Origin of the sequence: [Flexibacter] sp. ATCC 35103, assembly GCF_001975985.1 — a bacterium.
Taxonomy (GTDB): domain Bacteria; phylum Bacteroidota; class Bacteroidia; order Flavobacteriales; family Flavobacteriaceae; genus Flavobacterium.
Window position 1 is genome coordinate 612,964 of the sequence record NZ_MTQF01000004.1, and the last position, 57,671, is coordinate 670,634.

Consider the following 57,671-nt stretch of genomic DNA (forward strand, 5'->3'; position numbering starts at 1 on the left):
TTGCTGAATCATTTTGTGTTTCTTTGTAGTGTGGTTGCTTCGTTCCTCGCAATGACAAACTAGCCGTCGATATCTCTTTTTAAAATCTTTTCAACAAAACGTAATTCACAATTCGTATTTCATTTTTTATATTTTACCTTTGACCTTTCAAAAAAACAAAGATTATGGTTTATAAATTTAGAGTAATTCTAGACGCCGAAGAAGATATTTTTAGAGACATTGCAATTCTTGAAGATGATACTCTTGAGGATTTACACAATGCGATCTTCAACGCTTTTGGTTTTGACGGAATGGAAGTAGCTTCGTTTTATACCTGCGATGAAACTTGGAATCAGGAAGATGAAATTGCTCTTTTTGATACTGGCGATGTTCCCGGAGAGCAAAAAACCATGAGTGACTATCAATTATCTGATATCTTAGATAAGGATAATACCAAAATTATCTATGTATATGATTTTATTAATATGTGGACTTTCTTAGTTGAATTAGCCGCTATTGAAGATCAAATTGCAGGAGTTCCTTATCCGGAAACTTTATTCTCTCACGGAGAAATGCCAGATGAAGCTACAGAAAAAAGTTTTGAAGCAGATATGCACGACGATATCTACGGAGAATTTGAAGATGACCTTGACGAAGACGATCTGGATATGTTCGAAGGCGATGACAGCTTTGAAGATTTTGGATTTGAGGAAAATTGGAACTAACGTTAGTTGCTAAGATTCTGAGATACTAAGATTCTAAGTTTTTTTATTTGAGAGATTTTTCTTGTTTTTAAGAATAATTTAAAAATAAAAAATGAGTCATTTTAAAAAAATCTTAGTTTGGCAGAAGTCAATTTCCTTAGTTACTAAAATTTACAAAGCAACAAGAACGTTTCCAAAAGAAGAAATGTTTGGATTAACTTCTCAAATACGCCGAAGTTCAGTTTCTATTCCGAGCAATATTGCCGAAGGATCAGGCAGAGAAAGTACTAAAGATTTTTTGCGATTTTTATATATTTCTATGGGTTCTATATTTGAAATGCAGACTCAGCTTGAAATTGCTAAAAATATTATTTATATAAAAGAAGAAGAATTTAACAATTTATACGAGGATAGTCGAGAGATCGAAAGAATGTTAGCGTCGTTAATTAGAAAATTAAAAGACACTATTTAAAAACTTAGAATCTTAGAGACTTAGTATCTCAGTAACTCAAAATATGAGGAAAGTCGAGAAGTAGAGAGAATGTTGGTTTCCTTATATTAAGAAATTAAAAGATAGAAACTAAAAACTCAGAATCTTAGCAACTTAGAACCTCAGCACCTTTAAATATGATCAACTTATTCAACACCCACATCGAGACGCTTGCGATACACCGCGTAGGAAACAAAAGCAGAAACGAAGCGATTTTTTTATCGGAACAGCCTTTTAACTTAAATGATGAAATTGTGCCTTTGATAAAAGAGTACTTTTTTAAGCCTTTTAGAGAGAAAGAAGAAAACTATTATCAGTTTGCGCACGAAGTCGATTTGGATTACAACGACATGTTTAAATATGCAACGGAGATTTTTGATAATCCGAATAACCTGCAGGAGATTTCTAAAAGAATCACCACGCATTTATTTGAACAATCAAATCATCCGCACATTAAAAACGGAGAAGTTTACGTAACGTATTTAACAAATCTAAGTATTGACAATAATGTTGTAGATGCTATCGGAATTTTTAAAAGTGAGTTACAAGCCGACTTTTTACAATTCGAAGAAAAAAACAGTAACCTGGAGATGATCTTGCAACAAGGAATTAACCTGAGCAAACTAGATAAAGGCTGTTTGATTTTTAATTACAAAAAAGAAGAAGGATACAAAATTCTAACCGTTGATAGTAACCGTTATGACGCACGTTACTGGTTAGAGCACTTTTTATCTGTTGATGCTTTTGAAGATGAAAACTTCATCACAAAAAAATACTTGAAATTCTGTCAGAACTTCGCAAAAGACGTTGTTTTACCTGCAGAAGACAAAAAAGAAGAAGTAATGTTTATGAACAGATCTGTGAATTATTTCGCTAAAAATGATCAGTTTGAAGAGCAAAACTTCCTGAATGAAGTATTAGACAATCCTGACTTGATTCCTGAATTCAAAAACTATAAAGTTGATAAAGGAGAAAAATACAGCATCGAAGATGTAACCTCGTTCCCTATTGCCAACGCAGCAGTTTCTGACGCCAGAAAATCGATTAAAAACGTTATTAATCTGGATACTCATATTCAGATCAAAATGGATTTCATCAATCCTGAAAGCGCTGAGAAATTTGTTGAAAAAGGCTGGGATGAAGAAAAACAAATGTATTACTACTTAGTTTATTTCAATAAAGAAGAAAAAAGCTAGTAGTTGTTCATTTTCTATTACTTACTTAAAACAAAAAACGGCAATTACTGGTGTAATTGCCGTTTTTTTATTGACTTATATCTATGTTTAATAAAACATATTAAATTTTGTAATCATAAAACCCCATTTAAGAGCATTTAAAAAAAGAAAAACGGATTAAAAAATTCAGTAGATTTGATTCTTAAGTTAAGCACAATTCTAAACTTTAGATTTTAAAGATCAATATTTAACAAACACAAAAGATAATGGCAGCACTACAAAATACAGAATCTACATTAGAAAAACGCGCTTTTGAGTGTGCCAAAACATTACTCCAAAAATATCCGAATTCACCTGATCTCAAACTTGAAGAAAATTCAAATTTAGAGGATTCTTATACTATCCTGATTACTCTTTTATATACCGAAGAGTTGCAGGCTGAAGAGCAATTAGCAATTGTAACTATTATAGATGAAATGAAACTACTGGAAGGAAACAGGTAAGTATTCTCTATTTTCTATTTTCCATTCTCTATTCTCTATTCTCTATTCTCTATTCTCTATTCTCTATTAAAAACAAAAAACGTTAATTACAATCGTAACTAACGTTTTTTGTTTTAACAGTTTCTCCTAAATCATTACAAAATAGAAAACATTGCTTTTATGATATCATCGTAAACTTGTTTGTCTCTTTCGCCTGTTCGGGCCAAAACCCTGATTCCGGAATAGGTATTAAAAATGGATCGGGCTAAAACTCTTGCAGTATTTGCTTTTGAAATATGTCCTGAATCCTGACCTTTTTGTACGGCTTTTGTAAAAACATCTTCCATAATCTGGCTGTTATTTTTTACAATTTTAGCAATTTCTTCGTCATGCATTGCTAATTCTACAGACGAATTTACCATAAAACAGCCCTTTGTAATCCGGTCTTCTAAACTTTCGACAACAGCTTGTTTAAAAATCTCTTTTAAGGTCTCCTTAATATTTTCCGACTTATCCAGCAGATCAACGATTTGGTTTTGAGCATTTTTTTGATAACGCTGCAAAGATTGTGCAAATAGCTTTTGCTTGTCTCCAAAAGTATCATACAAACTGGAACGACTTAATCCTAAATGTGTTACCAAATCCTGAGCCGATGTTCCGTTATATCCTTTGTGCCAAAAAATTTCAATCGCTTTATCTAAAGCCTGATCTTCATTAAATTCTTTTGTTCTAGCCATGACTTTAAAATTAAATTATTATTACAAAGGTATAAAAAACGGAACAATCGTTCCTGAATTTGTGTAAAAAAATTATACTACTGCATTTACAGTAAGACCACCATCTACAACAATTTCGGTTCCTGTTATAAATGAAGCATCATCTGAAGCCAGGAAACTAACTGTTTTAGCAATTTCTGAAGCTTGTCCGAAACGTTTCAATAAAATTTTCTCTCCTAAAATTGCTCCAAAACCTTCAACTTCTTCTTTTTCTAAACCTAATTTTCCGTATAGAGGAGTTTCTACAGGACCAGGAGAAACAGCATTTACCCTAATTTTTCTAGGTGCTAATTCTGTTGCAAAAACACGATTTAAAGATAAAACAGCTGCTTTACTTGCGGCATAAACACTAGAATTTGGCATTCCGACATGAGCATTTATAGACGTATTAAAAATAATAGAACCACCATCATTCAGGATTGGCAATACTTTTTGAACTGTAAAATAAACTCCTTTTACATTTACATTCATAATGTTGTCATAATGTTCTTCTGAAGCTGAATCTACAGGAGCAAAAGATGCAGTTCCTGCATTTAAAAATAGAATATCTACTTTACCAAATTGAGCTTTTACTTGTTCTACCAAACTATCAATAGATTTTAGATCTGATTGATCAGCTACGATTCCAGTAACATTTAATTCTTTTTCGGCTTGAGCCAAAGCTTCCTTGTTTCTTCCTGTTACAATTACTTTTGCACCTTTTGCTGCTAAATCTGCAGCAGCTGCATACCCAATTCCGCTATTTCCACCAGTTACTACAGCTACTTTGTTTTCTAAATTTTTCATTTTTATTGTTTTTAAATTATTGATTATTTCATTATTATGGTACAAAGATATAATAACGGAACGATCGTTCCGTTATTATTAACGTTAATATTTCGTTAAAATAAAAATTAAGTTTAAAAACACTGATTTTCAGTGGGTAAAATCTATTAAACTATAAATGAAAGAAATAATAAAATGACGAACATTCTTAATATTTGCTTAATTTTGTATCCTAAAATAAAAATAAGATGGATATTCAAATGTTCAACGAAAGCCCCTTTAAAACCATAATTTCATTTCATAAACTAATTGAGTCTTTTGAAGAAATTGCTTTATCAGATGTGGATTATCGTTCGAACTATGCTAAAGCTATTTTAAAAGAGATAGAACCTATTCCTGAATTTAGAACAGGCATTGAGGATTTTTCTCTTATTAAAAACAATGAAGCCTTAATCAAAAATTTACTGGCTGACTTATTCCCTACTGCTTTAAGTCAAAACGAAATAAAAGCAGTTACAATCCCATTTCAAAATATATCATTTAATTATACAGACCGTTTCAGGAAAATTTTACGTAATGCCGGTGATGAGTTTTATATGGAAATTCGTGATTTTGATGATCATCAGTTCTACGTTAATAACTGTTGCCTTATTTTAGGTGTATACTACAAACAACGAATAGATTTTAATAAACCTTTTTTCTACGATATTCCGGATGAAGAGGGAGTTGAAAAACATTATCGCATTTTGTACAATGCAGATTTTATGGAAATAATTCCAACTGAAAACTCCATTCACCTTACTCAGGATGATATCGATTTATTACTAGATAATTATAATGATATTGAGCTTTGGAAATCGAAATTCCCTAAAGGAAGCTGGATTTTAAAAGGATTTGGAATTGTTTCTTTATTTGATGCAACGACAGAAAGTGCTATTTCAAATTTAAAAAGTAATTTGCTTAAACCAGATGCAAAAACGGTTGCAACTGACGAAATAGTGACGAATATCTTTAAATCGATATTTAAAATCCCGGATTTAAAAGTTGGTTTTATTATTTACAACCCTGAAGAAGAGAAGTTTATCAGGCCGGTTAAATTTGACAATCAGCTGCAGAGTTTCTTGCTTTCAAAAGAACAGGAAGTAGATTGTAAAAATGCTTTTTTTGGATGTTCTTTCGAAAATCTTTTAGATAACAAAGAGCCTTTTGTGATTTCTAATGTAAAAAAATTCATCGAAGAGTCTTCTAACAAAAGACTTGGTGAACATTTATTAAAACAAGGTATTCAGAGTTGCGTTTTTGCGCCTGTTATAAAAGATGGCCATTTATTGGGCGTTGTCGAATTGGTTTCTGCAAACGCAAGAGATTTAAATAGTGTCAATGCTACAAAACTGGAACTGGTTCTGCCCTACTTAACAGATACGATCGATCGTTATAATACGGATATGCAACACCAGATTGAAGCTATTATACAACGTGAATACACTACGATTCATCCTAGTGTTTACTGGAAATTCAAGAAAGAATCACAAAATTATTTTCAAAACATAAACCATACAAAAGATTATATTTTTAAGGAAATTGTTTTTAAGAATGTATATCCTTTATATGGGCAAATTGACATTAAAGGTTCATCTGAGCACAGAAATGAAACGGTAAAAATAGATTTGAAAAATCAGCTTACGGCGATATTGAGAATTTTTGAATCTCAGGCTCCTAATACAAATCTTGTTCTCCTGGAGCAACGCAAATTTGAATTGGAATCGTTTCGTGAAGAATTAGATTCACCATTAAAAGCAGATACTGAGCAACATATCCAACGTTATATTGAAGAAGAAATTCATCCGCTTTTAAAAAACACAAAAGAAACGGAAAAGAGTCAAAAACTAGAACGTTTGTATTTTGAAAGCCTGGATGAAAAAACCGGATTATTTTATCAGGAAAGAAAGAAATTTGATAACGCAATGTCTATTATCAATAAAAGGTTGGCAACCGTTTTAGATAAAAAACAAATCGAGGCGCAACAAATTTATCCACATTATTATGAGCGTTTTAAAACAGATGGTGTCGAGCATAATTTATATATTGGAGCATCAATTGCCCCAACCAGACCATTTGATATTATGTATTTGCACAATTTACGTTTGTGGCAATTGCAAACATTGTGCGAAATGGAATTAGAACACAATCAGCTTAAAGCTTCATTGCCTTATGAACTTGACGTAACTTCGTTGATCCTGGTATTTAGTTCTGCACTTTCTATTCGTTTTAGAATGGATGAAAAACGCTTTGATGTTGACGGAACTTATAATGCAAGATATGAAGTTGTAAAAAAACGTATCGACAAATCGAATATCAAAGGCACAAAAGACAGAATCACAGAGAAAGAAAAAATTACTATTGTATATTCTCAAAACAGTGAAGAAGCTGAGTACCTGAAATATATCAAGTATTTACAGCACAAGAAAATCCTTGAACCATCAATTGAACAATTTGAGGTTGAAGATCTTCAAGGTGTTTCAGGTTTAAGGGCGATTCGCGTAAAAGTGATCAATAACAATAACAATCCGGTGACTCAAAAAATCACTTATCAGGATTTATTAGATGAGCTCAACTAATTGTTGAGCTTTTTTCTTAAATCGATTTAAAAGCTATTATAAAAGATACTACTGTAACAATAAGACCCACCATAAAAAAGTTATACGCTATTCGCAGTAAATTATATTTGCGCTGTAGAACGAGTCCCAGATAATATAAATCCTTAATCATATTAGAATACAAATAATCCCGGTCTTTCATCATTTCATTCATTGCCCAATCATATTCTTCTAAAGGCATTTTGTAGAAGTTCCCAAAAAACAATAAGTTAATTTTTTTATTTTCGATATCTTCTCTTGTAAAAACACCCGATGTAACTTTTGGGCGTGTAGAAAGTATTGCAAAGATTATGGTAATTACACTTGACATTAACATTATAAAAGTGGGAATTACCAAATGCGCATTTTTAGGACTGTCTAATTTTGGTATAATCGATGAAAGTGCTATAGAAATAATAATGGCATTTACAGATAATAAAATATTGGCTTTACTATCAGCAATTCCGCTTAAACGTGTATGATTTCCTAAAGTAACGCGAAACAAAGTATCAACACCACGATCCGGTTTTTCGACTTTATCTTTCTTTTTAATTTCCTCTTCCATTTTATCTGCTTCTTTCTTTTTTTGCTTTGCAATTTTTTTCTGAACCAAAAGCAGGTTTTTCTCTTTTAGAGGTTGCCATTTTTTAAGTGCATAATCCGTATAAAAGCGATGTTTATTCATTAAGAAATTCAAATTCTCTTTTGCCCATTCAGCATTAGAAAAATCCAGATTCCAGGTATTTTTTAGTTCAATACGCAATAACTCGCAAGTGGTTTCATATTCTGTTCCAACAAGATGTGCGAAATCTGCATCTTTAATTATTTTTTCTAAATGTGTTTTCGGAATGTATTCTTTTACGGTCGCCAAAATCAAACTTGAAACCGTTGCAATAAATTTATCAGATTGTCCTTTATCTTTCAAAAAAGCTGTAGCAATTTTCACACTTTCCTGTTCGTGATTTTCGTAACCATCTATATAACCTGTGTCATGAAACCAAGCGGCAACTAAAAGCATTTCTTTTTCATCACTATTCACATCTTCCTTTTTGCATAGCTCTTTTACAGCATTTACCACTGTGAAAGTATGGTTAAAATTATGATAAGAATATAAATTAGAAAGTTTATCTTTGAGTAAATTACTGACGAAATCTTCGGATTGTTCTATTAGATTCATGGAGATTTTTTTTATACTACTAAATTATGAAATTGTTTTTGGATAATCATTTTATTACTAAAATTAAAAACCGGTCTTTAGCAATAATTATGCTGGTACTGGTTTATTCCTGTGCCACACATAAAGCGCAATACGGAAAAGATGTTAGTGCTAACGAAACGGAAAACGCAACAGATACTATAAAAATTGCACATACAATTTATTTAGTTGGAGATGCCGGAAATGCAGATGAAGAACAAGCACAGCAAACGCTTGAACTACTGCATCAAAAATTGAAAAAATCGAATAAAAAAGCCACTTTGCTTTTTTTAGGAGATAATATCTATCCAAAAGGTTTTCCCAGTGATGATAATGCTGCAGAGAAAGCTTTAGCCGAAACAAAACTTACCAATCAATTACAGCTTACTAAAGGTTTTAAAGGAAAAACAATTGTTATTCCCGGTAATCATGATTGGTATAACGGTATAAAAGGTTTAGAGCGTCAGGCAGATTTTGTAACTAAATATCTGAATGATAAAAAAGCCTTTTTACCAAGAAAAAGCTGTGCTATCGAAGATGTAAAAATTGATAGTACTGCAACCTTAATTACTATTGACAGCGAATGGTTTCTGGAAGATTGGGACAATCATCCTACAATAAACGACAATTGCGACATAAAAACCAGAGAAGATTTTTTTGACGAACTTGAGAATCTTTTAAATAAAAATCAGGAAAAAACAGTTGTCATTGCTATTCATCATCCTTTGATGAGCAACGGAACACACGGCGGACAATTTTCGTTAGAGAAACAATTATTTCCGTTAGAGCAAAAAATACCGCTGCCAATAATTGGTTCTTTTATCAATTTACTTCGAAAAACATCTGGTGTTAGTCCGCAGGATATACAAAATAAGCAATACACGATTTATGCCAAGCGAATTAAAACCCTTTTACAAAAACAAAAAAATGTAATAGTGGTTTCCGGACACGACCATAATTTGCAGTATGTAAATAAAGAAAACATCAAACAAATTATTAGTGGTGCAGGATCAAAATCTGAAGCTGCAAGAGCAATAAACCCAACTGAATTCTCCTATGGCGGAAATGGATATGCAACCCTGACTTTATTTAAAAGCGGTGATGCAAAAGTTTCTTTCTTTGGAAATGAAAACAACAAAGAAAAACTTCTTTTTGAGCACGAAATCATAAAAGCTAAAGAAATTAACTGGGCTGCGACTGTAGAAAATAAATTTCCTGCAACGGTTACAACATCCATTTATTCTACAAAAATGACAGATAAGAGTTTGTTTCATAAATTTTTATTTGGCCAACATTACAGAAAGTATTACAGCTTACCTATAAATGCAAAAACAGCAACTTTAGATACTTTAATGGGCGGTTTAAAACCTATTCGTGAAGGCGGAGGCCACCAATCTGTATCGTTAAGGGTTTCTGATCCTAAAGGCAGAGAATATGTAATGCGTGCCCTGAAAAAAAGTGCGACTGTCTTTTTACAATCTGTAGCTTTTAAAGATCAATATGTTGTGAATGATTTTGAAGACACATATGCTGAGAACTTTTTATTTGATTTCTACACCACTTCTCATCCTTATACTCCATTTGCAGTTGGGAGCATGGCAGACAAAATTGGTTTGGCACATACCAATCCTATCTTATATTATATACCAAAACAAAATGGTTTAAAAGAGTTTAATTCAAATTTTGGAGATCAACTCTACATGGTTGAAGAAAGACCTGCGGACAATCATCTTGATGGTAAAAATTTTGGAAATCCAACTGATATTATTAGTACTGAGGATATGATGAAAAATCTTCATAAGGATGAAAAATACAGCGTTGACGAAAAAGAATATATAAAAGCACGTTTATTTGATATGCTTATTGGTGATTGGGACAGGCATAGCGATCAGTGGCGTTGGGCAGAACATAAAAAAGATGGTAAAGTTACTTACATCCCAATTCCTCGTGACCGCGATCAGGCTTTTGTGAAATATGACGGGACTTTACTTTCTATTTTAATGAATATTCCGGCATTGCGACATATGCGAACTTTCAAAAATAAGATCGACAATGTAAAATGGCTTAACAGAGAACCTTACCCAATGGATTTGGCATTTTTAAGAACAACTGATGAAAAAGACTGGCTGGCTCAGGCAAAATATATTCAGGAAAATTTAACTGACAACGATATTGATAATGCTTTCAAAATCTTACCCAAAGAAGTACAAGATGCAACTATTGAAGATATTAAGCATAAATTAAAAAACAGAAAAAAAGATCTTCAAAAATATGCTTCAGAATATTTTGATATCTTAAGCCATACGGTAATGATTGCCGGAACAGATAAAAAAGACAAATTCATTATCAACCACAATGCTAAAAAAAGCATCGAAATTCAGGTTTTAAGAGTTAAAAAAGAAGGTGATGAATTAGTTTATACCAAAACTGTAACAGATGCTAAAACTAAAAATCTTTGGATCTATGGTTTAGATGATAATGATATTTTTGAGGTAACTGGTGATCATAAATCGAAAATAAAAATTCGTTTGATTGGCGGTCAGAACAATGATACCTACAATATCCAAAACGGAAAAAGAGTTATTGTTTATGATTTCAAATCAAAAGAAAACACATATAATCTGGATTCAAAAACTCAAACACAATTAACAGATGATTATGATGTTAATTTATACAACTACGAAAGACCTAAATACAATGTTGTTTCAGGGCTTCCAAACATTGGTTTTAATCCCGATGATGGTGTAAAAGTGGGTATTAATTTAAATTATACTGTTAACAATTTCAAACAGAATCCATACACACAAAGACACGTTTTAAATGCGTTTTATTATTTTGCGACCGGTGGTTTAGAATTTAATTATGTTGCACATTTTCCCGGGTTGTTAGGAAAATGGGTTATTGATGTTGAATCGCAATATACAACACCAAATTTTGCGGTCAATTATTTTGGATATGGAAATGAAACCCCAAACAATACTGAAGAATTTGGAATGGATTACAACAGGGTTCGTATTCAAAAATTTAATCTTTCAGGAGCTATTAGACATGTTGGCAGATACGGCAGTGAGTTTAGTATTCAGCCGATGTTGCAGCAAATGAGAGTCGAAGAAACTGAAAACAGATTTATTGATACACCAAATATTATAAATCCAGATGTTTTTAGCAGTCAGGTTTATGGCGGGGCAAAAATTAAATACCTTTTTAAAAATGCTGATTTTGCTGCAAAACCAACTTTAGGAGTGGCTTTTATGGTTTCAGCAACATGGCTTTCTAATCTAAATGATACGAAACAAAATTTCCCTGCTATTGAAAGTCTTTTAGGATTTACTCATAAAATTGATCACAACGGAAAATTGGTTTTAGCTACACTTTTAAAAGGAAAAGCAATACTAAATAACAATTATGAATTTTATCAGGGAGCTACTTTAGGTGGAGATACGGATTTGAGAGGATACCGAAATGAACGATTTTTAGGAAACTCCTATTTCTCTCAAAGTACAGATTTAAGATTAAGCATTGGTAAAATACGAAAAACAATTGCTCCTCTAACATACGGAATCCTGGGTGGTTTTGATTATGGAAGGATTTGGCTTGACGGAGAAAATTCACGAAAATGGCACCAGGATTACGGTGGCGGACTTTGGCTGAATGCAATCAATGTTTTGACAGCGAGAATCTCTTATTTTAAATCTCCCGATGAAGAAGGAAGAGTTATTTTTGGAGCGGCATATAGCTTCTAGTAAGACACTAAGGTTCTGAGTTGCTAAGAGGCTAAGATTTTTTAGCTTTGAGTAAAAAAAACAGCCACGAATTCACGAATTTTCATTACAAATAATTCGTGAATTCGTGGCTGACTTTTTTCTTAGCATCTGGTAAACTTTAACCTCTTAGCAACTCAGAAACTTAGCAACTTAGCTTAGACACTTAGCGGCTTAAAGCAAATTCATAAACATTCCCTCCTACTTTATTTGTTTTTTCATCAGCAATTAATAATGTATTATTGTCTTTGAAAACTACAGCTTCTTTTTGTGAAAAGTGATTTAGTTTTATTTCGGTTTGAGATCCTTTATGAAATAGATCTCCTTTGAAATCTTTAAACAAAACAATTTTGTCATGACTTAACAAAACTACTTTTTTGCCGTCTGGACTAATTGTGGCACTCGTTAGAACACAATGATTGTAATTGTTACAGGTTTTAAATTCACCTATTTTAGTTGCTTTTTGAGTTCCCGGAGCATTTAAGATTTTATAGATAAAAGCTGTCCCGTCGAAGTTTTTACTTCGGTTTTTTGTAAAAAGATAAAAATAATTTCCGTGTTCAAAAAAACCTTCAACATCATAAAATAATTCTTTTTTCTTTGGTGGAAATTCAGTTTGTTCCGGATACGAAAATGAAATTTTATATTCGGCTACAGCCGAATCTTTATTTAATTGGTTTTTATTTACTTTATAGATACACAAATTTTTACGTTCGTTATCATTATTTCCAAAATCGCCAATGTAGATATTACCATTTTTATCTTTTGTAATATCTTCCCAATCTACATTCGTAGCATTTGTAATTGCAATTGTTTTATTAATTTTTCCTTTTGAATTTATGGCGTAGATTTCATTTTTATTTCCACTGTCTTCTAATGTGTAAATTAAATTTGATTCTGGAAAATAGGTAATTCCCGAAACCTCTTTTAATTTTTTAGGAAGTGAATACAATGTCTTTAAATCACTATCTGATTGTTGTTGACAAGCCAGTAAAACAATGGAAACTCCAAGTAAAAAAAACTTTTTCATATTATATTTTTAATTTAATTAGCCACAGATTAAGTAATTATAGAAATAAGAGAACTCTTAATCTGTGCAATCTAAGGCATAAAAAACCTAGATTAAATTCGTGTTTTTAAAATTACGTGTGATAAATTCAAATGCTGCAAACATGATATGTCCCATTGATCTGGCATTTTTAAATTTCATATCATTTGTATAACGATACAATTCCATTTTTAATTGATTCAGATGTTCTTCTGTCGAAATCGTATCGTGACACATTATATTCAGTAGTTTTTTAATTCTATTTTCAGCAGAATGAATACGTTTGGCCAGGATTGCCCTTTCTTCATCTTTATACTGTATTATAGATCTGTCTTCTAGTTTTTCTTTGATCAATTGAATCATTGGATAATTTTCTTTGAAAAACTGCGGACGATAGACTTTAAAATTCCCTTCGTAACACTGCTGGTCAAAATCTATCGGACGAATTTTATACACTACCTGATCAAAATCGTGAATAGGGACTATTACATAATTATACGCCCGCATATCGCCTAAAAGCCTGATCATACATCGCTCATTAAACTTTACAAATTCTTTTGCAATCTGTGATTTTTCCATTTCTGTACAACTATCCAATAAAGTGTCCATAAAAACATCACCCGGAATACCTATAATATGTTCTTCGATCAAAGTATCCTTATATACCAGAAAGTTAATTTTATCCGGTGAGAGGATATCTTCTAATTCCAGTCCGTAAATTCTGGAGGCATCTGCTTTTTTTATATAAAAATGAACATAATTATCATTGAGAATATTTCGGACTTTTATTCGGAAAGGTTTTGAGTTTCCAAAAGTGCAATAGTCGATTGCATCAATGTTTAAAAACTGAATAATCTCGTTGTTTCCATCAGAATGTAAAAGCGAATAAATTTTTTTCAGGTTTAAGTCAATTTCATTTCTTTCAAATTCATTATAATAAACCCGAATCCATAAAGTATCTGTTTCATTTTTATCATATACATTTACAGATCCTGAAAATCGCAACAAATCATCATAGAACACAGACACTTTCGAAATACGTTCGTATCGTTCTAAATAATTTAAAAGAGATTGCGTTAAAGGATAAGATGGCTTTTTTAAAACCATTAAAGGTTCGTTCATTTTGAATATCTTTATTACAAATTTACATTAAATAAAATTTAGCGTAACAATATACAAGTTGAATCGTCATACTTAAAACTAAAACCGAAATAAATTTGGAAACCATACTTACCATTGAAAATCTGCATAAAAGATACGGGCGAATCCAGGCCTTAAAAAATGTTTCTTTTGAAATACAAAAAGGCCGCGTTTATGGCATTTTAGGTCCTAACGGAAGCGGAAAATCAACCACTCTGGGAATTGTCCTGAATGTTGTAAACCGCACATCAGGAAATTACAGCTGGTTTGGAGGAAAGATTCAGACTCACGAAGCTTTAAAAAAAGTAGGCGCTATTATAGAACGTCCTAATTTTTACCCGTATATGACTGCGGAAGAAAACTTGAAATTAGTTTGCAAAATAAAAAGTATCGATTATTCTAAAATCACCGAAAAATTAGATTTAGTAGGCTTAACCGAAAGAAAGGACAGTAAATTTAGTGCTTTTTCGTTGGGAATGAAACAACGTTTAGCGATTGCTTCGGCACTTTTAAACGATCCTGAAATTTTAATTCTAGATGAACCAACAAATGGTCTTGACCCACAAGGAATTCATCAGATTAGAGATATTATTAAAAAAATAGCATCACAGGGAACTACAATTTTACTTGCTTCTCACTTATTAGATGAAGTCGAAAAAGTATGTTCACATGTGATTGTTTTAAGAAAAGGCGAAATTCTATATTCAGGTTCTGTAGACGCAATGTCTGCAAATGAAGGCTTTTTTGAAGTTATGGCAGATGATACTGTTAAACTGAAAACCATTTTAGCAGAACATTCAGCAGTTGACAGAATTACGGAAGAAGAAGGAAAAATTTTGGTATACTTAAAGTCCGATATTTCAGCTTCAGATCTAAATCAGTTTTTATTTTCTAAAAACATTTCATTGAGTCATTTAGTGAAACGCAAAAACAGTTTAGAAGCTCAATTTTTAGAATTAACCAAAAACGCCACTACCAAAACCAACTAAACCATGAACAGACTTATCGCTATAGAATTACAAAAAATCTGGAAAAACAAAGCCAGTCGTGTACTTACCTTAACTTACTTTATTTTACTTTCATTTATTGCATTGCTGGCATCCATTAAGTTTAATATTGGTCCAATTCGTATTGATCCTTCAGAAATGGGATTTTTCAATTTTCCTTATATATGGCATCTTACCACTTATATCGCTGCTTTGCTAAAGTTTTTTCTGGCTATTGTAATTGTTTCAATGATGGCAAATGAATACAGTTACGGCACTTTAAAACAAAACTTAATTGATGGTTTAAGTAAAAAAGAATTCATTTTATCAAAGTTTTTAACTGTTGTACTATTTTCATTAATCTCTACAATTTTTGTTTTTATAATGAGCTTAATTTTAGGACTTTGTTTTTCATCTTATACTGAATTTGGTATCATTTTTTCAGATCTAAACTATCTTTTGGCTTTTTTTATAAAATTAACGGGGTTCTTTTCTTTCTGTTTATTTTTAGGAATTTTGATTAAACGTTCTGCTTTTGCATTAGGTTTTTTATTGGTTTGGAATTTTATTGAATGGATTTTGAAACTTGTTTTGATTTTTATAGTTTTCCCAAACAGCAATAAGGCAGATTATATTACACGATTTTTTCCTTTAGAATCAATGTCTAATTTAATAATTGAACCTATTACAAGGTTATCAGTAATTAGAAGTATAGGATCGCAGATGGGCGTTGCGAATACAAAAGATTACAGTGTTCATTATTTCTCAATTCTGATTGTTTTAGTATGGACATTTTTATTTATTTACTTTTCTTACAAACTACTAAAAAATAGAGATTTGTAGTATATTTGTCAGACTATGAATTATTTTAAAGTTGCTTTGTTTGTTACATTAATGTGCTTGTTTTCTGTAAAGATTAAGGCACAAAATATTACTGTAGATGCCACAAAAACGCCTGATGAATTAGTAAAGAACATCCTGATCAACAGTTCCTGCATAAATATTGGAACTGTTAATGCCTCTGGAAATCCGGATAATACAGGAAACAGTTATGCTTATTTTAATTCTACAGGCAGTAGTTTTCCTTTTTCGGGGGGAATTGTTTTAAGTACATCTCCAAGTAAAAATGCAGCGGGTCCTTTTAATCAATCAACTTCTCAGGGACAAACGAATAAAAACTGGAAGGGTGACGCTGATTTAGAAAAAGCAATAAATAAAGACGGAAGCACTCAGGCAACAGTTCTGGAATTTGATTTTGTAGCCTTAACAAACTCCATTAGTTTCAACTATATTTTTGCCTCTAATGAATATCAGACCTATTACCCTTGTGAATATTCTGATGGTTTCGCTTTTTTGATAAAAGAAGCAGGAACCACAGACGATTATAAAAACTTAGCCGTTTTACCCAACACTTCTACTCCTGTTTCATCTACTACAGTTCATACGAAAATAGAACCTGTTTTTATGAACGGACAGAGTTTTAGTGGATGCGAAGCTGTAAATGAAAACTTTTTTAACGGTTATAATACCGTAAATAGTCCTATCAATTATGCCGGACAAACAGTAGTCATGAACGCTCAAACGGAAGTTATTCCCAATAAAACATATCATCTTAAATTAGTAATTGCAGATGATCCAACAGGTCAGTATAACTCTGCAGTTTTTATTGAAGCCGGAAGTTTTGTATCGACAATAAATTTTGGGGTCGATAAAACAATTGCTAATAATAATCCAGCTTGTTTTGGAGAAGATGTAGCCCTGGATACTCAATTAAATAGTGCTTTGTATAGTTTTAAATGGCTAAAACAAGACGCAAGTAATAATTATGTTGAAATTATTCCTGCCGAAACTGGCTCAGTATATAACGTTAAAACAACAGGAAATTATAAAGTCGAAGCAACCTTAACAGGCACAACTTGTGTGTCTACTGGCGAAATAAAGATTGAATATGCTCCTGAAATACTCTCAACCAACACAAGCCTATTGCAATGTGATGATGACACAGACGGCATTTCTGATTTCAATTTAACAAAAGTTGATAATATTATCAAAAATAATGTCGCTGAAACTCTTAATAAAGGGTTTTATGAGTCCTTAACAGATGCTCAGTCAAAGACAAATCCAATTCTAACTCCCGAAAAATATACTAATAAAGTCCCAGACCAAATTGTTTATGCCAGACTGGAGAATCAATATGGCTGTTTTAAAATTGCCGAAGTAACATTAAAAATTTCAAACACAACAATTCCAGATCAAAACCCAATAGCAACTTGTGATAGTGATGAAAAACAAGATGGTTTTTATCAATTTGATCTTGAAGCAGAAGTAACTCCACAATTCTCAACAGGCTTACCAAGTGGTTTGGTTTTTAAATATTATTTAAGTACAAATGATGCTTTAATAGATAAAAATGCATTACCCAACATGTTTAAAAACACAACTCCTTACAGCCAGATAATTTATGGAAAAGCAACAAATGGAGCTGATTGTTTTGATATAAAGCCTGTAACACTTGTGGTAAATACATTTAATCCTCCTAATTTTGAAAATGAAACAGAATATGTATGCAAAGGAGAAGAAATAACATTAAGTGTTGCTTCAAATTTCATCAGTTATTTGTGGAATACGGGAAACACAACTAATGCAATAAAAATAAATTCAGCAGGCGATTATTCCATAACTGTTACAGATGAAAATGGTTGTGAAAAAACCAAAAATTTTAAAGTGATTTCATCTGAACCGGCTTTAATAACAGAGACTATTGTAAAGGATTTTTCAGGAACTGACAATTCCGTACTTATAAAATATACCGGAATTGGAAATTACGAATTTTCATTAGATGGAAACGTCTTTCAGAATGATTCTTTATTTACGGCTGTAAATCCGGGAATTTATTATGCAATTGCCAGAGACAAAAATGGTTGCGGATTATCTAATTCCGTTATTGTTTATGTTTTAGACTTTCCAAGGTTTTTTACACCTAACGGAGATGGATACAATGATTTATGGTATATTAAAAACATAGATCAGCTTCCTGATTATAAAATCTTTATTTTTGATCGTTACGGAAAATTATTAAAAGAAATGAACCAAAACAGCGATGGCTGGAATGGTACTTTTAATAGTCAGCAATTACCTTCAGATGATTACTGGTTTACGTTACAATTTGTAGATGGCGAAAATATAAAAGGTCATTTTAGTCTTAAGAGATAAAAAATAAATATTCAATTTATTTCTTACACGTTTTTGTATATTTGAGTTTGATGAAAAATATATGAAATCTATCCGATTAATACCATTCATTTTATTACTCATTACAATCCCTACTTTTGCACAAAAAGAGGCGGCTATCTGGTATTTTGGTTATGGAGCAGGATTAGATTTCAATTCTGGAAGTCCAATGACCTTAACAAATGGAAAACTATTTACAAATGAAGGATGTACTAGTATTTCTGATAAAAATGGAAGCCTTCTGTTTTATACAGACGGGTCGATTGTTTATGACAAAAACAATCAGATTATGCCTAACGGAACAGGATTATTAGGTCATCGCTCCAGCACACAATCAGCAATTATAGTCCCAAAACCAAAAGATCCAAATCTATATTATATATTCACGGTAGATGAACCTAATCCTCAAAATGCGGATAATAATCCAAACAATGATGAAGATGCCCCAAATAATGGTTTAAACTTTTCTGTAGTCGATCTTAGGTTAAATAATGGTAATGGGGACATCATTTCTACTCAAAAAAACATTCATCTTATTACATATGACATTAATAATGCGGAAGATATAAAATTTAAATGCTCCGAGAAAATTACTGCCGTACAACATAGTGATGGTATTTCGTTTTGGATAATCACCCATTTCAAAAACACATTTTACAGCTTCAAAATCAGCACTGATGGCGTAAACCAAACTCCAATAAAAACAATAACATCTCAAAATATTCCTCTGGGAGGATACAACACAAATGCAATTGGTTATTTAAAAGCTTCACCAAATGGTAAAAAAATTGCCATGGCAAATATGGCAACAAAAACCTCTAATGATTTTAATCAAAATGGTCAGATAAAAAGAAAAACAGGAAATGTTTGTCTCTATGATTTCGATACAAATAACGGTATTTTAAATAATGAAATAACAATATTAAACAATATCGATCCTTATGGCGTCGAGTTTTCTCCTAAAACAACAAAACTATATGTTACTTTTAACAGGTATAATGATCTTAATGGTAGTTCTCTTGGAAGTACTCTTATACAATTTGATTTAAAAAAAGCAGATATAACAGGTTCTCAACAAATAATCAATTCCTCAAATTATGTTGCAGGTGCATTACAACTTGCTATTGATGAAAAAATTTACAGATCAGGTTATTCAAACACTGATAACAATGGCAACAAGTTATCTGTAATAAACAATCCTGAATTTGACGGAATAAATTGCAATTATATTCAAAATAAAATCGACCTAAAAGGTGGGATTTCAAAATTAGGCCTTCCTCCATTTATCACTTCTCTTTTCCTTTACACATTTGATTACGAATTTAACTGTCTAGGACAATCAACACATTTCTTTGTGAATTCTTCTGAAAAAATAGATACATTTTTATGGAATTTTGGAGATGGAAATACTTCAAATAAAAAAGAGGCCTTTCATATTTATACAAAACCGGGAGATTATAAAGTAACACTTATCAAAACTGTCAATGGTGAAAACAGAGAACCAATCGAACGAATGGTAACTATTTATGAAAATCCTTCAGTAATTGCGACTCCTTATAAATTAATTCAATGCGACACACAGGATAGCAACTCATTAGACGGATTGGCAACTTTTAATCTTTCTGCAGCAAACGAACCAATTTCACTAGGGAATAAAGATTACAAAGTATTTTTCTACCATAATAAAACTGATGCTGAAAATGATATAACAAATACCTCGTCAATTGATCCTATTTACAGAAACATTACGCGTAATGAACAACTTTATGCAAAAATAAGTCAATCAAATTCATCATGTTATAGTTTTACAACTATAATATTACAAGCAAATCCTAATATTTCTATTATTCCAGATGACTTTCACAAATGTGATTCTGGTGATAGAAAAGCAGAATTCGACTTAGAACAAAAAAAGCAACTTATTAAAACTCAATTAAACCTGCCTTCCGATATTAAATTATTTTTTTACGATACCGAAAATAATGCTGCTTTATCATTGAACGAACTTAAAAACACGATTACAACAAGTTCAAAGACCGTATTTGTACGAGCTGAAAATGCCGATGGTTGTTATGGAACAGGGAAATTTGACTTGATTGTAGACCCGATTCCCACTTTAATACCACAATCTGAAAAAGTGATATGTGAATCAGTCCCTAATGCAACTGTAATTTTAGAATCGGGAGTTGAATTATCTGAAATTAACAATTACACTTATTTATGGTCAACCGGAAATATTACACCCACAATTACTGTGAATAAAGAAGGAAATTACAATGTAATAGTAAAAAACAAAGCAGGTTGCTCTACTAAAATTGATATTCCCGTAAAAACATCACATCTTGCCTTTATAAATGAAATTGAAATTAATGATCTTAATAGCTTAAACGAAATTATTATAGATGTAAATAATCCTCAAGATTATAAATATAGAATTCATTTTCAGGATGGAACATTTAGTGATTTTCAAAACTTAGCTATTTTCGAAAATATACCGGGAGGATTCCATGAACTAATTATTGAAAACATTGATGGATGCGGAAGAATAGTAAAAAGTTTTGCCGTATTGAATTCTCCCAAATTTTTTACTCCCAATAATGATGGCTATAATGACTATTGGAATTTTAGCGGAATAAATGACCCTATCTACAAGAATGCTGTTATTTATATTTATGATCGTTATGGAAAACTGTTAAAACAATTATCACCGTTTGAATTAGGATGGGATGGAACTTACAATAAGGAACCAATGCCATCTTCTGATTATTGGTTTACCATTCAGCTTGAGGATGGCAGACAAAGAAAAGGTCATTTTAGTCTTAAGAGATAAAAAACTAAAAACAATATTCGCATTTGATCTCAACAGTATAAAGATTGAGATTATTCAAAAAACAGGATATAAAAAAATCCCAAATTCCAGTTCCGAGGCTTCGGTAGGAATTTGGGATTTTTATATTAAATGTAGAAAAGTATTTAGATTTTAAATCTTTTTCTATCAGTTTCTGTCAAATAGATTTTTCTCAAACGAATAGATTTTGGAGTTACCTCTACATATTCATCTTTTTGAATGTACTCTAAAGCTTCCTCTAATGAGAAAATAATTGGAGGGATAATTCTTGCTTTTTCATCATTTCCAGAAGAACGAACGTTAGATTGTTTTTTCTCTTTAGTTACGTTCACACACATATCATCAGCACGAGAGTTTTCTCCAATTACCTGACCTTCGTAAATTTCAGCATTTGGTTCAACAAAAAATTTACCACGATCTTGCAATTTATCGATAGAATAAGGAATCGCTTTTCCTTTTTCCATAGAAATCAATGAACCTTTGTTACGTCCTGCAATTTCTCCTTTGTAAGGCTCATATCCAATAAAACGGTGCGCCATAATAGCCTCACCAGCTGTTGCAGTAAGTAATTGGTTACGCAATCCAATAATTCCACGAGATGGAATATTAAATTTCACAATCATACGCTCCCCTTTAGTTTCCATAGAAAGCATTTCTCCTTTACGCAATGTAACGAATTCAACTGCTCTACCTGAAAGGTTTTCTGGTAAATCGATTGTCAATTCCTCAATCGGCTCACATTTTTTACCATCAATTTCTTTGATGATAACTTGTGGCTGACCAATTTGTAACTCATACCCTTCTCTTCTCATTGTTTCAATAAGAACAGATAAGTGAAGTACTCCACGACCAAAAACCATGAATTTATCTGCAGAATCAGTTTCACCTAACTTCATAGCTAAGTTTTTCTCTAATTCTTTTGTTAATCTTTCTCTAATATGACGAGAAGTTACAAATTTACCCTCTTTACCAAAGAAAGGTGAGTCATTGATAGTAAACAACATACTCATTGTAGGCTCATCGATATCAATCGTTTTTAGACCTTCAGGATTTTCATGATCAGCAATAGTATCACCAATTTCAAAACCTTCAACTCCAATGATTGCACAAATATCTCCAGCAATAACCTCTTGTACTTTTTTACGACCAAGTCCTTCAAAAGTATGAAGTTCTTTGATACGAGATTTAGATACCGTACCATCTCTTTTTACTAATGAGATTGGCATACCTTCTTTAAGAACTCCTCTTTCAAGACGACCAATAGCAATACGACCTGTAAAGGCTGAGAAATCTAAAGAAGTAATCAACATTTGTGGTGTTCCTTCAGAAACTTTAGGAGCAGGTACATTAGCAACAACCATATCTAATAATGCTTCAACATTATCAGTTACGTTTTCCCAATGATCAGACATCCAGTTGTTTTTAGCAGAACCATAAACTGTTGGGAAATCCAACTGCCATTCTTCAGCACCTAATTCAAACATTAAGTCAAAAACTTTCTCATGAACTTCTTCAGGAGTACAGTTTTCTTTATCAACTTTATTGATAACTACACAAGGCTTTAAACCTAAGTCAATCGCTTTTTGTAATACAAAACGCGTTTGTGGCATTGGACCTTCAAAAGCATCAACTAGCAAACATACACCATCGGCCATGTTTAATACACGTTCTACTTCTCCTCCAAAATCCGCGTGGCCTGGAGTATCGATAATATTGATTTTTGTTCCTTTATATTGAACTGAAACGTTTTTTGAAGTAATAGTAATACCTCTCTCACGCTCTAAATCGTTATTATCAAGAATTAAATCACCTGTGTTTTCGTTGTCACGAAATAATTGACAGTGATACATAATTTTATCAACCAAAGTGGTTTTACCGTGATCGACGTGGGCAATAATTGCAATATTTCTAATAGATTCCATCTGAGATTTTTAATGGGTGCAAAGGTACACTTTATTTTGATATAAAAAACGTTTCTGCGATAGTTTGCGTATAGACAAGTAATTAGTTCGTTAAATCAATGTAAATTTTACACTCAAAATGGACTTTGTGTGTTGTTTAATTATACTTTATTTAACTATATTTGAGTAATGAAAAGTAAAACTCTCCAAATTACTCTAATTTACGTTATCATATCGCTAATTATGGCATCAGTCTGTCATAAAATACTTATTACTTACTTTTCTAAACTGGAATACTTTTATTTATTTTTATTAAAAGATATTCTTTTTATCCTCTCTACAGGTTTTATCTTCAAATATATACTTTCAAAAAATGAAAGAAAAAATGTTTCTGTTTTTGAAAAATTAAAGAGCACAAATGAAGAAATCAAGGAATCAAATGAAAAATACGATATCGTTGCAAAAGCAACAAGCGACACAATTTGGGATTGGAAAATTCAGGAAGACAGCATTAACTGGAATAAAGGAATAGAAAATATTTTTGGTTACAAATCGGCAGAAGTCGGAAAAACATCAAAATGGTGGTTTGACAAAATTCATCCTGAGGATAGTATCAGAATGTCGATTAAACTGTATTCATTTATTGAACAAAAAACAGAAAAGTGGCAAGATCAATATCGTTTCAGATGTGCTGACGGAACTTATAAATATGTTCTTGATCGTGGTTTTTTATTAAAAGACGAAAACGGGAGAGCCATCAGAATGATTGGAGCCATTCAGGATATTACCAAGCAAAAAGAGGAAGAACAACGATTAAAACTCTTAGAAACCGTAATTACACAATCTAAAGATTCAATCTTAATCACTGAAGCAAACTCACTAGACCGAAAAATTCCTAAAATAGTGTATGTAAATCCCGCATTCTCACACATGTCAGGATATCTTTCGCATGAAATAATAGGAAAGTCTACAAATATATTCAAAGGACCAAAATCTGATTCTGAAGAATTAAAAAAACTATTGAGAGCAATAAAAAACGAAGAAGAATGCCTCATAGAAACCATTAGCTACACAAAGAAAAATGAAGAATACTGGGTTCGATTTTCTATGATTCCAATTTTTAATAACGAAGGTGTTATCTCGCATTGGATTTCTATACAAAGAGATATAACTGATGAGAAAAAATTAGAGACAGAAAAAGAGCATCTTATCAGAGAACTAACTCAAAACAACAAGGATTTAAAACAATTTTCATACATCACATCACATAATTTAAGAGCGCCTTTATCAAATCTAATCGGATTATTAAATCTTATTGAAGATATTGCCATTGAAAATCCGGAATTAGAAGAAATTCTTGCCGGATTCACCAAATCAACTCATCTCTTAAACGAAACAATCAATGATTTAGTAAAAGTCATTATCATTAAAGACAACCCTTCTATGCAAAAAGAAGAAGTATCTTTAAAAGAGGTCTTCGAAAATGTATTTAGTCAATTATCTTTTCAAATCGAATTGCACAAACCAATAATCAAATTAAATTTTGAAAAAGTTCCTTTATTAAACACAAACAAAGCATATATCGAAAGTATTTTACTTAATTTGCTTACCAACTCCATTAAATATAAATCAGAGAATAGAAAATTAAAAATATCAATTACCGCAGAACAAATTGACCATCAGGCAATTTTAACTTTTAAAGACAACGGAATTGGTATTGACCTGGAAAGAAATGGCGACAAAGTTTTTGGTCTTTATCAAAGATTTCACAACTATCCTGACAGCAAAGGATTAGGCTTATATCTCGTAAAATCACAGGTAGAAACAATGGGAGGAACAATAAGTATTGAAAGCGAAGTAAATAAAGGAACAACATTTACAATAACATTTAAAAATTAATTTTTATGCTGGAGCAAATTTTATGCATTGACGACGACCCCATCACATTAATGTTATGTAAAAAAGTAATTTCAAAATCATCATTTTCAAAAGAAATCATCACAGCTCAAAATGGAGAAGAAGCGCTACACCATTTTAATAATTTAAAATACACTAACAATAAAAACAAAGTAAATAAAAAACCGGAATTAATATTCTTAGACCTAAACATGCCTGTCATGGGTGGCTGGGAATTTCTGGACCACTTTACTTCTGCCGCTTATGCAGACTTTAATACCGCACAGGTAATTGTATTATCATCTACAATTGATCCTGACGATTTAGCCAAAGCAAAAAAATATCCTATCATTATAGATTTTCTCTCAAAACCAATTACACAACCCATGTTAGAATATCTAAAGAAGAAAATAGCAAAATAACATTTCAATCAATATTATTCGATTCTAATGGACGTTACCCTCCAAGCTATACTATCTGCTAAATCTTTTGTTCCGTATATTTATAAAATCTGTGTTATCACAAAAGGATATCTCTGCTATCTCTAATACAATCAACAAAATCTCAATTCCGCAAGAATTACTGCAAACAAATCGAAATAAAAAATTCCAAATTCCACTAAAAGCAGCTAAAGTAAGCGCATATAAATTGGAATTTGGAATTTATTTTTTGGAATTTATCTCAGTTTTCTTCAAACAAAAAAAAGTCCTCTAAAAGAGGACTTTTTATATATTTTAGGAAATTGTAGTTAATTACAATTTAGCAACATGCTTAGTTAATTTAGACTTCAAGTTAGAAGCTTTATTATCATGAATGATGTTCTTTTTAGCTAATTTATCAATCATAGAGATTACAGTTGATAATTTTGAAGTTGCATCAGCTTTATCAGTAGCTATTCTTAATGCTTTAATAGCATTACGAGTAGTTTTATGTTGATATCTGTTAAGAACTCTTCTTTTTTCGTTACTTCTGATTCTTTTTAATGCTGACTTATGATTTGCCATTTTCTTTTAATTTTAGATGTAATAATTATTATAAATACTAGTTAAAAAAGAAAAACCTCCCACAATTGTTAAACAATCACTTTGGTTTTAACTAATAAAACAAAAACCGAGACACCAATTTTTATTTTACAAAACTTATTCACAACTAATTTTGTAGTCTGTAAGGGAATCGAACCCCTGTTACCAGGACGAAAGCCTGGAGTCCTAACCCCTAGACGAACAGACCAATATCGTTCTAAGTTTTTTCTATATTTAAATAGAGGTATTATTGTAGCCCGTAGCGGAATCGAACCGCTCTTACATGGATGAAAACCATGCGTCCTAACCGATAGACGAACGGGCCATTTTAATTCTCATTATTTAAAGAACAATTCGCAGAAAAAGTAGTAGCCCGTAGCGGAATCGAACCGCTCTTACATGGATGAAAACCATGCGTCCTAACCGATAGACGAACGGGCCTGCTTCTCTAATGCGGATGCAAAAATACAACTATTTTTAAGATGTACAATACCTGATGCAAAAAAAATTAAAAAAAATTAATACGCCTTCGCAAACAACACTCTTTTTGAGGAAGGATTACCAGTAAACACACAGGTTCCCGCCTCATCAATAGCATCTAAAGGAATACATCTAATTGTCGCTTTTGTTAAATCTTTTATCTTCTCTTCGGTCTCAGCAGTACCATCCCAATGAGCTGATACAAATCCTGCTTTACCGTCTAAAACTTCTTTAAATTCCTCAAAACTATTCACTTCCGTAATATGTGTATTACGATAGTCTAATGCTTTGTTAAATAAATCAGCCTGAATCTGCTCTAACAAGTCATTTATATAAGTAACAATTCCTTCGCCAGAAACCGTCTCTTTTGTCAATGTATCACGTCTTGCCACTTCAAAAGTTCCATTTTCTAAATCTTTTGGCCCAACAGCAATTCTCACAGGAACACCTTTCAACTCCCATTCAGCAAATTTAAACCCTGGTTTTTGAGTTGTTCTGTCGTCATATTTAACAGATATTCTTAATTTTTTAAGTTTAGCCGTTAAATCATTTACTGCAGCTGTAATTTCAGCCAATTGCTCGTCTGTTTTATAAATAGGTACAATTACAACTTGTATTGGCGCTAAATTTGGAGGCAACACTAATCCCTGATCATCAGAATGTGTCATAACCAAAGCTCCCATTAAACGAGTAGAAACTCCCCAAGAGGTTCCCCATACGTGTTCTTGTTTCCCTTCGGCATTTGCAAACTTCACATCAAAAGCTTTTGCAAAGTTCTGACCTAAAAAGTGCGATGTTCCTGCTTGTAACGCTTTACCATCCTGCATTAAAGCTTCGATACAATACGTTTCATCTGCACCAGCAAAACGTTCTGTTTCAGTTTTTATACCTTTTACAACCGGAATAGCCATAAAATCCTGAACAAAATCTGCATAAACATTCATCATTTTCTCAGACTCTTCTAATGCTTCAGCTTTTGTAGCATGAGCCGTATGTCCTTCCTGCCATAAAAACTCAGCAGTTCTTAAAAACAATCTCGTACGCATTTCCCAACGAACCACATTAGCCCATTGATTAATTAATAAAGGTAAATCTCTGTAAGATTGCACCCATCCTTTATATGTAGACCAAATAATTGCCTCACTTGTTGGACGAACAATTAGTTCTTCCTCTAACTTAGCATTAGGATCAACCATTAGTTTTCCGGGTTTATCCGGGTCATTTTTTAATCTGTAATGTGTTACGATAGCGCACTCTTTTGCAAATCCTTCTGCATTTTTCTCTTCTGCCTCAAACATGCTCTTAGGCACAAATAAAGGGAAGTACGCATTTTGATGTCCTGTTTCTTTAAACATTCGATCTAACTCAGCCTGCATTTTTTCCCAAATAGCATATCCGTACGGTTTTATAACCATACATCCTCTAACGCCTGAATTTTCGGCTAGATCTGCTTTTACAACCAGCTCGTTATACCATTTTGAATAATCTTCTGATCTTGTAGTGAGGTTCTTACTCATATTGAATAGTTTGGCACAAATTTTGTTTTATTAATTTTAACTAAATAGTTTGACAAAACTAACTATTTTTGTAATGTGCAACAATAAAAAACACCACAGATATGAAAACTTATACTTCTCTTCGCCAAAACTCAAGTCATATTTACTTAATTGGATTACTGAGTTTTCTTTTAGCATCGTGTGGTTCTTACCAAAATACTTCATATAATGATAATGACGGAGTATATGGTGGCTCACCAAGAACGTATGCTCAGACAAATACTACAAATGCTAACAATCAATATAAAGATTATTTTAAATCTTTGCAAGACGATAATCAGCCAACTGAAATTTTCACAGATGTTGACAGCTATGGCAATTATCAGGATAATGACAGCACACAAACAGTCGCAACTGCTTACCCGGCTTGGGGAAGCGCCAATTCAGAAGTTTCAGTAAATGTTTACTCTGACCCTACATGGTCAATGGGATTCGGATTTGGTTTTGGATACCCATATTACGGTTACGGATACGGAGGAGGTTATTGGGGCTACCCTGGATACGGCTGGGGATATCCTGGATACTGGGGAGGCGGATGGGGCTACCCTGGATATTACAGACCTTATTACGGATACAACAACTACTCTTACAGTTATGGAAGAAGAGGTTCCGCTTCATATTACGGAGGCAGAAATTACGCTTCTAACAGAAACTTTGCTACAAACAGAGGCTATAACAGTAACAGAAACTACAGCACAAGCAGAAACTATACTACAAATAGAGGAAGTTATACTACCAACAGACAAAATGGCTACTCTGACTATAGAAGAAGCTCATCTGTAAACGGGAGAACATACAACTCTTCAAGCCCAACTTTTACAAACAGACGAAGCACAACTCAAGGTCAAAATAATAGCTACGATTACTCTAACAGAAGATCAAGTAGCAATACAACAACCAGAAGTTATGATGGTGGTAATTCATCAAGAAGTTACTCCCCTAGTCCATCTCGTTCTATGAACAGTGGCGGCGGTGGCGGAAGCATGAGATCATCTGGCGGCGGCGGCGGAAGATCATATGGCGGAGGCGGTGGTGGAAGAAGATAATCTCTTCATTCACTTATCTAAAAAATCACATAAAAACTTTACCCAAATGAAAAAAATATTATTCCTACTTATTACAGGACTAACAGCTAGCGTCTCACATTCGCAAGAAGTATCTAATGCTGTTCGTTATGCACAAGACAATTTAACCGGAACGGCACGATTTAGAGCAATGAGCGGTGCATTTGGCGCAGTTGGCGGAGACTTATCCTCGATGAGTGTCAATCCTGCAGGATCTGCCATTTTCTCTAATAATCAAACTGGCATAAGTTTTAGCAACCAAAATATTAAAAATAACTCTAATTATTTTGGAACCCAGACAAGTGATAAAGAAAATTCATTTATCCTAAACCAGGCAGGTGCTATTTTTGTTTTTCATGATCATAATCCAAGCAACAACTGGAAAAAAATTGCAATTGGAGCAACTTATGAAAATACAAATAATTTCGACAATAGTATTGTATCAGTAGGGACAAATCCAACAAATTCTATTGATAAATATTTCTTAGCCTACGCTAATGGTATTCCTTTAAGCACTATTACAGGAATTCCTTATAAAAACCTTTTTTATGATGAACAACAAGCCTATTTTGGGTATAAAGGTTTTGTAATAAACCCTGTCACAGATACTGACAATAATACTCAATACACATCAAATGTACCTGCCGGTGGTAACTACTATCATGAAAACGAAGTTTACACCAGCGGATACAATAGCAAACTAAGCTTTAATATCGCAACATCCTATAAAGACAGAATTTATCTGGGAGCGAACTTAAATGTACACATAACAGATTATAGAAGATCTAGCACTTTTTACGAAGACAACAGCAATCCATTAGAACCAACACCTACAATTTCAAATTTGCGTTTTAACAACGACTTATATACCTACGGTAATGGATTTTCTTTTCAACTTGGAGCAATTGCAAAAGTTACAGAATCATTTCGTCTTGGTTTAGCTTACGAATCAAATACCTGGTATGAGATGTATGATGAAGTTTCTCAAAGCCTTCATACAACTACACAAGCTGCGAACGGACCAGAAAATTATGCAGATGTAAGTCCTAACATTGTGAACGTTTACGATTCATATACTTTACAAACTCCAGGAAAAACAACTTTTAGCGCCGCTTATGTATTTGGAAAATCTGGATTAATTAGTGTTGACTACGCCATAAAAGATTATGCAAACACCAAATACAAACCAACTGATGATACTGGTTTTAGAGGCGTAAATAATGACATTAGCAATCAATTAACTACCAACGGAGAATTAAGAGTTGGTGCTGAATATAAAATAAAACAATTGAGTTTACGCGGCGGTTACCGTTTTGAAGGAAGTCCATATAAAAACGGAACAACTATAGGAGACACAAACAGTTATTCAGGGGGTCTGGGATATAATTTTGGAGGAACTAAACTAGATTTAGCTTACTCTTACTTAGAAAGAAAATCGAATCAGGGATTTTTCGCAACCGGATTTACTGACGGTGCTAACATTACATCGAAACTAAACAATGTTACTTTGACTTTATTATTTGAATTGTAATTAAGAATAAATAGATGAATTGAAATTTCCGTCAGGTTTACTTGACGGATTTTTTTTTAGCAATAGGGAAGCATATTCACTTCTCCTCCTTTATCTATGAAAAGATACATCAACAGTCTGGATAGCCATCAAAAAGCTTCATAAAAAACATCTAAAAGAAAGGTAAATAACCAGTGTTTGAATAAAAAAGTGTAATTTTGCACTCCAATTTATAAAAGTATGAGAACCAAGTCTTTAAAAAAGAACAAAATTAACGTAATCACTCTTGGGTGTTCGAAAAATGTATATGACAGTGAAGTCTTAATGGGACAGCTTCGTGCAAACGGAAAAGAAGTGACTCATGAGGCGCCTGCAGCAGAAGAAGGAAACATTATCGTAATCAACACTTGTGGTTTTATTGATAATGCTAAAGCAGAATCAGTAAATATGATTTTGGAATATGCAGATAAAAAAGACAGAGGATTAGTTGATAAAGTTTTTGTAACAGGATGCTTATCCGAGCGTTACAGACCTGATTTAGAAAAAGAAATTCCTAATGTAGATCAATATTTCGGTACAACAGAATTACCTCAGTTGCTGAAAGCTTTAGGAGCCGACTATAAACATGAGCTATTAGGAGAACGTTTGACAACAACTCCTAAAAACTATGCTTACCTGAAAATTGCGGAAGGTTGTGACAGACCTTGCAGCTTTTGCGCTATTCCGCTTATGCGTGGTAAACACGTTTCTCAATCTATCGAAAAACTGGTAAAAGAAGCGGAAGGTTTAGCTAAAAATGGCGTTAAAGAACTTATCTTAATTGCTCAGGATCTAACTTATTATGGTCTTGACATTTATAAAAAAAGGAACCTTGCGGAGCTTTTAGAAGCTTTGGCAAAAGTAGAAGGAATTGAATGGATTCGTTTGCATTACGCCTATCCTACAGGTTTTCCTATGGATGTTTTGGAATTAATGAAACGCGAACCTAAGATTTGTAATTATATTGATATTCCGTTGCAACACATCTCTGACTCTATTTTAAAATCTATGCGTCGTGGTACTACTCAGGCTAAAACGACTCAATTATTAAAAGATTTTCGTGCAGCTGTTCCGGGAATTGCAATTAGAACAACCCTGATTGTTGGATATCCAGGTGAAACACAGGAAGATTTTGAGATTTTGAAAGATTTTGTTCAGGAAATGAAATTTGACCGAATGGGATGTTTTGCTTATTCTCATGAAGAAAATACACATGCTTATTTATTAGAAGATGATGTTCCGGATGATGTAAAAAAAGCCAGAGCAAATGAAATAATGGAATTGCAGTCTCAAATTTCATGGGATTTAAACCAGGAAAAAGTAGGTCAGGTCTATAGATGCATTATTGATAGAAAAGAAGGCGCTCATTTTGTGGGAAGAAGTGAGTTTGACAGTCCGGATGTAGACAATGAAGTTTTAATTGATGCTTCTAAACATTATGTAAAAACTGGAGAATTTGTTAATATAAGAATAATAGAAGCAACAGAATTTGATTTATACGGAGAACCTGCTTAAATTTACGCTAAACAATTACCAATTTTAGATAAAAACAATTTTATGAAACCTATACAATCTTTATTTCTTTTGGTTTTTACTTTATTCTGCTTCAATTCTGTTTCAGCTCAATACGGAAATGGATACAATAACGGTTACGGAGGTGGCGGTTACGGAGGAAACGGATATGGAAGAGGTGGTGGAATGGGTATGGACAGAAGTATGATGGGAGGACCACAAGGTAATACCAGCAAACCTAAAGAAGCTCCTGTAGAAGAAACAGCTGCTAAAATTGTAGAACAAATGAAACCAGTAGTAAATCTTGATGAACTTCAGGCGATTGCTATTACAAATGTTTTTACTGACAGTATGAAGGAACAAGGAATTCTTTTGAAAAATGAAAGCAGCAGTCAGGATGAGAAATTAGAGCAAATTAAAGCTTTAAGAGAAAGTACTACAAAAAAAATCACTGCTTTTTTGAATCCTGATCAGATAGAAAAATATACTGCTTTTATGGCAGATTTTAAAGAAATCAAAAAACCTTCGAAATCAAAAAAGAAAAAAGATTCTAAAGAAAATAAAGACACAAAAGACGTTAAAGAAGATATAGAAACTAAAGAAATTAAAGAATAACGTTTCAAACTCGTCTTAAAACACAACTAACCATGGCAAAAAAACATTTTTGTTTCCTGATTCTGGGCCTTATTATTACTGCATGCTCAACAAACCCTTATAAAACCACAGAAAAGGTTTATGATCAGCAGCTTAAAACTTTAGAAAATCAAATTACAAGTAAAGAAGCTAAAGCAATTCCGGCTGTTAGTCCTGTTGTTATTGACACTACTTATGCAGCACAATTAGGGATCGTAAAAGATACTTTATCAAAAACCGGATCTACTTATTTATTAAATGGCGTAAATACGGAATGGATAGGAACAGTAAACTTTAATTTAAGAAAACCAAGCTTTATTGTTATTCATCATACTGCTCAGGATTCTATCCAGCAAACTATAAAAACTTTTACCATAACAAGAACACAAGTAAGTGCCCACTACATAATTTCTGAGAACGGAAAAGTCGTTCAAATGCTAAATGATTATTTAAGAGCATGGCATGCAGGAGCATCTACATGGGGAAAAAACACAGATTTAAACTCTTCTTCTATTGGTATTGAGCTTGATAATAATGGTTTCAAACCTTTTACAGAAGCACAAATTAGCAGCCTTGTAGCTCTTTTAACGAAATTAAAAAAAGATTATAATATTCCGACTCAAAACATATTAGGTCACGCAGATATCGCACCAGGCAGAAAACAAGATCCTAGCGCATTATTTCCGTGGAAAACCTTAGCAGAAAAAGGATTTGGAATCTGGCCTGATGAAATTTTAGAAGAGGCTCCATTTGATTTTAAAATCGAACCGGCTTTGAGAATTATTGGTTATAATACCAAGAATCTTTCAGCAGCAATTCAGGCTTTTAAATTACATTACATTCAAACCGATGTAACACCTACTTTAGATCGAAAAACAATAGATACCATCTACTCGATTTACAAAAAGCAACTTCAGTAAAAAGATAAGATATTAAAATATAAAACGCGTTTCTAAATATTTAGAGACGCGTTTTTTTATTTATTGTACTTATGCGATAACAATTAAAAAAAGATTTTTGCCACAGATTAAAAAAAGATTACTATTTTCTTTATATATGCTTTTTTACTGCTTATAGATATTGGTATAAAAAGATTTAATTCTAAAAAGAGTAAATGTTTTTATTTCATGCAGATTCTAGATTTGCGTGTATCTGCTTAAATCTTTTTTAAATCTGCGTGAAGAGAATCCATAAACTACTTCAACTGTTTATAAGAACTGTAGTTCTCGCAAAAAAAGTTTCAAATAAAAAAGCTGCCAAAACATTAGTATGTTTCGACAGCTCCAAAAAAAAAAAAAAAATATCAATCTTTATCTCTAGAAAGAGTATGTTGTAGCAATTAATCCGAAGAAAGATCCTCCTGTTGGAGCAGCATCTTTATCTAAAAAAATGTCTTCAGATGCAGCATCGTATCTTAGCTCAGGAATTATGGTTAGTTTTCCAACTTTATAATTCAAAGAAACTGTGTTAGCAAAAACATTTGATCCTGTCAATGTTCCTAAACTGGCAGCAGCATCTTTAGCGTCAAAATATTCCATTCTGTAAGCCAGACTCAAAGATGGCTTAAAAGCATAATTAGCATATCCTACTAATGCAAACCAATCTCCGTCTAACTCACTATCAAAATCGTTTTTGGTTTTAGCATATGTTGCATTAAATCCTAAAGAAAAAGCATCAGTTATTGTTTTAGATGCTACAAAATCAATTTGTGTTTTATTCTCATCAGATGCAGGATTACTGCTGCCTGATGTAAAATTTAAATAAGCACTTCCGGTATCACCAATGTATCCTAATTGCGCGATATACGTTTTTTGGCTAGAACCTGCATCCATAGCAGATTTAAAATCTGTGGGATTTGTAATCCCGGCCATCGCTGTAAACTTTCCTGAAGTATACACCGCTTTTACTCCAGTATTAAAAAATGGACCATAAGAGAAAGCGTAAGACATACTATAGTTCTTATTGCTTATTGCATCTAATACTTCATACCCTATATGTGTACCAAAACTACCTGCAACTACTTTAAATTCATCTGAAACCTGATAAGTAAAAAACAATTGTTTAATTAAAAATTTTGCGGTAATATCTTTATCTGTTGTTTCATTATATGAAAATTCCCCTGCTCTTTTTCCAAAACCTAAGTCTACAAAAACTGAAGCTTTTCCGAACGTATGCGCTGCCTGAATTGAGGCCATCCCTAATTCGAATGAATCTTGTGAGTTGGTAAAGCTCGTTAATCCATTCATTTGTTTTGAAAAATCATATTTATAATAAGCATCTGCTGATCCTCCCCAAGTGGTTGCTGGCGAAACTGATGCTTCAGTCTCATCTTGGGCAAAAGCAAAAGAACTTGTTAACATCGCGGCTAATACGTGTAATACTTTTTTCATGTGTTAATTGGTTTTTAGTTATTAATTGATTCTGGTTAGTTAATCTTTTATATATCTATTTAATAGTATAAGTCATTTCTAAAACCTCTTATTCGCCTCTAAAACATTCTCTTTTTCATTAGCGAATTTATTAACTTTTGCATGAGTAGAATAATTGAACTCTGTTTTTTTGATGTTTTCAGGAAAGAATTATGGATTACAAAAATTAACTTGGCAATAATCATGATTTGACATTTATACTTCTTTATTTTTGAAAATTCGACAACCGTTTTTAACGCCTAAACCCTTAAAATTAAAAACAAAATAAAAATTAACCTACTTTAAAACACGAAAATAGACACAAAAACAACTTTAAAATAAATGAACCCCCTTAAAAAATAGGGCAAAGTTAAAATTATATAAAAAATAATGTTTTGAAAAGCCATTTACTAAAAGTGAAACCATAACAGAAATTGCACGTAAAAATTCCTACAAAAAAAAAGTCTACTCAAATTGAGCAGACTTTTTAAATTTATTCAAAGTAAGGTTTACTTTTCCGTATTGTATTTTCTTAAAAACTCACGAACTTTAATTCCGGATTCTTTTAAATCTTTTTCTTTCCATTTTCCTTCTGAGTCAGCAAACTTTTTTAAAATAGAACAAGTTTCATCTTTATCAGAAACTGACCAGGTTATCCAGCTTATTTTTCGGGCTTCCATCCAATCTATATATTCCTGCCATGCTTTCATATTTAAAGGACCGTCACCGGAAGCCTCCATACCCGCAGATTCTGAAATAAATATTGGTAAACCTTTTTTTATTGCATCATCCGTTTTATCCCTCAATTCTTTGCCGTGTGTTGCCGCATAAAAATGCATTGTATACATTATATTGCTAAATCCTATAATTGGGTCGGCAGCAGGAAGATCAACATCCTGATCCCAATGTGGAGAACCAACCAGGATAATATTGCGTGAATCGTTTTCTCTAATGACTTTAATTACCTCTTCGGCATAAGCTTTAACTTCGGGCCAGGATTCATAATCAGGTTCGTTAAATATCTCATATATTATATTAGGATATTTTGCATACTTTTTAGAAACCTCATCAAAAAATACTTTAGCTTCTTTTAGATTAATATTATGACTGTGCCAATCGATAATTACATATATATCATTTTTTATGGCACCTTTTACAACTACTTCAATTTTCTCTTTTGAAAGTTGCGGTTCCTTTATATATGACATTTCACCTAATTCAATTCCCATAGCAGCACGAACTACATTGCAATTAAAATCTTTTTTTAGCCAACCTACTGCTTTTTCATTATAAAATCTTGGCCACATACTATGCCAGCCAAAACTTAGTCCGCGCAAAACAATTGGCTTATTATTCTTATCTACTAATTGCGTTCCGCGAACACTTAGCTGGCCATGATGTTTTACAAATTGTGCATTCGAAACAAAAAACACCAATAATAAGGTAAGGATTAAGAGCTTTGTTTTCGTTTTCATTAGTATCAGATTTAAGGTATTAATCGCAGTGTAATTACATCATGAGGAGCAATATCAGCAATAAAATTCTTTTTTGTATTTCCAGCTTCTTTATTTTTCCAAAGATCTTTTAACTTATAAATTGTTTTACTGAAATTAGCTTCATAACCAAAATCAGCATCTTTGATACTATGTTTTTTCCAATCGAAATTAATTTTTTTTGCCAATTCACTTCTGTTCAAAAAAGTCACGGCCCAATTACCATCTGCCAAAGGCTTTACCCAAATTTCAAGGCCATCTTCAGCAGAATATTTAAAACCCTGAATTCCTAATTTATCCTGATTAACAGCAATTAATTCCTTATTGGTTAAAATTGCAAGTGTCTCTTTTGACATTTTTCTGAAATCATTTCCGGCAACAAGCGGTGAAGCCATCATACACCACATTGCAAAATGCGACTTATCCTCGGTATCATTCATTTCGTTCCCTACCTCCATCATATCAAAATCATTCCAATGATCCGGACCGGAATATTTACGAATGTCTTTACGCATTTCTACGATCTTCATAAATCCCCAGGACGACCAGTTTCCTTCTTCGTGTTTGAATTCGCAGTCAAAGCAAGGATAGATATCTCCTGAAATCCTCCATAAATTACCAATTGGTTTTCCCCATTCCCATGGTTGATTATCTCCCCATTCACAAAGACTGAACACAATAGGTCTTCCGGCAGTTTTAAGTGCATTGCTCATTGTGATATAAGCTTCTTTAGCCGTAATTCCCTGTGTATTGCACCAATCGTATTTTAAGAAATCTATTCCCAGTTTAGCATAAAAACGGGCATCCTGATATTCGTAACCACGCGTTCCCGGATAACCTGCACAAGTTTGAGTTCCGGCACAATTGTATAAACCAAATTTCAATCCTTTGCTGTGAACATAATCTATTACTGCTTTCATTCCGCCGGGAAATTTAACCGGATCAGGAATCAAATCTCCATTTATATCACGTTCTCTGGTCATCCAGCCATCATCGAGTACAATATAATTATATCCTGCGGCAGCCATTCCGGATGATACCATAATATCAGCCGTTTCTTTTACTAATTTTTCATCAATACTTGTCCCAAAGGTATTCCAGGAATTCCAGCCCATTGGAGGCGTCATTGCCAAACCTTCAAATTTTCCTGCCAGTTGCGTGTGCGTATTTCCCTGACTGAAACCTAAACCTGATATGCTTAAAGCAAACAATAATACTACTGTTTTTTTCATTTTTATTTATTTTGATATTTTATTATATTCTATTGTTGTTTAATAGTTAGCTATAGAATTAACCGGAAATGATATAAAAAACTCCATCGCGATATTTCGAAATGGAGTTCTTATTTTAAAAAAAAAGAACCTTATTTAATTTACAACCAAATTTTGAGTCTTTACAATTCCATTTGGATACGTTACCTGTACAATATAAAGCCCTGCTGTTAAAGAAGCTCCAACTGTTGCTTTCAGCGGAAATGATGTTGACGCAGCTGATAAAGGAAAAGTAGCTTTTAAAACACCTGAACCATTATATACTTTGCAAATTGTACCCGTTCCTACTGAACTAATTGCCGGAGCATAAATTGTTATATATCCGTTACTATAAGGATTTGGAGCTATTGTTACATCATAATTTACTCCCGGCGTATTATTAGAACATCCGGTTAAGTTTAAAGAAACCGAATTGCCATATGATGTTGAAGTAACTGAATTTGACAAACAACCTGACGAAGAAGTTGTACTTGTTATATCATATAAAAAATAAGATTGTCCGTTAAGTGGCAGTTTTAATTCAAATACATTTTTAGAAGTTTGCGTAATTATAATACTGGCATCAGGAACTCTAGCCGAAATAGTAAAATTGGTATTAGGACTCGGATTTGGATTTGTGGCAACATTAAGTGTTATTATATGATATTGTGTCGTACAATAATCGTTTGTTTTTGTGACATAATAACTGGGTTGCACTGGAACATCTGGTGCAATAAATGTAAAAACACTTTGTGCAACCACATTACTGCCATCCAGAAATTGTACAGTAAGCGTCGTGCCGCCCGCAATAGAACCCGGATTTTTATATAACACTTTAGAAAGTGATAATACCGATGGATTTCCTGAAAATGTAACACTTGGATCACTGCAAATCCATTTTACTTCAGTGTAACTGATATTACCCGAAGGTGCCGAAACTGTATAAGTGGGACTTGAAGACAAACAATACGGATTTCCGCCTGTAATAACCTGAGCATTTGTTATAAAACTGATTAATATTAAAATAAAACTTAATATCGAAAGTCTATTTTGTTTTAAAATTTTAAAAGTGTAAACACTTGAAGAGTCATTTTTTTTCATGATTTTTTTGTTTTTTATGGTTGTTAGTAATAAAATAAATTTAACCAGAAAATTAAACAATAAATGATATTATTTCTTCAAATAGCAGTATTATAAAATCACACAACAAATTGATTATCAATTAAAAAGAATCAAAAAAAAAAAAAAAAAAAAACCAAATTCTAAAAAAGTATTCCCTAATTGAGTAGATTAGGGAATACTTAAAACAAAACTCAAAATAATATACTATTTCAAAACAAATCCCATATCATCCATCAGGATTGTGTTACCTCCAAAACCTCCGGATTCCTGCAATGTTAACTGATCAAAAGTGGTTGGATTTCCTATCTCAGAGAAAGGGATTTCAATGGTAGTCCAGTTTGTAGCCAGAGATTTCTTGATTTGGTAAGCCCATCCGCCAAAAACAAATGTTATACTTGCATTAGTATTAGCTGAAATACTTTTTACCTTAACTCTAAAAGCTTTATACTTAGAAACATCTCTTGAATTAAATTTCATATCTGCGCCATTCCATCCGCCAAAAACAAATTTAATTGATGATTCTCCTTGTACTTTATCCACTTTATAACCCGTATCAAAAGAGTCTGCAGTCTGCCACATCCAGTGACCTGCATCTCCTTGCATTACATCATCATAAAGTGCAGAACCAATAGCTTCTGCAGAAACTGCAGTACCTGAAATATTAGTAACTGACACATATTTATCAGTCGCATTGGCTGGCATTTTAAATTTAATTTCAGTTAAAGTAGAAGATACAACCGGTACATTTTCTGTCCCTACTTTTACAATAGGATTCAGGAAATAATCACCATTAAGAGTAACCATATCACCTTCTTGAGCGTTTATAGAATTAAACCAATTAAATGTTGGTGCCGGAGGTGCAACGGTTAAATTAAAAACAGCTGTTCCGCTTCCTGTCACTACTTTTAACTGATTTGCTGCATTAGCATAAGGCGTTTTTTCATCAACCAATATAACAATATCTGTATCTGTTACAAAAGTGGGTCTGAAATACGTCTCAAAATCATTAAAATATACCTTTTGTGTAGATAATAATCCTTTTCCGTGTATGATATAGTAGTTTTTTGGATCTACTAAAGTAACCGGAGTTGACGGTAAAAGATTTCCGGCAGTATCATAACCTGAACGTGATATAGATTCTATAACCGGTGCACCTGTATAAACTGAAGCACTATCATCATTCGAGCACGAACTAAAAAACATTAAAGATAACATCCATGTCATACATGCTGTTAACGAAACAATTTTTATATTTTTCATATTTTTATTTTTAAAAATTATTTAAAAGTATACGGTGCTACTTCTGTTAATTTTGGATTTTTAATCAAATCATCTGCCGGGTAAGGCAATAAAAGGTTGCTTGCAGAAATCGAAATGTGTTTTTCTGTAACCTTATCCCCTCTGTTTTGCGCTTCTAAAATTGCTTTTGCTTTAGCGAAAGGCAAACGTCCTAAGTCAAAATAATAATCTCCTTCACAGGCAAGTTCTGCACGTCTTTCTTTGAAAATATCATCAAATGAAATCGATGCTTTAACAGGAAGTCCGGCTCTTAAGCGAACTGCATTAAATGATTTTAATGCCATAGCATCTGTAGTACTGCCTGATTGTCCGCCCAAAATAGCTTCGGCGTGAATTAATAATAGTTCCGCATAACGCATCATATAACTATTCATACTGCTTTCGCCGTTAAACGGAGGATTAAATGGACCTGTAATTGGTAAATTCTCTTTTCCGATTACGTATTTTTTCAATCCCGCCCCTGAACTTTGAGCTTCATTTTCTATCGCAAATGTATAACCTAAAATTAGCGGGGAATCAACAGCAAGTGTTTGAGCATAAGTTAAATTAGGATAAAAATCACCCGGCAGCATAAAAGTTTCTTTTCTTCTTTTATCACCATCTTCAAAAACATTATGAATCAAATCCTGAGATGGTGCTATTTGTCCTGAATAAGTAGTTTCTACCAATCTGTTTTCAGGAGCGAACAAAGTATTAGAGAAGTTACCTTCAAAATAAGTTCCGGCACCTGTCCATTGCCATGAAAATATAGACTCTTCATTATTATTGTTTTTCTGCAAAAATAAATCGGCAAAAGATTTTGTAGGCAATTCTTCTCCACCCAACAATTTAAACTCTCCACTATTAATTACTTCCTGAGCCATTTGTCTCGCCAGATCGTATTTCTTTTGGTACAAATAAACTTTTGCTAAAAAAGCTTTTGCAGATCCGCTTGACACATGCGCATTCGATGCATAATCTGAACCTCTGTTTTTTGTTCTTAAATTCGCTATCGCAAATTTTAAATCATTCTCTATAAATTTGTAAACATCTTCAGTAGGATTACTTGGGATCACAAAATTTTTAGAATAGTCAGCATTGTTTTCTATAATTGGCACATTTCCCCATAATCTTACTAAGAAGAAATACGAAAAAGCTCTTATAAAATGTGACTCTCCCAATGCATTATTCAAGGCTTCCTTGCTCACATTAGGTCCCACACTTTGAGGCAAATTACTGATATAGGCATTAGAATTTGCAATTGCCCCAAAACAAGATCTCCAGGCATCAGAAATAAAAGCCTGAGAATTGGTAAAACTTAAATCTGTGAACTTACCAAAATCATTGTACTGGCTTGCATACATATTACCTGAAATTACATCTGTAATACCATAAAATGCCGATTTATTCATGTTGAACCAAACGATACCATACAATCCGTTACTGGCATTATCAAGTTTTGAATCTGAATCGTAATAATTACCTATTGTAGGGGTTCCCTCTGCCGGCACATCAAGAAAATCCTGAGAACAAGACGATGAGATCAACAATATCAACGCCATAGCAATAGCACTGTTTATTTTTAGTATATTTTTCATATTAATTCGTATTAAAATTCAACATTAAAACCAAAAGTTATTTGTCTTGGCGTTGGGTAACGTCCGTTATCCACACCTGATAACAATGCATCCTGGTTATAAGAACCTACTTCTGGATCATATCCTTTATATTTTGTAAACGTAAATAAGTTTTGCCCGGAAGCATACAGCCTCAATCTTGATAATTTTAATTTCGAAATCATATCAGAAGGCAGAGAATACCCCAGAGTTACGTTCTGAACTCTTAAATACGATCCGTTTTCTATAAAGCGGGTTGATACTGCATTGTTTATATTATCATAAGTTGATGGTCTTGGAAGAGAAGCATCTAAATTAGAAGCGGAATAAAAATCTGCTGCTTCTGTTAAATAATTCGTCCCCATATTGCTATTCATTGTACCTGAAGCACGAGTTAAATTCATTAACTTATTTCCGGCAGTTCCCTGAACAAAAACAGATAAATCGACATTTTTATATTTAAAGTTGTTGGTAAATCCATAAGTAAATTTAGGATTAGGATTTCCTATGTTAACCATATCTTTTAAGTCAATAACACCATCGTTATTTTGATCTTTATAGATAACATCTCCTTTTTGAAAACTAGGCAATAATGAGTTAGTTCCGTTTTTCAAAACTACTTTAGCTCCGGTTCCGTCTGTATGTCCGTAAGTTGTCAAATCATCATCTGTTCTGTAAATCCCTAAAGCTTCGTAACCTATAAATGACCCTATTGGCAAACCTTCCTGAGTTCTTGAAACTGTTACTGTATTATAAGCAAGCGTACCCATTGTTCTAACAATATTTAAACCTGCCATATTAGTCACTTTATTTTCATATTTGGTAAAGTTTAAATTCGCATTCCATGAAAAATTTTCCGTGAATTTCTCCGTATAACCCAGCGTAATCTCAATACCTTTATTTTCCATGCTGCCAAGATTAAAGTACGGAGGATTTACACCACCTTCATAATCTCCACCACCAGAAAGAAAATTTGGCAAAGGAACCTGATACAAGAAGTTTTTAGAAACTTTTTTATACAAATCTACAGATGCAGTAAGCTTAGATTTAAACAATGCAAAATCTAATCCTAAGTTCGTTTGATCCTGAGTTTCCCATTTCAAATCTTTATTAGGTGTATTTGATGGCAAATAAGAAGTTCCCATTGAACTGTTAATCAAGTGCAAATTCGCATCATATAAGTTATTACCAATTTGATTATTTCCGGTTTGTCCCCAGCCAAATCTAAGTTTTATTCCATCAACATATTTTTTAGTCCCTTCCATAAAAGCCTCATTTGAAAGTTTCCATGAACCGCCAACAGAACTAAAAACGCCCCATTTACTGCCAACAAAAAATTTAGAAGATCCATCCGTTCTTACTGCAGCAGAAATTCCGTATTTGTCTCCATAATCATAAACTACCCTTCCTAAATAAGATGCTAAAGTCTGAGTTCCTGAATATACACCACTTGTTACCGCTTTAGGCAAATCAGATGCCGCCAGAGATTTATCATTATTATCTTTATAACCTTCTCCTGTTATCGTATATCCTTCCCAGTGCGCTCTGTTAGATTCCTGCACCGCTAAAACTGTAAAGTTGTGTTTGCCAATAGTGTTTCTATAAGTAAGCATGTTTTTTAAGTTCCATGAATTACCACTAGACGGACTGTAATATAAATTAGCAAAACTTTTTACCGCATTACCCAATGAATACATGGGATCAAATCGCTGTCCTAAATTATCATAGATATAACCACCAGCTTCAAAACGATATTCTAAACCTTTAAATAAATCAACCTGAGTATAAAAATTCCCCGAATAGTTTTTTCTTACCAGCGTATTAGAACCTAATAATGATGTTGCTACAGGATTAACAAATGATGTTGCTCCTCCGGCTGGCGGACCTGCAAAAGCACCTGATAATTCTCTCACAGCTACATCCGGAGTTGCTAATAACGAAGTTGCTACAACTCCGTTAAACTGTCCGTTTAAAGTTAATTTTTCGTCTGTAATTGCACCGCTTACATTAATACCAACCTTAATAAAACTATTTACTTTGGCATCAACATTGGTTCTGAAATTATATCTTTTAAATCCGGATTCGATTACAATACCTTCCTGATTTAATACTCCTCCTGATATATAATAATTTATTCCGTCCTTACCACCTGAAAAAGACAACTGGTTCGAGGTCATTATACCTGTTTGATAAATAGCATCCTGCCAATCTGTTCCTTGTCCTAAAACTTCAGGATGAGCAAATTCCGGACGTTTAGCCGTAGGGTCATAAACCTCAGCAAGTGCATTTTGATGAATTGCATATTGCTGCAGATTCATAGAATGTAATTTCTTAGGAAGATTGCTGATTGAATATGAATTTTCGAATGATAATTTTCCTGTACCTTTTTTACCGGATTTCGTAGTTACAATTACTACTCCGTTAGCTCCGCGTGAACCATAAATAGCCGTTGCAGAAGCATCTTTTAAAATATCGATAGACTCAATATCATTAGGATTGATAAGTGCTAAAGGACTTAATGTAATATTTCCTGAATTAGAAAAATTAGAATTTCCGGATGCATTTCTACCAGATGTAGACGAGTTACGTGCATCTCCGGATATTGGTACACCATCAATTACATACAATGGTTCATTAGTTCCTGTTAGAGACGAAACCCCTCTAATTTTTACAGACACATTACTTCCCGGCTCACCTGAATTGCTGCTCACAACAACTCCCGCAGCTTTACCCTGCATCATCTGGTCGAAAGAAACTACTTTTAAATTTTCAATATCCTTAGAACTAATACTCGAAATAGCACTATTTATATCTTTCCTCTTTTGAGTTCCGTAACCTATTACGACTACATCTTTTAAATCTTCGGCATTTGTTTTTAAAACGACATTAATAGTTTTATTTGTTCCTACAGCTATCCTTTGCGTATTAAAACCAATAAAAGAAAATACTAAAGTAGAATTTGCAGGAACATCAATAGTGTATTTACCATCAAAATCTGTTGAAACGGTTGTTTTTAGTCCTACAACCGAAATATTTGCGCCAGGAATAGACAATCCTTTTTCATCAGATACAATTCCCGATACTTTTACCTGAGCCGTAATAAAATTACTGGTCAGCAACAAAAATAAAATCAAAGGAACTGCTCTGTGGTTAGCATTCCAATGAATGAAGTTAGTCATTAGTTTTTTCATAATAAATGTTTGGTTAGTTTAAATTTGTTTGATAATTCAAGTCCTAAAAAAAGATGGTATTTATTTTCTTAAATTATTTAACAAATCTATAACACAAGAAAACATTAAATCGATAGTATTATATCATTTAATGATAATATTTTTACTATAACGTTTTAAAAAAACATATATGAAAAAAAAATCAGTCAAAAATTACATTATTCACAATACACACCTATTAAATCACCAGGAATTATAAATAAAAATTAACGAATAAGCGAAAAAGCAAACGATTTCGTTAAAAATAATATTTGTTTGTGCAAAAAAAGTATCACTACAAAATACGCTTTAATCCAGAAAAATCTTCTCTATATTGACTGGGAGTACAATTTTTAATAGCCTTAAAACTACGATTGAAGTTTGCGATATTATTAAAGCCGGATTTAAAAGCAACTTCAGAAACGCTCATATCTTTTTCTACCAGCCAACGCGCAGCATATCCAATCCTGATATCATTTATATAATTGACAAAAGTTTTACCTGTACGTTTTTTTATAAAACGATTAAAAGAAATAATTGACATACTTGCAACATTTGCAACATCCTCAAGGGTAATTTTATCAGCAAAATGCTTTTGCACATATTCATAAACCAACTTCATTTTATCATAGTCATCAAACGTATCATAATCTACTGTATAAGTAGAAAGCAAACGTTGATTTCTGGAATTCGCAAGATCATATAATAAAGAAGTGATTTCTAAAAAATAGTCCATACCGTCTAATTTAGAAAGCTTTACTAAACGCGGAGTCAATTCTTCTGCCACTTTTTTAGAAAATAAAATGCCGTGAATCGAGCGGTTGAACATATCACGAATTGGGTTCATAATACGTCTTGACAATAAAGATTCATGAAATAAATCATTATGAAACTGAATCGTTATTTCATGTATTTTTTTACTGGTACATTTACTTAATTCCCAACCGTGATATAAATTAGGACCAATCAAAACCAATTCGACATTGTCAATTTCTTCAATATTATCACCAACAACACGCTTCACTCCTTTTCCGTTTAAAATAAAATTGATTTCAAATTCCGGATGATAATGCACCGGAAAATCAAAGCTGTCTTTCACCCTGTCAAAAACTAAAAAACTGTCTCCGGCTGAAAGCGGAGCGATTTCTCTGTAAAAGTTTTTAGTATTACTCATCTTTAAAAGCTATTTTAGGAAGTACTATTTGAATTTTTATTTGCAATAATATGATATATAATTGATAAAATAATATTAATTAGACGATAAACATCCGATTATCTTTGAAAAATAGAATTATCATTTTTACAAAAACAATAATCATAATAAACATTAATCATTTTTAATGCAATATATTTTTATAGTTTTGATAATTTTAGTCTAAAAAGAGTAGCAAATTTTCGTTACAGAAATTGATTCCTTTTTAAAGACTTTTATATTTACAAATTTGCAGTTACTGCACTGAACAACAAGTATATCATAATGAAAAAAAACATCCTGACGCTAATAGTCACCATACTTATAGGAACTTCTTGTTCAGCTAAACCTATTACCACTAATACTAATTTGTCACTTTCAGATAAAAAAGCAACACCCGAAACGGTTTCCTTGTATAAAAACCTAATCCAATTAACCCAAAAAGGATATCTTTTTGGACATCAGGACGATCTTGCTTATGGTGTAAATTGGAAATACGAAAACGGACGCAGCGATGTAAAAGATGTGGTTGGTGATTATCCTGCAGTTTACGGTTGGGACATTGCCGGCCTCGAGAGAAATGATGCTAATAATATTGATGGTATTCCTTTTATTAAAATGAAACAATATATCGAAGAAGCACATGAAAGAGGCGGAATTTCGACAATAAGCATGCATTTTGACAATCCGGCAACAGGAAAAAGTGCCTGGGATAATTCTCCAAATTCATTAAAAACGATTCTGCCTGGCGGAGAAAATCATAAAAAATTTACTATTTGGCTAGATAAAGCAGCGGATTTCTTTATCTCCTTAAAAGATAAAAAAGGAAAAAACATTCCTATTCTTTTCAGACCATATCACGAACTTACCGGCGGCTGGTTTTGGTGGGGAAAAGGAAATTGTACACCCGAAGAATTTAAAACACTGTGGAAATTTACTTTCGAATATCTACAAAATAAAGGCGTTCATAATTTAATTTATATTTACAATACCAGTAGTTTTAATTCTGCAGAAGATTTTCTCGCAAATTATCCAGGTGACGAATATGCTGATATTTTGAGTTTTGATTCCTATCAGAATAATGATGACAAAAACGGTGAAAAATTTATTGCCGAAGTTCAAAATCAGCTTAAAACCTTAAACGAAATTGGCACAAAACAACATAAATTAATTGCGATAGCCGAAGCTGGTTATGAAGCAATTCCGGACCCAAAATGGTGGACAGGAACTTTGTCTAAAGCAATTGGTGATTATAAAATTTCTTATGTTTTATTATGGAGAAACCACGGGTGGCAGGAAAAAGAACAAAAAATGCATTACTATGCCCCATATTCCGGCCAGATAAGTGAGAAAGATTTTGTTGACTTTTATAATCTGGACAAAACGCTATTCGAAAAAGACATTAAAAAATTGAGAATTAAAAATTAAAAATCTGCGAGATCTGCGTGCAAAAAATTCAACACACAGAAACATAGATTTTAAGAAATTGCATTCAAAATAAAATCCGTTTTTATCCGCGTTTTTACGAAGTAAATCCGTTTTATCCGCGTCAAAAAACACACACAGAAACATTAAAATAATTAACCAAACAAAACTACAAAAGCCTAATGCACGACAAAATCAGTTTAAAAGAAAAAATAGGTTACGGTCTTGGAGATGCTGCATCATCCATGTTCTGGAAAATTTTCAGCATGTATCTTTTATTTTTCTACACCGATGTTTTCGGACTGGCGCCTGCCGTTGTAGGAACCATGTTTTTGATTACCAGAATCTGGGATTCTTGTTTTGATCCGATTGTGGGAATAATTGCCGACAGAACAAAGAGCAAATGGGGAAAATTCAGACCTTACCTTTTATGGGTTGCTGTGCCTTTTGCCGTTATCGGAGTTTTGACTTTTTATACGCCTGATTTTGACGAAAAAGGAAAAATAATTTATGCCTATATTACCTATTCAGCAATGATGATGATTTATTCGTTAATCAATGTGCCTTATGCGTCACTTTTGGGCGTAATGTCTTCTGACCGAAAAGAAAGAACAACATTATCCTCTTATAGAATGGTTTTTGCCTTTGGAGGAAGCTTATTGGCACTTTGGCTAATTGAACCTTTAGTAAATTATTTTGGAGGAAGTTTAAATTCTAAATCAGGCTGGCTGGCTACAATTTCAGTTTTCGGAATTATAACAACTGCTTTTTTCTGGGGTTGTTTTTTCTTTACAAAAGAAAGAGTAAAACCAATTTCTGACGAACAAACAAATCTAAAAGAAGATTTAAAAGATTTATTAAAAAATAAACCGTGGTGGATTTTACTAGGCGCCGGAATTGGTGCATTGGTTTTCAATTCTATTCGTGACGGAGCAGCTGTTTATTATTTTAAATATTATGTAAGCAGCAGCATAAACTTTGATTTTTCGCTTTTTGGAACAGATTTTCACATGACACCAACCTCTATTTATTTGGTTTTAGGACAAGCTGCTAATATCATTGGCGTTATTGCCGCCACACCAATTGCAAACAGAATTGGTAAAAAGAAAACCTTTTTTGGCGCCATGGCATTAGCCGCGATTTTGAGTTTGATTTTCTATTTATTCGGCAAGGAAGATATTTTCCTAATCATGACATTTCAGGTTTTAATCAGTATTTGTGCCGGTTGCATCTTTCCATTAATCTGGTCGATGTATGCCGATAGTGCAGATTACTCAGAGTGGAAACAAGGTCGAAGAGCAACAGGATTGGTTTTCTCTGCTTCGTCAATGTCCCAAAAGTTTGGCTGGACCATTGGTGGTGCCGGAACCGGATGGCTTTTAGGCTATTATGGTTTCCAGGCAAATGTCGAACAAACTGCAATAACTCAAAACGGAATTCAATTAATGCTAAGCATACTTCCTGCCATTGCAGCAATAATATCAGTTCTTTTTATCCTGTTTTATCCGTTATCCGAAGAAAAACTTCAGGTAATCGAACAGGATTTAAACGAAAAACGAGACCAGACCAATTAAAAAAATACAGATACAGAAACCTATTAATATGACAACAATAGCCACTTCAACTACATTTCAGGATAGAAAAGTAGCATTAGAAAAAGAACATAAAGTACTGATCGAGCAAAAAAATGCTCCACAGGATCACGCCGGAAACGGTATATACGAACGCTACAAAAATCCGGTTGTTACAGCAGCACATGTACCATTGAACTGGCGTTTTGACCTTAACGAAAAAACAAATCCATTTTTACAGGAACGCATTGGGATGAACGCCGCTTTTAATGCAGGCGCCATGAAATGGAACGGAAAATATTTATTGGCTGTTCGTGTTGAAGGCATAGACAGAAAATCTTTTTTTGCTATTGCCGAAAGTCCAAATGGAGTAGATAATTTTAGGTTTTGGGAGAAACCATGTGTGATTCCGCAAACTGAAGAACCGGACACCAATGTTTATGATATGCGTTTGATCAATCATGAAGACGGCTGGGTTTATGGTATTTTTTGTACCGAAAGAAAAGATCCAAAAGCACCAAAAGGAGATACAAGTTCCGCAATTGCTAATGCTGGAATTGTTCGTTCGAAAGATTTAATAAACTGGGAAAGATTACCGGATTTAATCTCAAATACCGGACAACAGCGTAATGTAGTCTTGCATCCTGAATTTGTAAACGGAAAATACGCATTATATACACGTCCTCAAGATGGATTTATTGATGTTGGCGCTGGTGGCGGAATTGGTTTAGGATATGTTGACGACATGACAAATCCGGTTGTAAAAGAGGAAAAAATCATCTTCGGAAAACAATATCACACCATTTACGAACTTAAAAACGGTCTTGGTCCTGCTCCTATCAAAACCGAAAAAGGCTGGTTGCATCTCGCACACGGCGTTCGAAATACTGCTGCAGGATTACGTTATACACTTTATATGTTCATGACAGATTTGCACGATATTTCGAAAGTGACACACGTTCCCGCCGGGCATTTTATGGGACCTGAAGGAATTGAGAGAGTTGGTGATGTCTCGAATGTTCTATTCTCAAACGGATGGATCGAAGATACTGACGGAACTGTTTATGTTTATTACGCATCATCTGATACGAGAATGCATGTGGCTGTTTCATCAGTAGAAAAGCTGGTTGATTATGTTACAAATGCTCCGGCAGATACTTTTATTTCGGCAGGATCTGTAAAAACCATCATCAGTCAAATCGAAAAAAATAATACAATTTAATTTATCGTGCCAATACAACTCAAGCAACTTAAAACGGAATTATCAGCTGAACTTGACTCTATTTTAAAATATTGGTCGAAAAATACGTTAGACAATAAAAATGGTGGTTTTATTGGTCAAATTGATTACAACGATCATATTATTGCCAATACCGAAAAAGGTGCTGTACTAAACGCCAGGATTTTATGGAGTTTTTCGGCAAGTTATAAAGTAACCAAAAACGAAAGCCATAAAAAGATAGCCAAACGCGCTTTTGAGTTTCTTTCGGAATATTTTTATGATGATGAATTTGGCGGTTTGCTCTGGAGTATTAACGCTGATAAAACACTAAAAGATACCAAAAATCAGATTTATGCTTTAGCTTTTGCGATTTACGGATTATCTGAATATTATGCCATTTCTAAAGAGGACAAAGCTTTAGAAATAGCCATTAATTTATATTTAAAAATTCAGGAACACAGCTATGATCCTGAGCACAAAGGTTATTTTGAAGCTCTAACGCGCGATTGGCAACCTATTGATGATTTGCGTTTGAGCGATAAAGATGCCAACGAAAAAAAAACTATGAATACACATTTGCATATTGTTGAAGCGTATGCGAATTTGTATAAAGTCTGGAAAGATAAAAAGCTGCAAAGTGATATCATTGAAATATTAAAGACAATAGAAAAACATTTTATTAATACAGAAACAGGACATTTACGATTATTTTTTAATGAAAAATGGATCGAAAAACCAGATGTTATTTCGTATGGTCATGATATCGAAGCGGCCTGGCTTTTGCTGCAATGTGCCCAAATATCTGAAGATGAAACATTGATTGCGAATTATACCAAACACGCCATTCAAATGGCCGAAGTTACAAAAGAAGGTCTTGATTCTGATGGCGGTTTATGGTACGAATTCAATCCGGAAAAGAATGAATTAGTAAGCGAAAAACATTGGTGGGTTCAGGCCGAAGCTTTAATTGGTTTTTATAACGCCTATCAATTAACTAATGATGAAACATATTTAAACATCGTTTACAAAAACTGGGATTTTATAAAAAAATACATTCTGGACAAAGAAAACGGTGAATGGTTCTGGGGAATCAACCGTGACTATTCTTTGATCGAAAAAGACAAAGCCGGTTTCTGGAAATGTCCGTATCATAATAGTCGCGCTTGTTTGGAACTTATTGAGCGTATTAAAGTATAAATTGATAGTCAACGCTTTTTATGTCATCCCGAGGAACGAGGGATCCCACTAGAAACTCCGAAATCAAAATCGCCAATCTTTGTAGAATCCCTTGTGTGATTTCTCCTTCGTCGAAATGACAAGATTATGACAAACTAAAAAACGAAAATCCCTAGCCCTGATAGAAGTGGAAATCCTTTTGTTTTTTTCTTTAAAAAAATAAAAGATTGAAACGGATAGCAGGAAATAGCTCCAAAAAAAATAACCATGAAAAATAAATTTCTAAAAACTCTTGTATTCGGTATAATGCTTTCTGCAATTGCTTGTCAGGCGCAGGAAAGAATTACTGTAAAGGGAACGCAATTTTATAAAGGTGATAAACCGTACGCCTATATTGGTACGAATTATTGGTACGGAAGTTTATTGGCTTCTAAAAAAGTGGGTGACCGAAAAAGACTGCTTCGCGAACTGGATTTGATGCAGAAAAACGGAATCGACAATCTGAGAATTCTAGTTGGTGCCGATGGTGGAAAATATGATTTTACCGTTCGTCCGGCCTTGCAATATGAACAGGGAAAATATGATGATGATTTGCTTGACGGATTGGATTTTTTGATCAGTGAAATGAGCAAACGCAAAATGTATGCAGTTTTGTATTTGACGAATAACTGGGAATGGTCGGGCGGAATGTCGCAATATTTAGAGTGGAATGGCAAAGGTGCAATTCCGGTTCCGAATATTGCTCCGAATACCTGGCCGCAATTTATGGCGTATACAGAGCAATTTCATAGTTGTGAACCTTGTATGAAGGCTTTAGAAGATCATGTTAAATTTATTATTGGAAGAACCAATAAATACTCTAAAAAGAAATATACCGAAGATAATACGATTATGGCGTGGCAAGTGGGCAACGAACCAAGACTTTTTACGGTAGAAAATGAAACAAAATTTACGAATTGGCTGAATAATATTGTAGACCTAATCGATAGTCTGGATAAAAATCATTTGGTTTCTACGGGTTCTGAAGGAAAAAATAGCTCAAACGACAGTATGGAAATTTTTGAACGAACACACAAAAATCCTCACATTGATTATTTGACCATGCACATTTGGCCAAAAAACTGGAACTGGTTCAAAGCTGACAATGCCGAAAAAACGATACCAACAACACTCGAAAATGCCGGAAAATATATTGATGATCATATTAAAGTGGCCAATAATTTGAAACGTCCTATTATTATTGAAGAATTTGGTTTACCTAGAGAAAATGAAAACTTAACTGCCGGAACTTCTGTAGCAAACAGAGATATTTTTTACAACTATATTTTTAGCAGAATTGCCGAAAGCGTTAAAAATAATGGCCCGTTACAAGCCGCTAATTTCTGGGGATTTGGCGGAGAAGGAAAAGCAGTAACCAAAGACGGAAAATGGAATCCGGGAGATCCCTTAACAACTGATCCTCCACAAGAACCACAAGGATTAAATTCTGTTTTTTCGAGTGACAAATCGACTTTGGATATTGTGAAGAAATACAATTTACAATTGAAAAATAGATAAAGTACACCTTTTTACATTTCAAACCCGACAGTCCCGAAGCCTAGGATAAAAACCTGTCGGGTTTATTGTTTCGTATAAACGACAGAGACGCACTGCTGTGCGCCTCTACGACATTCATATGTTATTTATATTTACAAAATACATTTATTCCAATATCTTTTCAATCGCATTCAATTCATCCTGTGTAAATTCAAGACTTTGTAAACAATCAATATTATTATTTAACTGTCGTACAGAACTTGCCCCAATTAAAACCGATGTAATACGTTTGTCTTTTTGCAGCCATGCCAATGCCATTTGTGCCAAAGATTGATTACGGTTTTGTGCAATTTCGTTTAATTGAACTAATTTATTAATGCGTTCCTCCGTAACCTCATCTTCCTTCAAATGCCCGTTTGGGTTATGTGCCCTTGAGTTCTCCGGAATTCCATTTAGGTATTTATCCGTTAAAAGTCCTTGTGCCAAAGGCGAAAAGGCAATACACCCTATTCCTTTTTCTTCCAGAACATCTAACAAACCGTTTTCTACCCAACGTTCCAGCATCGAATATTTTGCCTGATGAATCAAACATGGTGTTCCTAATTGCTTCAAAACATCAACTGCAACACGAGTTTCTTCAGCCGAATAATTACTGATTCCAACATATAAAGCTTTTCCGCTTCTTACGGCATAATCAAGCGCCATCATTGTTTCTTCAATTGGAGTTTCAGGATCAGGACGATGTGAATAAAAAATATCTACATAATCAACTTTCATTCTTTTCAAACTCTGATCTAAACTCGACAATAAATATTTTCTGGATCCCCAATCTCCGTAAGGCCCGTCCCACATTGTATAACCAGCTTTGGTCGAAATGATAATTTCGTCACGAAGATTTCCCTGAAAATTATGCCACAGAATCTTACCAAAATTGGTTTCTGCTGAACCAGGAACCGGTCCGTAATTATTTGCCAGATCATAATGCGTAATTCCTTTATCAAAAGCCTCTACAGCAATACTTTCGGCGTTTTCAAAATTATCTACTGATCCGAAGTTATGCCATAGTCCCAGAGAAATTTCAGGTAATAATAACCCGCTTTTTCCACATCTGTTATATTTCATTATTGTAATTTAATGGTTAAAATTTTTAATAGGTTTTAAAGGTAGAAAAAAAAGTAAGTAAATATAAAGTTGAGTATATTAATCTCGCAAAGACGCGAAGTCGCAAAGTTTTTTTGAATTATGAGATTGAATAGCGTCCAGCTTTAGCTGGATGGAAATATAAACACAAATAAAAGGGCTTTAGCCAAACTTTACGAGTTTGGCTAAAGCCCTTTTCTATTAAAATCTTATTCCCCTAGTTAAAACTAGGGCTATGCAAAAAAAATGCCACGAATTCACGAATTTTTAATCAATTCATTCGTGAATTCGTGGCGAAAAAACTTTGCGTCTCTGCGCCTTTGCGAGATTAAAATATTAAGCTTGCTATTCTTTTATTTCAAAACCACTTTCCAAACCTTTATCAGAACTTCCTCCAACCATGATTTTAAAAGTTCCCGGTTCAACTAAATAATTTCCATCATTGTCATAAAAACCTAATTCTTTATTCGTTAAAGTAAAAGTCACCGTTTTCGTTTCTCCTTTTTTCAAATTCACTAGTTCAAAACCTTTCAATTCTTTTATTGGTCGAACTATACTGGCGTATTCATCATGAATATATAACTGAACAACTTCTTTTCCGTCATAATTTCCAGAGTTTGTAACGGCAACGCTAACCTCAACTTTTTCACCTTTTGCGAAAGCCGATTTATTTAATTTTAAATCTTTATAATCGAATTTGGTGTAACTCAACCCAAAACCAAACGAATATTGAGGTGTTTTCTCCACATCCATATAATGAGACCAAAACACATTTTTATCACTATCTACAGGTCTTCCTGTACTGTATTTATTATAATAAATAGGTACCTGTCCCACATTTCTCGGGAACGACATTGGCAATTTTCCACTTGGATTATAATCGCCATATAATACTTGCGCAACCGCATTTCCGGTTTGCGTTCCTAATTGCCACGCTTCAACAATTGCAGGAATATGTTCAGCTGCCCACGGAATACTCAACGGACGACCATTGTTTAAAACCAAAACTATATTTGGATTCACCTTGTAAACTTCCTCCAAGAATTCTTGTTGCAAGCCTGGCAAATTCAAATCAGTTCTGCTTCTGCCCTCGCCGCTTTGAAAACCATACTCGCCTAAAACCATTACCACAACATCAGCATTTTTTGCGGCTTTTTTTGCAGCTTCAAATCCGCTTTTATCGGTTGTATTAAAAATAGTTTCCGTTAAAAAAGTCGCCTTTTGCGAAAGCAAATCAACACCTTTTTCAAAAACCAATTGATTGTCTTTATATTGCTGCATTCCTTCTAAAACCGAAACCGCTGTATTGTCATCTGCAGCAATTCTCCAGCTTCCAAGTGGACTATTTTTATCATTTGCCAAAGCGCCAATCAAGGCAATTTTCTGTCCTGATTTCTTTAGCGGAAGCAAATTCTTTTCATTTTTCAACAAAACAATAGATTTCTTCGCCATATCCAGAACTCCGTCATTATTGGCTTTACTTCCCACAACTGCTTTTTCTCGTTTCTCATCACAATATCTGTACGGATCATCAAACAAACCCAATTCAAATTTCACACGCAAAATTCTACGAACCGCATCATCAACCAAAGCTTCTTTTACTTTTCCTTCTTTCACTAAACCCACTAATTTTGCTACGTATAAATACGATTCCATGTCCATATCAGAACCTGCAATTACAGCTTTTACCGTTGCATCGGCTTCATCTTTTGCATAACCGTGCGCAATCATTTCACGAATCGAAGCGTAATCCGAAATTACAAAACCGTCAAACTTCCATTTTCCTTTCAGAATATCTCTTTGCAGGAAAACATTTCCCGTTGCCGGAACCCCATTCAACGTATTAAACGAATTCATAAACGTACGAACTCCAGCTTCAACCGTCGCTTCAAAAGGTGGCAAAACCGAATTATACAATTTAGAATTACTAATATCTACAATATTATATTCTAATCCAGCCTCAACATAACCGTACGCCGCAAAGTGTTTCGCACAGGCCACAATCGTATTTACTTTAGCCAAATCAGCAATTGTTTCTCCCTGAAAACCATGAACTCTTGCAATCGCAATTTTACTACCCAAATACGGATCTTCACCCGCGCCCTCCATCACACGTCCCCAACGCGCATCATTTGCAACATCTACATTTGGGCCAAAAGTCCAGTTAATTCCAGATGCCGAAGCTTCATCAGCCGCAATTGCCGCTGACTTTTTAATCGCTTCCAAATCCCAACTCGCCGCTTCTGCCAACGGAATCGGGCTCAACGTTTTATAACCATGAATAACATCAAAACCTATAATCAGCGGAATCCTCAATCTCGTTTCTTCAACCGCAATTTTCTGCACGGCACGAACTTCTTTCACACCACGAACCGTCAGCATCGAACCCACCCAGCCTTTACGCAAATGTTCGTATTTCAATTCGGCCGTTCCGCCTTTTGGAGCTGGCCCCGTAACATCCCAAAACCCGTTATATTGATTCATTTGCCCCACCTTTTCCTCCAAAGTCATCAAAGGCAAAAGCAAATCGATACGTTGTTCAATAGTTTTATTTTTATCCAGATAAGGCTTTTTTTGTGCATTCATATTTCCAACAGTAAACAGGGCAAAAACCCCAATTGTTATTATTTTTTTCATGGTTTTATAATAGTCAGATAGTTAATCTTTTGGGCGTGTCCCGCCAAAAAAGGCGGGTCGGGCTATCCGTTTCAAGTCCTCGCACTTCCTTCGTCAGGCTGTGGGCTTTTCACTACTATCCCTCACGCAATTTACGGTAAAAAAGAGCTTTTCATTTCTTAAAACACAGATATTCAAAATCTTGTCATTTCGACCGAAGGGAGAAATCACACACGTAACTCGACAAAGATTGGCGACTTTGATTACGGAGTTTCTAATGCGATTTCTCCTTGCGTCGAAATGACAAAAAATCCGCGTAAATCCATTTAAATCCGCACAAGCCGTGGGCAATTACTTTTATTCAGAAATAAAACAAGAAGCCGGTAAATTCGCTTTATTAAACAAATCTGACTGAATTGTATTTCCCCACGCAAATCTCACTTTTACAGGATTTACAACTTTCTTGCTTACCAAAACCACTTCATTATTTTTTATCGAAGCTTCTGCAGGATAGAAAACACCATCGGCTCCAGCCACTTCAAACTGATTTGAAATTTTATTCTTAAAATACAATCCATCAGCATAATC

41 protein-coding genes and 3 tRNA genes (1 of these 44 running past the window's edge) are annotated in these 57,671 nt (G+C 33.4%); 22 read left to right on the forward strand and 22 right to left on the reverse strand.

The genetic code is table 11. The features are described from left to right. Window positions 1-164: 164 nt before the first annotated feature. The 4 genes from BXU01_RS10670 (at window position 165) to BXU01_RS10685 (ending at window position 2,851) form a co-directional block, all read left to right on the forward strand. On the forward strand, window positions 165-704 hold the full coding sequence (locus BXU01_RS10670) for a hypothetical protein (protein ID WP_055095666.1): 540 nt from the start codon (window positions 165-167) through the stop codon (window positions 702-704). A gap of 91 nt (window positions 705-795) precedes the next feature. After that, window positions 796-1,155 (forward strand): four helix bundle protein, encoded by a 360-nt coding sequence (locus BXU01_RS10675; protein ID WP_083693195.1) that lies wholly within the window; start codon window positions 796-798, stop codon window positions 1,153-1,155. Window positions 1,156-1,310: 155 nt separating this feature from the next. Next, window positions 1,311-2,369, forward strand: a complete 1,059-nt coding sequence (locus BXU01_RS10680; protein WP_055095663.1) for a nucleoid-associated protein — start codon at window positions 1,311-1,313, stop codon at window positions 2,367-2,369. Between the two features lie 245 nt (window positions 2,370-2,614). After that, a complete protein-coding gene (locus BXU01_RS10685) occupies window positions 2,615-2,851 on the forward strand; it encodes a hypothetical protein (protein ID WP_083693196.1) in 237 nt (78 codons plus the stop codon). Between the two features lie 134 nt (window positions 2,852-2,985). Here BXU01_RS10685 and BXU01_RS10690 read toward each other — a convergent pair whose 3' ends face one another. Next, complete coding sequence (locus BXU01_RS10690; protein ID WP_083693197.1) at window positions 2,986-3,567, reverse strand: TetR/AcrR family transcriptional regulator; 582 nt, start codon at window positions 3,565-3,567, stop codon at window positions 2,986-2,988. Between the two features lie 72 nt (window positions 3,568-3,639). Then, complete coding sequence (locus tag BXU01_RS10695; protein WP_083693198.1) at window positions 3,640-4,392, reverse strand: SDR family oxidoreductase; 753 nt, start codon at window positions 4,390-4,392, stop codon at window positions 3,640-3,642. Between the two features lie 227 nt (window positions 4,393-4,619). Between BXU01_RS10695 and BXU01_RS10700 the strand changes: the two genes are divergently transcribed. Continuing rightward, window positions 4,620-6,989: a GAF domain-containing protein gene (locus tag BXU01_RS10700; RefSeq protein WP_083693199.1), complete on the forward strand. Its 2,370-nt coding sequence runs from the start codon at window positions 4,620-4,622 to the stop codon at window positions 6,987-6,989. A gap of 16 nt (window positions 6,990-7,005) precedes the next feature. On the opposite strand, the gene BXU01_RS10705 is transcribed toward BXU01_RS10700, so the two are convergent. Next, the gene (locus tag BXU01_RS10705) at window positions 7,006-8,184 is read right to left on the reverse strand and encodes a Pycsar system effector family protein (RefSeq protein WP_083693200.1); all 1,179 of its coding nucleotides are present in this window, start codon (window positions 8,182-8,184) and stop codon (window positions 7,006-7,008) included. 26 nt (window positions 8,185-8,210) lie between these two features. Here BXU01_RS10705 and BXU01_RS10710 point away from each other — a divergent pair, with 26 nt between their 5' ends. Next, window positions 8,211-11,945 carry a metallophosphoesterase gene (locus BXU01_RS10710; RefSeq protein ID WP_083693201.1) on the forward strand — a complete coding sequence of 1,245 codons (3,735 nt, stop codon included), beginning with the start codon at window positions 8,211-8,213 and terminating at the stop codon, window positions 11,943-11,945. A 184-nt stretch (window positions 11,946-12,129) separates the two neighbouring features. Here BXU01_RS10710 and BXU01_RS10715 read toward each other — a convergent pair whose 3' ends face one another. Both BXU01_RS10715 and BXU01_RS10720 read right to left on the reverse strand, forming a co-directional pair. Continuing rightward, window positions 12,130-12,993 carry an SdiA-regulated domain-containing protein gene (locus BXU01_RS10715; protein WP_083693202.1) on the reverse strand — a complete coding sequence of 288 codons (864 nt, stop codon included), beginning with the start codon at window positions 12,991-12,993 and terminating at the stop codon, window positions 12,130-12,132. A gap of 87 nt (window positions 12,994-13,080) precedes the next feature. Then, the gene (locus BXU01_RS10720) at window positions 13,081-14,133 is read right to left on the reverse strand and encodes a hypothetical protein (RefSeq protein ID WP_083693203.1); all 1,053 of its coding nucleotides are present in this window, start codon (window positions 14,131-14,133) and stop codon (window positions 13,081-13,083) included. Window positions 14,134-14,228: 95 nt separating this feature from the next. On the opposite strand from BXU01_RS10720, the gene BXU01_RS10725 reads away from it, so the two are divergent. From BXU01_RS10725 to BXU01_RS10740, 4 genes are all read left to right on the forward strand, one after another. Further along, window positions 14,229-15,140, forward strand: coding sequence for an ABC transporter ATP-binding protein (locus BXU01_RS10725; RefSeq protein WP_083693204.1), 912 nt, complete (start codon window positions 14,229-14,231; stop codon window positions 15,138-15,140). A 3-nt stretch (window positions 15,141-15,143) separates the two neighbouring features. Beyond that, on the forward strand, window positions 15,144-15,980 hold the full coding sequence (locus BXU01_RS10730) for an ABC transporter permease (RefSeq protein ID WP_083693205.1): 837 nt from the start codon (window positions 15,144-15,146) through the stop codon (window positions 15,978-15,980). A 15-nt stretch (window positions 15,981-15,995) separates the two neighbouring features. Then, on the forward strand, window positions 15,996-18,350 hold the full coding sequence (locus tag BXU01_RS10735; RefSeq protein ID WP_083693206.1) for a T9SS type B sorting domain-containing protein: 2,355 nt from the start codon (window positions 15,996-15,998) through the stop codon (window positions 18,348-18,350). Between the two features lie 61 nt (window positions 18,351-18,411). After that, entirely contained in the window at window positions 18,412-21,198 is a 2,787-nt protein-coding gene (locus BXU01_RS10740; protein WP_083693207.1) for a T9SS type B sorting domain-containing protein, read from the forward strand. Window positions 21,199-21,341: 143 nt separating this feature from the next. Here the strand turns inward: BXU01_RS10740 and typA are convergent, their stop codons facing one another. Then, a complete protein-coding gene (gene typA / locus BXU01_RS10750; protein WP_056252450.1) occupies window positions 21,342-23,138 on the reverse strand; it encodes a translational GTPase TypA in 1,797 nt (598 codons plus the stop codon). A gap of 222 nt (window positions 23,139-23,360) precedes the next feature. On the opposite strand from typA, the gene BXU01_RS10755 reads away from it, so the two are divergent. Continuing rightward, entirely contained in the window at window positions 23,361-25,016 is a 1,656-nt protein-coding gene (locus tag BXU01_RS10755) for a PAS domain S-box protein (protein WP_255373741.1), read from the forward strand. Window positions 25,017-25,021: 5 nt separating this feature from the next. Continuing rightward, window positions 25,022-25,435 carry a response regulator gene (locus tag BXU01_RS10760; RefSeq protein ID WP_083693210.1) on the forward strand — a complete coding sequence of 138 codons (414 nt, stop codon included), beginning with the start codon at window positions 25,022-25,024 and terminating at the stop codon, window positions 25,433-25,435. Window positions 25,436-25,765: 330 nt separating this feature from the next. Here BXU01_RS10760 and rpsT read toward each other — a convergent pair whose 3' ends face one another. The 5 genes from rpsT to proS all read right to left on the reverse strand — a co-directional run bounded on the left by rpsT (window position 25,766) and on the right by proS (window position 28,032). Then, entirely contained in the window at window positions 25,766-26,017 is a 252-nt protein-coding gene (gene rpsT / locus BXU01_RS10770) for a 30S ribosomal protein S20 (protein WP_055095632.1), read from the reverse strand. 154 nt (window positions 26,018-26,171) lie between these two features. Next, window positions 26,172-26,243, reverse strand: a tRNA-Glu gene (locus tag BXU01_RS10775). A 45-nt stretch (window positions 26,244-26,288) separates the two neighbouring features. Beyond that, a tRNA-Glu gene (locus BXU01_RS10780) sits at window positions 26,289-26,360 on the reverse strand. Window positions 26,361-26,404: 44 nt separating this feature from the next. Next, window positions 26,405-26,476 (reverse strand) — tRNA-Glu (locus BXU01_RS10785). Window positions 26,477-26,553: 77 nt separating this feature from the next. Further along, on the reverse strand, window positions 26,554-28,032 hold the full coding sequence (gene proS / locus BXU01_RS10790) for a proline--tRNA ligase (protein WP_083693212.1): 1,479 nt from the start codon (window positions 28,030-28,032) through the stop codon (window positions 26,554-26,556). A gap of 101 nt (window positions 28,033-28,133) precedes the next feature. Between proS and BXU01_RS10795 the strand changes: the two genes are divergently transcribed. The 5 genes from BXU01_RS10795 (at window position 28,134) to BXU01_RS10815 (ending at window position 33,749) form a co-directional block, all read left to right on the forward strand. After that, window positions 28,134-29,117 (forward strand): hypothetical protein, encoded by a 984-nt coding sequence (locus BXU01_RS10795; RefSeq protein WP_083693213.1) that lies wholly within the window; start codon window positions 28,134-28,136, stop codon window positions 29,115-29,117. A gap of 46 nt (window positions 29,118-29,163) precedes the next feature. Continuing rightward, window positions 29,164-30,666 carry an OmpP1/FadL family transporter gene (locus tag BXU01_RS10800; protein WP_083693214.1) on the forward strand — a complete coding sequence of 501 codons (1,503 nt, stop codon included), beginning with the start codon at window positions 29,164-29,166 and terminating at the stop codon, window positions 30,664-30,666. Window positions 30,667-30,885: 219 nt separating this feature from the next. After that, window positions 30,886-32,199, forward strand: a complete 1,314-nt coding sequence (rimO, locus tag BXU01_RS10805; RefSeq protein ID WP_083693215.1) for a 30S ribosomal protein S12 methylthiotransferase RimO — start codon at window positions 30,886-30,888, stop codon at window positions 32,197-32,199. Between the two features lie 42 nt (window positions 32,200-32,241). Continuing rightward, window positions 32,242-32,811 carry a hypothetical protein gene (locus tag BXU01_RS10810; RefSeq protein ID WP_083693216.1) on the forward strand — a complete coding sequence of 190 codons (570 nt, stop codon included), beginning with the start codon at window positions 32,242-32,244 and terminating at the stop codon, window positions 32,809-32,811. Window positions 32,812-32,843: 32 nt separating this feature from the next. Continuing rightward, window positions 32,844-33,749 carry an N-acetylmuramoyl-L-alanine amidase gene (locus BXU01_RS10815; RefSeq protein ID WP_083693217.1) on the forward strand — a complete coding sequence of 302 codons (906 nt, stop codon included), beginning with the start codon at window positions 32,844-32,846 and terminating at the stop codon, window positions 33,747-33,749. 396 nt (window positions 33,750-34,145) lie between these two features. Here BXU01_RS10815 and BXU01_RS10820 read toward each other — a convergent pair whose 3' ends face one another. From BXU01_RS10820 to BXU01_RS10855, 8 genes are all read right to left on the reverse strand, one after another. After that, window positions 34,146-35,219 (reverse strand): outer membrane beta-barrel protein, encoded by a 1,074-nt coding sequence (locus BXU01_RS10820; protein WP_083693218.1) that lies wholly within the window; start codon window positions 35,217-35,219, stop codon window positions 34,146-34,148. A 527-nt stretch (window positions 35,220-35,746) separates the two neighbouring features. Then, a complete protein-coding gene (locus BXU01_RS10825; protein WP_083693219.1) occupies window positions 35,747-36,712 on the reverse strand; it encodes a glycoside hydrolase family 5 protein in 966 nt (321 codons plus the stop codon). Window positions 36,713-36,723: 11 nt separating this feature from the next. After that, window positions 36,724-37,962 carry a glycoside hydrolase family 27 protein gene (locus BXU01_RS10830; RefSeq protein ID WP_083693220.1) on the reverse strand — a complete coding sequence of 413 codons (1,239 nt, stop codon included), beginning with the start codon at window positions 37,960-37,962 and terminating at the stop codon, window positions 36,724-36,726. Window positions 37,963-38,097: 135 nt separating this feature from the next. Next, window positions 38,098-39,081, reverse strand: a complete 984-nt coding sequence (locus BXU01_RS10835) for a T9SS type A sorting domain-containing protein (protein WP_123774015.1) — start codon at window positions 39,079-39,081, stop codon at window positions 38,098-38,100. Window positions 39,082-39,306: 225 nt separating this feature from the next. Beyond that, on the reverse strand, window positions 39,307-40,362 hold the full coding sequence (locus BXU01_RS10840) for an IPT/TIG domain-containing protein (RefSeq protein ID WP_083693222.1): 1,056 nt from the start codon (window positions 40,360-40,362) through the stop codon (window positions 39,307-39,309). A gap of 17 nt (window positions 40,363-40,379) precedes the next feature. After that, complete coding sequence (locus BXU01_RS10845; protein WP_083693223.1) at window positions 40,380-41,978, reverse strand: RagB/SusD family nutrient uptake outer membrane protein; 1,599 nt, start codon at window positions 41,976-41,978, stop codon at window positions 40,380-40,382. An 11-nt stretch (window positions 41,979-41,989) separates the two neighbouring features. Continuing rightward, the gene (locus tag BXU01_RS10850; protein WP_083693224.1) at window positions 41,990-45,187 is read right to left on the reverse strand and encodes a TonB-dependent receptor; all 3,198 of its coding nucleotides are present in this window, start codon (window positions 45,185-45,187) and stop codon (window positions 41,990-41,992) included. A 313-nt stretch (window positions 45,188-45,500) separates the two neighbouring features. Further along, window positions 45,501-46,379: an AraC family transcriptional regulator gene (locus BXU01_RS10855; RefSeq protein WP_055095604.1), complete on the reverse strand. Its 879-nt coding sequence runs from the start codon at window positions 46,377-46,379 to the stop codon at window positions 45,501-45,503. Between the two features lie 303 nt (window positions 46,380-46,682). Here BXU01_RS10855 and BXU01_RS10860 point away from each other — a divergent pair, with 303 nt between their 5' ends. The 5 genes from BXU01_RS10860 (at window position 46,683) to BXU01_RS10880 (ending at window position 53,348) form a co-directional block, all read left to right on the forward strand. Then, window positions 46,683-47,825 (forward strand): glycoside hydrolase family 26 protein, encoded by a 1,143-nt coding sequence (locus BXU01_RS10860; protein ID WP_083693225.1) that lies wholly within the window; start codon window positions 46,683-46,685, stop codon window positions 47,823-47,825. Window positions 47,826-48,004: 179 nt separating this feature from the next. Then, window positions 48,005-49,396: an MFS transporter gene (locus BXU01_RS10865; protein WP_083693226.1), complete on the forward strand. Its 1,392-nt coding sequence runs from the start codon at window positions 48,005-48,007 to the stop codon at window positions 49,394-49,396. A gap of 28 nt (window positions 49,397-49,424) precedes the next feature. After that, the gene (locus tag BXU01_RS10870) at window positions 49,425-50,615 is read left to right on the forward strand and encodes a glycosidase (protein WP_083693227.1); all 1,191 of its coding nucleotides are present in this window, start codon (window positions 49,425-49,427) and stop codon (window positions 50,613-50,615) included. Window positions 50,616-50,621: 6 nt separating this feature from the next. Beyond that, complete coding sequence (locus tag BXU01_RS10875; protein WP_083693228.1) at window positions 50,622-51,812, forward strand: AGE family epimerase/isomerase; 1,191 nt, start codon at window positions 50,622-50,624, stop codon at window positions 51,810-51,812. 246 nt (window positions 51,813-52,058) lie between these two features. After that, complete coding sequence (locus tag BXU01_RS10880) at window positions 52,059-53,348, forward strand: cellulase family glycosylhydrolase (RefSeq protein ID WP_083693229.1); 1,290 nt, start codon at window positions 52,059-52,061, stop codon at window positions 53,346-53,348. Between the two features lie 144 nt (window positions 53,349-53,492). Here BXU01_RS10880 and mgrA read toward each other — a convergent pair whose 3' ends face one another. The 3 genes from mgrA to BXU01_RS10895 form a co-directional block, all read right to left on the reverse strand. Beyond that, window positions 53,493-54,449, reverse strand: a complete 957-nt coding sequence (gene mgrA, locus BXU01_RS10885) for an L-glyceraldehyde 3-phosphate reductase (protein ID WP_083693230.1) — start codon at window positions 54,447-54,449, stop codon at window positions 53,493-53,495. A 363-nt stretch (window positions 54,450-54,812) separates the two neighbouring features. Next, on the reverse strand, window positions 54,813-57,104 hold the full coding sequence (gene bglX / locus BXU01_RS10890; protein WP_083693231.1) for a beta-glucosidase BglX: 2,292 nt from the start codon (window positions 57,102-57,104) through the stop codon (window positions 54,813-54,815). Between the two features lie 336 nt (window positions 57,105-57,440). Beyond that, window positions 57,441-57,671 carry the 3' end of a sialate O-acetylesterase gene (locus BXU01_RS10895; protein WP_083693232.1) on the reverse strand. 1,161 nt of this gene lie beyond the right edge of the window, so the window shows 231 of its 1,392 coding nt (coding positions 1,162-1,392); its start codon lies off the right edge, out of view; it ends in the stop codon at window positions 57,441-57,443.

What these genes read in the sequence shown, in the direction of transcription:
- BXU01_RS10670 (WP_055095666.1), top strand. Translation starts at nt 165, where the DNA reads ATGGTTTATAAATTTAGAGTAATTCTAGACGCCGAAGAAGATATTTTT.
- BXU01_RS10675 (WP_083693195.1), top strand. Translation starts at nt 796, where the DNA reads ATGAGTCATTTTAAAAAAATCTTAGTTTGGCAGAAGTCAATTTCCTTA.
- BXU01_RS10680 (WP_055095663.1), top strand. Translation starts at nt 1,311, where the DNA reads ATGATCAACTTATTCAACACCCACATCGAGACGCTTGCGATACACCGC.
- BXU01_RS10685 (WP_083693196.1), top strand. Translation starts at nt 2,615, where the DNA reads ATGGCAGCACTACAAAATACAGAATCTACATTAGAAAAACGCGCTTTT.
- BXU01_RS10690 (WP_083693197.1), bottom strand. Translation starts at nt 3,567, where the DNA reads ATGGCTAGAACAAAAGAATTTAATGAAGATCAGGCTTTAGATAAAGCG.
- BXU01_RS10695 (WP_083693198.1), bottom strand. Translation starts at nt 4,392, where the DNA reads ATGAAAAATTTAGAAAACAAAGTAGCTGTAGTAACTGGTGGAAATAGC.
- BXU01_RS10700 (WP_083693199.1), top strand. Translation starts at nt 4,620, where the DNA reads ATGGATATTCAAATGTTCAACGAAAGCCCCTTTAAAACCATAATTTCA.
- BXU01_RS10705 (WP_083693200.1), bottom strand. Translation starts at nt 8,184, where the DNA reads ATGAATCTAATAGAACAATCCGAAGATTTCGTCAGTAATTTACTCAAA.
- BXU01_RS10710 (WP_083693201.1), top strand. Translation starts at nt 8,211, where the DNA reads ATGAAATTGTTTTTGGATAATCATTTTATTACTAAAATTAAAAACCGG.
- BXU01_RS10715 (WP_083693202.1), bottom strand. Translation starts at nt 12,993, where the DNA reads ATGAAAAAGTTTTTTTTACTTGGAGTTTCCATTGTTTTACTGGCTTGT.
- BXU01_RS10720 (WP_083693203.1), bottom strand. Translation starts at nt 14,133, where the DNA reads ATGAACGAACCTTTAATGGTTTTAAAAAAGCCATCTTATCCTTTAACG.
- BXU01_RS10730 (WP_083693205.1), top strand. Translation starts at nt 15,144, where the DNA reads ATGAACAGACTTATCGCTATAGAATTACAAAAAATCTGGAAAAACAAA.
- BXU01_RS10735 (WP_083693206.1), top strand. Translation starts at nt 15,996, where the DNA reads ATGAATTATTTTAAAGTTGCTTTGTTTGTTACATTAATGTGCTTGTTT.
- BXU01_RS10740 (WP_083693207.1), top strand. Translation starts at nt 18,412, where the DNA reads ATGAAATCTATCCGATTAATACCATTCATTTTATTACTCATTACAATC.
- typA (WP_056252450.1), bottom strand. Translation starts at nt 23,138, where the DNA reads ATGGAATCTATTAGAAATATTGCAATTATTGCCCACGTCGATCACGGT.
- BXU01_RS10755 (WP_255373741.1), top strand. Translation starts at nt 23,361, where the DNA reads ATGGCATCAGTCTGTCATAAAATACTTATTACTTACTTTTCTAAACTG.
- BXU01_RS10760 (WP_083693210.1), top strand. Translation starts at nt 25,022, where the DNA reads ATGCTGGAGCAAATTTTATGCATTGACGACGACCCCATCACATTAATG.
- rpsT (WP_055095632.1), bottom strand. Translation starts at nt 26,017, where the DNA reads ATGGCAAATCATAAGTCAGCATTAAAAAGAATCAGAAGTAACGAAAAA.
- proS (WP_083693212.1), bottom strand. Translation starts at nt 28,032, where the DNA reads ATGAGTAAGAACCTCACTACAAGATCAGAAGATTATTCAAAATGGTAT.
- BXU01_RS10795 (WP_083693213.1), top strand. Translation starts at nt 28,134, where the DNA reads ATGAAAACTTATACTTCTCTTCGCCAAAACTCAAGTCATATTTACTTA.
- BXU01_RS10800 (WP_083693214.1), top strand. Translation starts at nt 29,164, where the DNA reads ATGAAAAAAATATTATTCCTACTTATTACAGGACTAACAGCTAGCGTC.
- rimO (WP_083693215.1), top strand. Translation starts at nt 30,886, where the DNA reads ATGAGAACCAAGTCTTTAAAAAAGAACAAAATTAACGTAATCACTCTT.
- BXU01_RS10810 (WP_083693216.1), top strand. Translation starts at nt 32,242, where the DNA reads ATGAAACCTATACAATCTTTATTTCTTTTGGTTTTTACTTTATTCTGC.
- BXU01_RS10815 (WP_083693217.1), top strand. Translation starts at nt 32,844, where the DNA reads ATGGCAAAAAAACATTTTTGTTTCCTGATTCTGGGCCTTATTATTACT.
- BXU01_RS10820 (WP_083693218.1), bottom strand. Translation starts at nt 35,219, where the DNA reads ATGAAAAAAGTATTACACGTATTAGCCGCGATGTTAACAAGTTCTTTT.
- BXU01_RS10825 (WP_083693219.1), bottom strand. Translation starts at nt 36,712, where the DNA reads ATGAAAACGAAAACAAAGCTCTTAATCCTTACCTTATTATTGGTGTTT.
- BXU01_RS10830 (WP_083693220.1), bottom strand. Translation starts at nt 37,962, where the DNA reads ATGAAAAAAACAGTAGTATTATTGTTTGCTTTAAGCATATCAGGTTTA.
- BXU01_RS10835 (WP_123774015.1), bottom strand. Translation starts at nt 39,081, where the DNA reads ATGAAAAAAAATGACTCTTCAAGTGTTTACACTTTTAAAATTTTAAAA.
- BXU01_RS10840 (WP_083693222.1), bottom strand. Translation starts at nt 40,362, where the DNA reads ATGAAAAATATAAAAATTGTTTCGTTAACAGCATGTATGACATGGATG.
- BXU01_RS10845 (WP_083693223.1), bottom strand. Translation starts at nt 41,978, where the DNA reads ATGAAAAATATACTAAAAATAAACAGTGCTATTGCTATGGCGTTGATA.
- BXU01_RS10850 (WP_083693224.1), bottom strand. Translation starts at nt 45,187, where the DNA reads ATGAAAAAACTAATGACTAACTTCATTCATTGGAATGCTAACCACAGA.
- BXU01_RS10855 (WP_055095604.1), bottom strand. Translation starts at nt 46,379, where the DNA reads ATGAGTAATACTAAAAACTTTTACAGAGAAATCGCTCCGCTTTCAGCC.
- BXU01_RS10860 (WP_083693225.1), top strand. Translation starts at nt 46,683, where the DNA reads ATGAAAAAAAACATCCTGACGCTAATAGTCACCATACTTATAGGAACT.
- BXU01_RS10865 (WP_083693226.1), top strand. Translation starts at nt 48,005, where the DNA reads ATGCACGACAAAATCAGTTTAAAAGAAAAAATAGGTTACGGTCTTGGA.
- BXU01_RS10870 (WP_083693227.1), top strand. Translation starts at nt 49,425, where the DNA reads ATGACAACAATAGCCACTTCAACTACATTTCAGGATAGAAAAGTAGCA.
- BXU01_RS10880 (WP_083693229.1), top strand. Translation starts at nt 52,059, where the DNA reads ATGAAAAATAAATTTCTAAAAACTCTTGTATTCGGTATAATGCTTTCT.
- mgrA (WP_083693230.1), bottom strand. Translation starts at nt 54,449, where the DNA reads ATGAAATATAACAGATGTGGAAAAAGCGGGTTATTATTACCTGAAATT.
- bglX (WP_083693231.1), bottom strand. Translation starts at nt 57,104, where the DNA reads ATGAAAAAAATAATAACAATTGGGGTTTTTGCCCTGTTTACTGTTGGA.